Genomic DNA, 57,671 nt, shown 5'->3' with positions numbered 1-57,671 from the left:
CTAAAGTCCCCAAAGATGAAGATCCTGCAAAATTAACGCTTGAACAGTGTAAAGAGCTTTTAGAAAAAGCGCCGGCAAAAGGTCGTCGTAAAGCAGCTGCTAAAAAGACGACCACAAAAGCCGCTGCAAAAAAGCCTGCGGCGAAGAAAACGACCACTAAAAAGGCGACTACTAAAACTGCAACGACTAAGAAGGCTGCTACAAAAGCCACAACAGCGAAGAAGCCTGCCACAAAAACAACAACGGCTAAAAAAACAACCGCCGCAAAGAAGACAACAACTGAAAAAGATTCGTAATCTTCGATATACTAGGAAGGGAGTTTTTAAACTCCCTTTTTTCTTTCTAGTCGCTCACTCAACTAGAGATGCTTTTATTAGATTGAGCTACCCTTTTATATCAACCATAAAATAGCTAAGAGACAGTAATTTATATGCAAGATAAACCCTACATTCTGATCATTGATGATGAAAAAGATATCTGCAACCTCGTAAGTGATATTTTACAGGACGAGGGCTATGAAGTTGCAATGGCCTACAATGGTGCAGAAGCCAAAGCATTAAAAGCTAAACGTGAGCCTGATCTTATTCTCCTTGATATTTGGATGCCTGATATTGATGGAATCTCTCTGTTAGAAGCTTGGCATGATAATGGGGAGTTACATTGTCCTGTAATTATGATGAGCGGCCATGGGACTTTAGAACACGCCATTGAAGCAACAAAACTTGGCGCGGCTGATTTTCTTGAAAAACCCCTAACGCTTGCAAAACTCTTATTAGTGGTTGAAAAGACATTAGCAGAATCTCAAGAAGCGCCGCCGACCTTTCAACAAGAGAGAATCCATCCGCTCCCTATCAAACCATTTGAACCTATTGGCAGAAGCCCTATGATGAATACGCTACGCCAAAAGCTAAAAGAAGCTGCAAAATCAGATTCTAATATTTTGCTCATTCATACCTTTGGTTCTGAAATTGCCGGCATTGCAAGTTATATTCATACCAACTCTCAACAAAAAAATGCCCCATTTTTAGAGTTAAGTTTTAATTCTTTAACCCTCAATGAGGTTAAAGAGCTCATTGAAAATACCGAAAAACGCTCACAGTTATTACAATCTGTAGAAGGCGGCACTCTTTACTTAAGCAACCTTGAACAAGCCGATGAACAGACACAGCGTTTAATCTATGATCTTTTACAAACTAAATCTTATCTTCATCCACAAACAGGGACTTTAACAGCTTCTAATATTCGCTACCTCTTCTCAGCGCAGCCTAGCCTCTATTCATTGGTTGATAGTGGCGATTTTAATGAAGGCTTATGGCATCTTATTAATGTTGTTGTAATAGAAATCCCCTCTCTTTCTGAGCACCCTGAAGATGTTCCTGAATTAATTAGCTATTATGTCCATCACTTTGTAGAAGACAAACATCTTACCTATCGTCACTTTTCAATTGCGGCGCAAAATAGACTCCGCAACCACCACTGGAAGGGCAATAATCTTGCGCTTAAAAATATTATCCAACGTCTATTAGTACTTGGAAAAAGCGATGAAGTCACACTAGAAGAGGTAAATAGTACTTTAGAACATGATCTTAAAATGGAGCAAAATGATCCTTTAGCCATTACAGATCATCTACTTTTACACCTGCCTTTAAGAGAAGCGCGTGAACAATTTGAAAGAGCGTACCTTATCGCACAATACGAGAGATCTGAGGGGAATATTGCCAATCTTGCAGAGCTTGTAGGAATGGAGCGAACAAACCTCTATCGCAAACTTAAATCACTCGATATCGATCCTAAAAAAGGTTACTAATTGATGCTATAAACGCATCTATACATAAAAAAAGATCTACAAGATAGATCGGCAATTGAGGGCTTAATAATTACTTTCAGCCCTTTTTTATTCAAATAACAATACAGATAGGCTATTGAAATATAATAAATTAACGCTTTAGCCTTCTCAATAGTTCACCCTATCAATAGATGATTATTGGAGATCTACCTCATGACTGATAATGAATTACTCAATAATATTCAACAAATCAATCATCGCATCGAAAAGGCAGCATTATCCGCAGGAAGAGATCCTCAAGAGATATCATTGCTTCTTGCGACTAAGACCCGCTCTCCTGAGTTAATTAATAGAGCAATAGCATTAGGATATGGACTCATTGGTGAAAATAGAGCCCAAGAGCTTGTTGAAAAAGCGCCCTTCCTATCAAAGGCACAAACAGCCATCACTCCAAGAGAGACTCATTTTATCGGCGCCCTGCAAGGTAATAAGGTCAATGAAGTGACGGCTATTGCCGATTGCATTCAAAGCGTTGATCGTATTCGTATTGCTCGTAGAATCAATCAATATGCCCTTGATCATGACTTAAAGCGTAGCATTATGATTCAAGTAAACAGTAGTAGAGATCCTAATAAGCAAGGATTGATGCCGGAAGAACTGCCTGATTTTTTAAAAGAGATGACTAACTTTAGCCAACTCTCTATTAGAGGTTTGATGACTATCGGTCTACAATCTGATGATGAAATGATCATCCGCCGTGGTTTTGCGGAACTTAAAACCTTACGTGACAAGATGATTTCTGAAGGTTTATTAGCCAAAACAGCAATTGACCTCTCCATGGGAATGAGTCAGGATTTAGAACTTGCAATCCTTGAAGGTGCCACTATTATCCGAGTTGGTAGCGATATTTTTGGAGCAAGATCGTAATATTAACGATTCACTTTACAAATTAATTTTAATTTTTTTTATAAATTTCCTTGAAGTCTGAATTTTTGTTCCCATATTGTATTCAGACATAGAAATGACTTACTTACGATATAAGCTCATTGCTAGCAAAAAAACACTATTAAAAAAACATAGATTAAAGGAAATTTAATAATGGCTAAAATTATTGGTATTGACTTAGGTACAACTAACTCATGTGTTGCCGTAATGGAAGGCGACAAGGTTCGTGTTATTGAAAACGCCGAAGGCGATCGCACAACCCCATCAATTGTGGCATATACTCCAGATGAAGTTTTAACAGGTGAGCCGGCAAAACGTCAGGCGATTACGAATCCTAAAAACACTCTATATGCTATCAAACGTCTTATTGGTCGCCGTTTTGATGATGCAGAAGTTCAGAAAGATAGCAAAATCGTTCCGTTCTCTATCATCAAAGCTGACAATGGCGATGCGTGGGTTTCAGTATTAGAAGATCAAAAAATGGCGCCGCCAGAAGTATCAGCACGAGTTCTGATGAAAATGAAAGAGACTGCTGAAAAATACTTAGGGGAAAAAGTAACAGAAGCAGTCATCACTGTTCCTGCTTACTTTAATGACGCACAACGTCAAGCAACAAAAGATGCGGGTAAAATTGCAGGTCTTGATGTAAAACGTATCATTAACGAACCAACAGCGGCAGCGCTTGCATATGGTCTTGATAAAGATTCACAAGGCGAGCGTAAAGTTGCAGTATTTGACTTAGGTGGTGGTACATTTGATATCTCAATCATTGAAATTGCGGACTTTGATGGTGATAAGCAATTTGAAGTTCTTTCAACAAATGGAGATACCTTCCTAGGTGGTGAAGACTTTGACAACGCAATCATCAACTACCTTGTAGCTGAATTCAAAAAAGAGACAGGTATTGACTTACAAAATGATCCATTAGCGCTTCAACGCTTAAAGGATGCCGGTGAAAAAGCGAAAATTGAACTCTCTTCAGCACAACAAACAGAGATCAATCTTCCATATATCACTGCAGATAACACAGGTCCTAAACATTTAAATATTAAAATGACCCGTGCAAAACTTGAAGCATTAGTGGAAGATCTTGTTGATCGTACGCTTGAGCCATGCCGTATAGCTCTTAAAGACGCAGGTCTTTCAGCGAGCCAAATCAACGATGTTATTCTCGTTGGTGGTCAAACGCGTATGCCGAAAGTTCAAGAGAAGGTAAAAGAGTTCTTCGGTAAAGAGCCTCGTCATGATGTAAACCCAGATGAAGCTGTTGCATCAGGAGCGGCAGTGCAAGGTGGGGTTTTAGGTGGGGATGTGAAAGATGTTCTTCTTCTTGACGTAACACCATTATCGCTTGGTATTGAGACAATGGGCGGCGTGATGACTAAACTCATCGAGAAAAACACCACAATCCCAACAAAAGCAAGTCAAGTATTCTCAACAGCACAAGATAACCAACCTGCTGTGACAATTCATGTACTTCAAGGGGAGCGCCCACAAGCTGCACAGAACCATTCACTTGGTCAATTTGATCTTGCGGATATTCCACCAGCACCACGTGGCACACCACAAATCGAAGTTACTTTTGATATTGACTCAGACGGTATTATGAATGTATCTGCAAAAGATAAAGCAACAGGTAAAGAGCAATCTATCCAGATCCGTTCTAACTCTGGTTTATCTGAAGATGATATCGAGAAAATGGTTAAAGATGCCGAGAAATTTGCAGAAGAAGATAAGAAATTCCAAGAGTTAGTATCAGCTCGTAACATGGCTGAGCAGATGATTCACGCTTCAGAAAAATCATTAAAAGATTTAGCTGAAAAAGTTGAAGAATCTGAGAAAACAGCGATTGAAGCTGCAATCGAAGAGCTCAAAGAATCAGTTAAAGGCAATGATCTTGAAGATATCAATGCTAAAACTGAAAAATTAACAGAGCTAGCAGGCGCTTTAGCACAAAAAGCATACGCAGAACAAGGCGGAGAAACAGGTGCTGAAGGGGCAGAAGCAAAAGACGATAACGTTGTTGATGCTGAGTTCGAAGAAGTAAAAGATGAGAAAAAAGATAAATAATTTATCTTAAATTAGATAGTAAATCAGGATACCTCGAAAGAGGTATCCTCTTTTATAGTAGCGCCCTACGATGATTGAGGCTTAAAAAATAGAATATCAACCACGATAATAAGACCTCTTATCAATCAGGATATTTAAATAAGTTTCCCGATCGATAATATGTTTTAATATCCCCCAGATATTTATCAAAACATAAATAAACTAGATCTCTTGCACTCTAGTTACCAAGATCGAATCATACTATCGATCACTCTCACCATGTATTTGGTGATTAATGACAAAATTAGCAGATTTAACAGTAAGGAATAAGCATATATGTCGGAACGCGATTATTATGAAGTCTTAGGAGTGTCTAAAACAGCGACACAAGATGAGATTCGTAAAGCTTATAGACGTCTTGCGGGAAAATATCATCCCGACCGTAACGTAGACAATAAAGAAGAAGCCGAAGAGAAGTTTAAAGAAGTCCAAAAAGCTTACGAAGTCCTCTTTGATGAGGAGAAACGCCGTATGTATGACCAGTTTGGTCATGCGGGTGTTAATGGTCAAGCAGGTGGCGGTCAAGGCGGCTTTGGAGGTTTTGGCGGCGGCGGTGACTTTGGTGATATCTTTGGTGATATGTTCGGTGATATCTTTGGTGGCCGTGGCGGCGGTGGTCGTAGTAGTGGGCCACGCGCCTATCGTGGTGATGACATTGGCTACCAACTTGATATTACTTTAGAAGAAGCCGTATTTGGTACCACAACCCGCATTACCGTACCTACAACCGTCCATTGCCATTACTGTAATGGCTCAGGAGCAGCTGAAGGCTCTGAACCAATAACTTGCCCAACTTGTCATGGTACCGGTCAAGTTCGTGTTTCTCAAGGATTCTTCTCTGTACAACAGACCTGCCCTGACTGTCATGGTCGTGGTAAGAAAATCACCAATCCATGTACACACTGTCATGGTAGCGGTAATGTGAAGAAAAATAAAACCCTTGAAGTCAAAGTCCCAGCCGGAGTTGATACGGGTGATAGAATCCGCTTATCTGGTGAAGGCGAAGCGGGTGAAAATGGAGGTCCTAATGGGGACTTATATGTTCAAATCCGCGTAAAAAGACATGCGATCTTTACTCGTGAAGATGAAAATCTCTACTGCGAAGTACCGGTAAGCTTTACAACAGCGGCATTAGGTGGAGAGATTGAAGTCCCAACGCTTGATGGTCGAGTCAATCTTAAAATCCCCGCAGAAACTCAAACAGATCGTGTCTTTAGACTCCGCGGTAAAGGGGTAAAACCTGTACGCGGCGGCATGCAAGGGGATCTCTACTGCTCTATTAAAGTTGAAACGCCGGTAAAACTCAGTAATGAACAGAAAGAGATGCTCCGCCAATTTGGCGAAACACTTGGAGAAAACCATGCTCCAAAACAAAACGGTTGGCTAGATAAAGCAAAACGATTCTTTGAAGATCTTGGTAAGTAATCTATTACCTAGCCTCTTTGTTAAAAGCTTCCAAGTTTTTTGGAAGCTTTTTTTATGTCCGATCTTTTTTCACATTAAACTTAAGTCTAAATATTTACTACAAAAAAACTCCCCTTAAAGACCATGCTCTTCTCTACACTCCTTTTCCAGTTTTTAATAATTTTGGAATGATTTTGGAATGATTTTTATAAAAACGAACTCCTCTCAAATGACTATCCACTTAATCAATTTTATAAAAATCCTCATTCTTCCTTTCACCCTTTAAAAGATAGATCTGATAATGTTTCACTAAACAGCCACAAACTTGCTTAAAATATTGTCGATAAAAAAACTTCACAAATTTTAAATACAGTTTATGATATGGAAGTTTTGTGCCCAGGAAACAGCAATAACAAAGGTGGCAAAGCACTCATCTATTTTTAATAAAATTAATTTTTACATGGAGTGAACCACGATGTCTGAAGATGTCAATTATAGCCAAGGAACCGTCCCTTTAAACCAACGAAAAAGCTTACTATCTCTGGCATTTATTATGCTAGGACTCACCTTTTTCTCAGCAAGCATGCTAGCAGGTGGACGAGTTGGCGCTGGTCTGAATCTTAATAATTTCTTTATCGCCATTATCATTGGTAACTCATTTCTCGCCATTTATACCGCATTTTTAGGATTTATTGGGGTCAAAACAGGGTTAACAACGCATCTTTTAGCACGTTATGCTTTTGGTCGCCGCGGTGCTTGGCTCCCCTCCCTTCTTCTTGCGGGCACACAAGTAGGCTGGTTTGGAGTGGGGGTTGCTATGTTCGTCATCCCTGTTAGTGAGGTAACTGGCATTAATCTCTATTTACTCATCATCCTTGCCGGCGCTTTAATGACGGGAACTATGTATTTTGGAATTGGTGCAATTGCCGCTCTTTCCATTCTAGCTGTCCCTTCTATGACTATTCTTGGCGTTTATTCTGTATGGGAGGCGGTCTCTTCTGTCGGTGGCATAAAAGTACTTGCGACAATTGAACCGACTAATCCTTTAACAATGGCAAGTGCGCTTAGCATTGTGATTGGTTCTTTTATTAGTGCCGGAAGTTTAACCGCTGACTTTTTACGATTTGGTAAAAATGCTAAAACGGCAATCATTGTGGCTGTTCTTGCCTTTTTTATTGGTAACTCTCTGATGTTTATCTTTGGTGCCATGGGAACGTTAGCGCTTGGAAAGGCCGATATTTTTGATGTCATGCTTCTTCAAGGACTCATTATTCCAGCAATTATTATCTTAGGCTTAAACATCTGGACGACTAATAATAATGCGCTTTACGCATCTGGCTTAGGTTTTTCGAGTATCACAGGAGTTTCTAGCCGTAAACTCTCAATGATTTTAGGCTTTATCGGAACGATTACTTCTCTGTGGCTCTATAATAACTTTGTCGATTGGCTCGTCTTTTTATCTTCAGCTATTCCTCCCATTGGAACCATTTTAATTGCGGACTTTTTTATGAACCGCCAACGTTACACAGAAATTGCTAAAATGAATGATATCTTTGTAAACTGGAATGCGATTATCGCTGTCGCTTCTGGTGTTATTGCGAGTTATTCTCTCAATGGAATTGTTCCTCTTAACTCAGTAATAGCAAGCCTTATCACTTACGTGTTGCTTGAAAAAATCATCGGCGCTAAAAACCATATTCGATAGGAGTCACTATGACAACAATGATTCAAAATGCTCGCCTTCGCCATCAAGATGGCTTGTGGCAAATCATCATGAAAGATGGCAAATTTAGCCAAATTATCCCACAAGACTCTACCCTTGATTTAGGGGAAGATCTGAAAATCATTGATGCTGAAGAAGGCTTGGTGATTCCTCCCTTTATTGAACCTCATATTCATCTTGATACTACCCAAACAGCGGGTGAACCTAAATGGAATGAGTCAGGTACTCTCTTTGAAGGGATTGAACGCTGGGCAGAAAGAAAAGCAATGCTCGATGAGGCTGATGTAAAACGCCGAGCACTCACCACTTTAAAATGGCAAATCGCTAACGGTATTCAACATGTTAGAACCCATGTTGATGTTTCTGACCCTACATTAACAGCCCTCAAAGCAATGCTTGAACTTAAAGAAGAGATTCGAGATTTTATTGACGTGCAGATTGTAGCCTTCCCTCAAGAAGGGATTCTCTCATTTCCAAATGGTAAAGAGCTTCTGGAAGAGGCAATGAAGATGGGGGCTGATGCCGTTGGTGGCATTCCTCATTTTGAATTTACTCGTGAATATGGGGTGGACTCTTTAAAATATGTATTTGAACTTGCAAATAAATATGATCGCTTAATTGATATTCACTGTGATGAAATTGATGATGAACAATCTCGCTTTGTTGAATCTGTGGCCGCATTTGCACACCGCGATGGTATTGGCGCAAAAGTAACGGCAAGCCACACAACGGCAATGGGCTCTTATAATGATGCTTATGCATCACGTCTTTTCCGTGTTTTTAGACTCTCAGGCATTAACTTTGTGGCAAATCCCTTAGTAAATATCCATCTTCAAGGTCGATTTGATAGCTATCCTAAACGTCGTGGAATGACGCGTGTTAAAGAGCTCCTAAAATCAGGATTAAATGTCTGCTTTGGCCATGACGATGTCTTTGATCCTTGGTATCCTCTTGGTACGGCGAATATGCTACAAGTCCTACATATGGGAATGCATGTAGGACAAATGATGGGGTACCCAGAGCTCAATAATGGCTTAAATCTCATTACTGAAAATAGCGCCCGAACGTTACATCTTCAAGATTACGGCATTGAGGTCGGTAAATCTGCAAACTGTATTATTTTACCTGCAGAAAATGGTTTTGACGCACTTCGCCGCCAAGTCCCAACGCGCTACTCTATTCGTAAAGGGAAAATTCTAGCAGAAACAACTCTGCCAGAAACACATATTATGCTCAATGATACAGAGCGCGTGACGTTTCGCCGCTAAATAATCTTTTTATTAAAATGGACACAAGCTCTACTTAAAAAGTGGAGCTTTTTTATTATTTTAGTTTGATATTTCTTCTGATTTTAATAGTTCATACCTTTTAGCAAAATCAGACTCAGAATTAACACTATTATATGGCCCGCTCAGTTTTTAAAACTGATTTCACTATAAATGGATTAAAAAATCTTTACCTACTGCTCAAGGAATCTTTTTTAATAAAACTTTAATGATATTCATGAATTAAAATAAAAACATTCAATACTTTATCTCTACATTTTCTCAAAAAATAGAAGCCTTTATCAATGATATAATATTGTTGTGGTGTATTTTTAATCTTTCAGTCATAATTTAAATACCAATTTCATGACCTACTTCAGGCTCTTGACTGTAAATAGCAGTAAACTTGGGTATAATGAAATCAGACATCAGAATTAATAATTTTTAACCCACTCTTACATTAGGAGAATCAAATATGAGTTCAAAATATCAGACGATTTTAGTTCCTGTTGATGGATCAGAAGCTTCCCTTAAAGCACTTGATCGTGCAATTGAATTGGCGAAGTTCTATAGCAGTAAGTTAGTTATCGCACACGTAATTGATGTTCGCTCATATTCACTTGCTATCGCTTATAGAGAACCTCTTGAAGAGTATGCAGAAGACAATGCGAAAAAAATCTTAAGTGCTGCAGAAGAGAAAGCGAAAGCCGAAGGTTTAACAGATGTCACGACCTTGAAAAAAGAAGGTTCTCCAAGAAGTGCTATCGCTAAGAAAATTGCACCTGAAGTTAAAGCAGATCTAATTGTGATGGGTGCAACAGGTTATGGCATGGTTGAAAGAATGTTCGTAGGCTCAGTATCTGAAAGCACACTTCGCTACGCAACTTGCGATATGATGATTGTTCGCTAAGATCAAAGTCAACACAAAAAACACACATCATTAAATACTCAAAGCCCTTTTCGATAATTCGAGAAAGGGCTTTTCTTATACCTTAAGAGTTCACTCCTGTTAAACTATAGTAAAATCGGTTTAAAAGTGACTGAATCAGATTGCCGGCACATCGATTATAAGAAGCGCAAGAATAGTTCTATCTGGCAGCGTGCAAGCAAATTTGATACACACTCTATTACCTTAATACTTTTAAAATAGTGTTTCTTAAACCAAATCGACTATAACACCTCTTTTACCATAAACTACTAACATACCCTTCTTAACTATGAACCAAATTCTTGTTGATGCCGATGCTATTCCTAATGTTTTAAAAGAGATCTTATGCCGCGCGGCAATCCGTGAAAAAGTGATTGTGACATTTGTTGCTAACCAACATGTTCAGCTCCCAAGATCCCCTTTTATTAAATCTGTACAAGTCCTTTCAGGATTTGATGTAGCAGACCAAAAAATTGTCGATCTTACTAAAAAAGATGACCTTATCATCACTGCCGATATCCCGCTTGCAAAAGATGTGTTAGATAAAGGGGGATTTGCACTCACCCCTAGAGGGAGTTTTTATGATTTAGGCACTATTGATGCTAAGCTGACAATGCGGGATTTTAACGAAACATTAAGAGGTAGCGGTATTCAAACAAAAGGCCCTGATCCGCTATCACAACGAGATCGTCAACTTTTTACCAATAGCTTAGATCTATGGCTAAGAGATCACCACCGTTAAAGACTTATTGTCAAAACACCAAAAGCGAGCCTTTCATTCCTCTTTAAGCCAAATATTGCTACACTAACGGCAAATAAATCAATCTTAAAACTGCTGAGTTTTCTCACCCAACCTCTCAGCAACTATTCATAAAAGGGAATTTTCATGAAACTTATCCGTAATATTCTTGGTAAAGCCATTATTTTCTTTGACAGAACGTTTGCCCCAACACCGGTAAAACGCTCAGCTGAAGCGCAAGCTATGATTGATGAAAAAACAAAGAATCTGGCACTTTATCAATATCATATGTGCCCTTTTTGTGTAAAAGTTCGTCGCACCATGACGCGTTTAAATCTCCATATTGAATTAAGAGATGCTAAAGGAAATGAAACTTTTGCCAATGAGCTTCTTAATGAAGGGGGCAAAAAACAGGTTCCTTGCCTACGCATCCAAAATGAAGATGGTTCTGTAAACTGGATGTATGAATCAGATACTATTAATCAATATCTTGAAAGTTTAACCGCAGCTGGAAAATAATTTACAAAAGTATTGCACAACTTACTCGATATATAAAAGCTCTAGCAAAAAGCCCCTAAATGTATTCCATAGAATAATTTAGGGGCTTTTTTTATAAACTTATATCTGATTTTATTAAATCATTAATGGCTACAAAGTAACTTATTTAAAAAAAATTAAACTAAGGCTTTTGCTGCTGTTAATGCTGCATCATAATCAGGCTCTGTTGTCACTTCTTTGACATATTCCACATAGCGCACAACATCATCTTTATCAATCACAACAACGCCGCGTGCTAAAAGAGCTAGACCTTCAATTTCAAAACCATATTCAACACCGAAATCATGTGTTTGATAATCTGAAAGAAGATGGTTATTTTCCAGCTTATTTTCACCAGCAAAACGTTTCTGTGCAAAAGGTAGATCTACAGAGATCGTTAATACAACGGTATCTTGAAGTGCCGCCGCTTCTGATTCAAACTTCTTCGTTTGAATAGAACAAACACCGGTATCGATTGATGGAACCACTGAAATAATTTTTACTTTTCCGGCAAAATCAGCTAATGAAACAGGTTTAAGATCAAAGTTTACCACTGTGAAATCTCTCGCCTTATCACCTACCACTGTTTCAGACCCAATTAATATAATTGGATTACCGCCCATTGTAATATCTGTTCTATTTGTCATGATGCATCCTTCCCTTATTCAAATTATAAGATTGCCAAAATTACCAGTTGCAAAATCACACAAACTCAATAATTTTGTCACTAAAATCATAGTAGCATAAGGGCAATTGAAGCAATAGCATTAAAATAGGACTAAAACCGTGCTATATCTCTCAAGTAAGAGAAATTGCGCTATAGCTAATGATCACACTTAATACAATCATTTTATATCACCGGATCCTTCTTGATATCTGTAGATCTAGGATAACTTTAAAACTACTCATAATGGAGTTTCATATCCCCTGTTTTTATCCAATTTTTCTGATAAAACCATTTAGCTAATAAAAAGCTAATTAGCGCCGGCAAGATAAAATGGCAAATTAACACATAAATTGCCGTCGTTAAGGTAAAGCCCATTGCCTCAAATGCCATAAACTGCCCTACAAAACCGCTTGTTCCCATACCCGCACCTGCGGCATTATTGGTCATTTTAAAAAGTACAACGCCAATAGGCGCTGCGATAATCCCGGCAACTGTCGGCGGAATCAAAATTAAAGGATTTTTAATGATATTGGCAATTTGTAACATGGAAGTTCCAAGACCTTGCGCTAAGAATCCCCCAAATCCATTTTCACGATAACTACTTGTGGCAAAACCAATCATCTGTGCACTACAACCAATCACAGCCGCTCCTGCCGCCAAACCATCTAATCCGAGCATAAATGAGAGCGCCGCACTTGAAATAGGCGCTGTTAAGGCAAGTCCCATTAATGTTGCAACCAAAATAGACATCACAAATGGTTGCTGCTCTGTTGACCAATTAATAAGCTCTCCTAAACCTTGCATTAGCTCACTAATGGGAATTCCCACCCATTTTGCGACCCAAAATCCGACCACAAACGTGACAAATGGGACTAAAATAATATCCAATCTTGTCACTTTATAAACTAGCTTTGCCACTTCAACAGCAATAAGTACAGCAACATAAGCCCCCGCAGGTCCCCCTAAGTGATTCCCAAATGCGCCTACAAAGACTGCTGAAAAAAGAATTAAAGGTGGTGCTTTTAAACTTGCCGCTATCGCCACGCCTATTGCACCCCCAACAATTTTTGCATCCATTGCAAAGCTACCTAGCTCAACAAATGACTCAATCCCAAATTGTTGCCCTAATGTTTTGATAATTAACCCCATCAATAATGATGAGAAGAGCCCTAGAGCCATATAGCTCAAAGCATCTATAAAATAGACTTTAGGAGAAAGTGAAATCCCTTTATCTGCAAGTATAGGAAAGCGTGCCATGGCTTAAAAATTTCCTTTTTTAATCAATGTTGATAACAATTAATAAAATAACAACTTGTAAGAATCATAGCTTATAGCGCCGTAACATACATTATCTATTCTCCTTTTTACCACTTACCAAAGAAGATGTTTCAATCTAATACTTTGATATAGATCGCTTATGCCTATAAAGTATTCACAATAAATATTGAAGATTATTAATAAAGTCGTGTAAGGTATCTCACATAAGAGCCCATAAACTATAAAAGAGAAGAAATTCCTCTCAAATTTACAATTATTGAGATTAACCTGTCCTAAAACTAGGGTTCTTATGCATAAAATAATAATAAGTAATCTAAAATAAAGGAGCGTCACGATGGAATTACTCGCAGGCATTGAGACTATTGCCGCAGAAATGGTCAAAGTCCGTCACCATCTACATCAAAACCCAGAACTAGGATTTGAAGAGCATGAAACCTCAAAACTTGTTGCAGAGAAATTAACAAAATGGGGCTATCAAGTTACTACAGGAATTGGTAAAACAGGTGTTGTAGCAAAATTAGTGACAGGAGCTGGCCCTGCTGTTGGGCTTCGGGCAGATATGGATGCGCTCCCTATTTTAGAAGAAAATAACTTTGCCTATAAAAGCCAAAAGGAAGGATTAATGCATGCTTGTGGTCATGATGGTCACACAGCAACCCTCCTTGCTACTGCAAAATATCTAGCTGAAAACCCGCATTTTAAAGGGACTCTCAATCTCTTTTTTCAACCTGCCGAAGAAGGTCTTGGCGGGGCGAAAGCAATGATTGATGATGAGGTTCTTAGCACATTTCCATGTGATGCGATGTTTGGCTTTCATAATATTCCCGGTTTACCCGTTGGCCATTTTGGTTTTCGAAGGGGAGCTGCAATGGCCTCTTCAGATAGAGTCACAGTTAAAATTCAAGGCCGTGGGGGGCATGGTGCAATGCCGCATTTAGCCGTTGACCCTACAATGATTGCAGCCTCTATTATGATGAATTTACAAAGCGTGGTATCTCGTAATATTGATCCACAACATATGACAGTGATCTCTGTTGGTTCCATTCATGGCGGAAAGACATTTAATGTGATCCCAGATGCTGTAACGCTGCAACTCTCTGTAAGAAACCTTAATACAGAGACCCAAAATTTAGTAGAGAAAAGAATCAAAGAGCTTATTCATTTTCAAGCACAAAGCTATGGCGGAAGTGCAGAGATTGATTATATTCGCTCTTACCCTATTCTCTATAATTCAGAAAAAGAGACAGATTTTGCAGAAAATGTGGCAAAAGATGTCTTGGGGGAATCAAAAATTATTACTGATTTCCCTGCAATGACAGCCAGTGAGGATTTCTCATTCTTTGCAAATGAGTGCCCTTCTAGCTATCTCTTTGTCGGCAACGGATTATCAGGACCTCATGGCTGTTCTGTTCATAATCCCAAATATGATTTCAACGATGATCTCATCGCCATTGTTGCCAATTACTGGGCGCAATTAGTTTACCGTTTTTGCCCCCAGTAAATCTCATCGATAAGGGGCATTTCTTCTAAGAAACGCCCTTTCATCTCTAATATCAACAGTATTGATAGCCCATTTTTTTACGATGGGCTGGAGCTTTATTATGTTTAAAGTATCTAAAACAGATAGCCGCAGAACACGTATTAAAAACGTTGCTGGTATCACCATGGGTAATGCGATTGAATTTTATGATTTTGGAATTTATACCGTATTTGCCGTTCTTTTAGGAAAACTCTATTTTCCGGCAGAAAGTGATTTTGCAAAACTGCTCTTAACCTTTGCAACTATTGGTGTGGGCTTTATTACAAGACCTTTAGGCGCTGTATGTATTGGACTCTATGCCGATAAATATGGTCGAAAACCTGCACTATTATTAACACTTGCTTTAATGGGGCTTGGAACGCTTATCTTTGTCTTTACCCCAACCTACCAAACAATTGGGATTGCCGCACCTATTTTAATTATTTCTGCTCGCTTAATTCAAGGTTTCTCTTTGGGCGGCGAACTTGGTTCTTCAACCGCGATGTTAATGGAATATGCTGATAAAAATAACCGTGCCTTTTATGGTAGTTGGCAGATGTTCGGGCAAAACCTTAATAAGCTCCTAGCTTCTTTGATTGGGGGGATTTTAGGATTACTCCTCTCTGAAGAGTCCCTATCACTTTGGGGATGGCGTGTTGCTTTTGCGGTTGGATTAATCATTATTCCTATTGCGCTCTATATCCGCCGAAACTTGCCTGAAACAAAAGAAGAAAATGCCAATGAAGGTCAAGAGAAAGCCATTTTAAAAGAGCTATTTCAAGATCACATTAAAACCTTAATTGCTGGCGTTTTAATTATTTTAGGAGTCACTGCTTCTACCTATATTATCGCTTACTATATGGCAAACTACGCGGCAACACAGCTCAAAATCGACTTTAAATACACGGTTTGGGCGGTAACTGTTTCAGGTATTGTTCAAGTAATCTTATCGCCATTCTTTGGTATTTTAACGGATAAAATTGGCCGTAAGCCGATGTTATTCTGGAGCCGAGTAGGAATAACACTCTTTATTTATCCAGCATTTTTACTCATTAATAAATATCCAGAGCCCTATATGCTCTTTATTGTGGTGGGAATTTTAGCCTTCTTCCTCTGCGCTAATGGGATTGCAAGTATCGTGTTATGTGCTGAGATCTTCCCAAGTCGCATTCGTGCCACAGGACTATCCATCTCCTATAGCTTTACGGTGATGATCTTTGGTGGCTTTGCACAATTCTTTGTTACCCTATTAATCGGCTGGACAGATAATCCACTTTCTCCTTCCTTCTACGTCATTGTCACAGGCTTAATTAGTATGATCGCTCTCTTACTTGTTAAAGAAACAGCTGGTAAAGAATTAGAATAACTCTATTTTTTATTTCTTAAATATAGCCCCCTATTTCACTAGAAATAGGGGCTTTTCATTACAGATAAATAAAATCCTATAAAAAAAGCTAGAACTTCCAAGGATTACATCACTAAAGAAGCTCTAGCAAATAGGAGGAATAACTCCTAACAACATTCTTAAATAAAAAACTAATCGCTATTAATAGATCTCAAATAGTGCAGCTGCGCCCATTCCACCGCCGATACACATTGTCACAACCACATATTTAGCTTTTCGGCGACGACCTTCTAAAATCGCGTGCCCCGTTAAACGCGCACCTGACATTCCAAAAGGATGTCCTATCGCTATTGCGCCACCATTTACATTCATTTTGTTATTATCAATTCCTAAAAAATCCCGGCAATAGAGCGTTTGGACGGCAAAAGCCTCATTTAACTCCCAAAGGTCAATATCTTCGATCTTTAGTCCTGTTTGCTTTAAGAGTTTAGGAACGGCATAAATAGGCCCAATCCCCATCTCACCAGGTTCACAACCGGCAACAGCAAATCCCCTAAAAGCAGCTAAAGGCTCAATATTAAGTCTTTTTGCTTCTTTTAAACTCATTAAAACAGAAGCACTAGCGCCATCAGATAATTGACTAGCATTACCGGCAGTAACAGTTCCCCCATCATAGACGGGGTTAAGCTTCTCTAATCCTTCTAAAGTTGTGTTTCGAATTCCTTCATCATATTGCAATAAAACTTCTTCAAAAGTCTCTTCACCCGTTTCTCGATTCACGATTTTTTTAATCGATTGAAGAGGCACAATTTCATCTTGATAAATCCCAGCATCAACAGCCGCTTTAACTCTTAGCTGGCTCTGTAAACCATAGGCATCTTGCGCTTCTCGGCTAATACAATATTTTTTAGCGACATTTTCTGCCGTCTCAATCATGCTCATATAGATATCTGGGTGCGATGCTTTCAGCTTAGGTGATTGCTGAAAATAAGTATTGGTATGTTCATTAACCGTTAAACTAATCGACTCTAAGCCGCCGGCGACTGCAATAGGAATTTTATCAATCATAATTCGATGTGCAGCGCCAACAATAGCCTGTAAACCTGAAGCGCAAAATCGACTAACAACCATTCCAGGAACTTCTACCGGCAATCCCGCTTGCAAGGCTGATTGGCGAGCAATATTACCACCAGATGACCCTTCAGGCCTACCCACACCTAAAATCACCTCTTCAACACACGCAACTTCTATCCCTGCACGTAAAAGTGCTGATTCAATGACATGAGCGCCTAAATCGGCACTATATGTCTGATTAAATGCCCCACGATAAGCCCTACCAATAGGCGTTCTTGCGGTTGATACAATTACGACTTCATCCATCATTCATCCTTTTTTTGATAATCTGTAACACTTAAACCTTTTGCCACTAAATCAACTAGCAATGCCGAAGGCTGCCAATGTTTACCAAAATGCTTTGCAAAATAATTCATCTTTTCCAATACTTTCGGTAACCCAATAGTATCGGCATAAAACATCGGGCCCCCACGATAAGCGGGGAAACCGTAGCCGTGAATATAAACAAGGTCAATAGCGCTTGAGTGAGCCACAATTCCCTCTTCTAAAATTTTAAACCCTTCATTAATCAGGGCAAAAATCGTCCGCTCAACAATTTCAGCATCACTCCATACTCTGCGGTGAATATCCTTCTCTTTCGCGCAAGCTTCAATCACCATCTCGACAATAGGATCTGCAATTGGCGCATAGCTCCCTTTTTCATAACGATAATAACCGGCTCCCGTTTTTTGCCCAAAGCGCCCTATTTCACAGAGCCTATCACCAATGACTGAATCTCTAAAAGAACTTTTCGCCCCTTTTTCTTGTAATCTCTTACGCGCCGCCCAGCTAATATCTAAGCCTGCCATATCCGTCATGGTGAAAGGTCCCATCGCCATACCAAAATGGTAAAGCGCGTGATCCACCTGTGAAACGCTTGCACCCTCTTCTAAAACAAACAAAGCTTCATTGCGGTAGGTTGTTAACATCCTATTTCCGACAAATCCTTCACACACACCCACAACAACCCCAAGCTTATTCATGCGTTTACTAAGCTCAATCACACTATTTAAGGCATATTGAGAGGTCTTATCGCCTTTTACGACTTCCACAAGCTTCATAAGATGCGCTGGGCTAAAAAAGTGCATTCCCAAAAATAAGGATTCTCGCTTCGTAACCGCCCCTAATTCATTAATATCTAAACGAGAGGTATTACTAACAAAAATCGTTTCCTTAGCGCAAATCCCATCAAGTTGCTTAAAGATGGACTTTTTAAGATCCATATCTTCATAGACCGCTTCAATAACAATATCGGCATCAATAATCGTTTGATAATCAACATTACCTTGAATTAAGGAGAGCGCTTGATCTCTATCTACCGATTTAATACGCCCTCTTTGCAGCATCTTGTCATAAGTCTCTTTAATACCATGAAGCGCCTTTGCTAAAGCTTCAGGATTTTGCTCAATGATCGTTGTGGCAATCCCTGCATTCGCTAAACTCATGCAAATTCCTCTTCCCATCAATCCACCACCAATAACAGCTGCACATCGAATCTCTTTAAACTGATCAGGAACTAATCGAGGATATAATCCCTTTTCACTGGCAAAAAGATGCCTTAAAGCGGCAAATTGCTTCCCTGATAATAGCGCTAAAAAAGCAGCCCTTTCACTGGCAATGCCCTCTTGCAAAGGCATTTCATGGCTATTTAATACTGATTTTAAAGCCACATTTTGCGCATCATAACCTCGTTTTCGCTTCTCAATCCATTTTTTTAAATCAGCAATAATCTGCTCATCAGCATAATCAAGTGTCACTGGCGCTTCATCTATACGCTGAATACCTTCTTGCGCTTTCACAAATTGATATAGCTGCTGCCGATCTAAAGTCTCATAAAGCTCACTGATAATGCCAAGTTTTAAAGCTTCAGAGCCATCTACAACAGAGGCTTTCACAATTATTTCAGCCGCTTTTCCGATACCTTTTCCTATACTAATGACTCTTGGTAATAATTGCGTACCACCAGCGCCAGGAATAAGGCCTAAACTTACCTCTGGTAGACGAAATTGGGTCGATGAAAATCCCACACGCAAATGGGCAGCTAGTGCCAATTCAAAACCACCGCCAAAAGCAATGCCATTAACCGCAGCTACAATTAGCTTGGGGCTCTCTCTTATTAAGGTGATAAGTTCTGGTAATAAGGGAGATTTTGTCGCATTTGGGGTATTAAATTCATAAATATCAGCCCCAGCACTAAAAAACTTCCCATTCCCTTCAATGACAATCTTTGTTACTTGATCATCCTCTATCGCCGCTTGCAGCATTGAAAAAAGCGCCAATCTTAATGCAAACCCTAAGCTATTGACCTTCCCATCATTAATCGTTAAAAAGGCAATATCATTCACTAAGGTATATTGCACATTACTCATATGAACATGACTCATAATGTCTCCTTATACAATAATTTGTATTAACCTCTTGCAAAATAGAGTTGATGAATCTCCTCAAGATCAACCTCTTTTGCCTTAGAAGAAAAGATAACCTTGCCGCTTTGCATTAAATAGACATAATCTGCAATTCCCACAGCTCTATGCGTATTTTGCTCCACCAAAATAATGGTTTTATTCTCATTTTTAAGCTCTTCCAAAATGCCAAAAATATCATTCACAATACGGGGGGCTAATCCTAAGGAGGGTTCATCAATCAAGATAATATCCGGCTCCGACATCAAACCTCTTCCCATTGCAAGCATCTGCGCCTCACCGCCAGATAAAGACCCTGCAAGCTGTTTATAACGCTCTTTTAATCTTGGAAAACGAGTATAGATCTTCTCTAAATTCTCAAACCGATCAGCACGGCTCGCTTTTGGGTAAGCACCTATTAAAAGATTCTCTTCCACGGTCATCTCCCGAAATACCATGCGCCCCTCCGGAATTAAGCACATCTTTAAGTTATTCATATCCCAGGTGTTATAACGAGCTATTGACTGCCCATCTAAACTAATATCTCCTTGAGTTGCCGGTAAAAGCCCCATAATCGTTTTAAGAAGAGTGGTTTTCCCAGCGCCATTTGTGCCGATAATGGTTGTTAATTCCCCTTTTGGAAAACTCAAAGAGATATCCCAAAGAATATTAATATCGCCATAGCCTGCTTTAACATTATTGACTTCAAGCATAATCATCTCCTCCGGTATAGCTACGAATAACATCGGGATTTTGAAATACGACTTCTGGTGTATCGTTAGCAATCACTTGTCCAAAATCCAAAACGCACGCTCGACTACAAATTTTCATAATCGTTTCAATATCATGTTCTATGATTAAGATGCCGATATTAAGCTCTTTATGAAGCGAGTGAATAAGGTTCATAAAATACTGCTTGCCCTTCACTTCAAGCCCAGCTAATACCTCATCTAGCAGTAGCATTTTTGGCTTTGTCATTAATGCCTTCGCTACTTCCAGCGCTTTGAGCTCTGTTAATGCTAAATCTGTTGCCGCTTGCGCATGCTCTTTATCTTTAAGGTTCATAAACTCTAAAACCTTATTAAGATGTACTTCATCGACTTTTCCTGCCCCAAAACGTTGTGCCACTATTAGATTTTCTCTAACCGTCAGTTCATGCATGGGCTGCGGAATCTGAAAAGTTCTACCAATTCCTAATCTAGCAACTTTATGCAGTGCTTGGTTTTTCAAGGATTGCCCTTGGAATGTCACATCACCCTCAGAAGGTTTTACAATCCCTGAGACTGCATTAAACAGGGTAGTTTTACCGGCACCATTAGGCCCCACTAATCCGACAATTTCATGACTTCCTACATCAAAACTGGCATTATTAACCGCCACAAGGCCGCCAAATCTAATGGTTAAATTTTCAATCTTAAGCATGTTTCACCTCACGATTTTTTCTAAAAATTAATCCCACGATGCCACTTGGGCGATAGATAATCATGATGATTAAAAGTCCCCCTAAAAGAATCTGGTGCCCTGTTTGAATAATATTTTTAAAGACAAGCTGATCTAATAGATAGATAATAATTGCTCCGACAACAGGACCCGTTAAGGTGCGATAACCTCCACAGATTGCGGCGATAATCGGGATTAATGTCCAATCTGCATCAAAGGCAAACATCGGCTCAAGATAATTAATATAGTGTGCGCTAAATGCCCCTATAATGCCGGTCATAAAAGCAGAAACTAATAACATACTCGCCTTTAACCAAAGGCTATTAACGCCCACAACACGTGTTGCCGTCTCTGATTCCCCCATCGCTTTTAAGGCAAGACCATAGTTGCTTTTACTAATGAGATAATAGATGCCAACAAAAGCTGTGACGATCGTTAAGATCAAAAGATAGCTCATGACATTACTACTAAAATCAATCCCAAAAATAGTAGGTAGTGGCGGAATACCGGTAATACCTCCTGCGCCCCCCGTCATCCCTCGCCATTCTGTTGCGATGATTCTAAAAATATGCGCATAAGCAAGTAAAGAGAGTGCAAAGTAAGGCCCTGACAATTTAAGGGCTGGCATCATCGCAATGGAGATAAAAGCCGTAAAAGCTGCCGCTAATAAGATCGACATAAAGATCGGGATGCCATATTGCATGCTTAAAATAGCAGAAGCATAAGCTCCGACCCCAAAGAAACCAGCATGCCCAAAACTCATCATCCCGCCTAGGTTACTTAACAAAGACCACGCCGTTGCAATTCCTCCAATGGTTAATGCCGCAATCAAAGAGCTTAAAATATAATAGTTATTTCTAAAAATGACCGGCAATATTAAATAACCAATCAGTAAGGTAATAATCCCTAATACAACTTGTTTTCGATTAATCATGCCATTCTCCTTTTCCCACCAAATAGACCGTTAGGCATTACAAACAGCACTAAGAGAAATAATCCCATTCCGGTTAATTCCTGCAAAGATGAGCTAAATAGCGTAATGGTTAAAGACTCTACAACGCCTAATAAAATAGCGGCTAATAACACACCATGAATCGAACCAATACCTGCTAACACCGTGATAATAAATGCCTTAATCGTCAGACTATTGCCGATCTCTGGCTGAATAAAGCTTGTACTAAAAAGCGCAACTCCGGCAAATGAAGCTAAAACACCGGCAATAATAAAAGAGACAATTTCTGTGACACGAGGATTAATTCCCATTAATTTCGCCGCATCTCGATTATTAGATACAGCACGCACAGCACGTCCATACCAACTCTTTTTAAGCCACCAAGCACCCACTAAAAGCAGTACAATACTAATTAAGAAAAATACCCACTCACTATTCATACTAAAGAGATTACCTATCACTAGTGCATCTTGAAACCATGCATTTGCACTGGAATGCACATCTGATTTCCAGATGAGTAAGATGCCATTAGTTAAAACAATCGCACAGCCATAAGTGAGTAAGAGGGAGTTGAGCTCTCGATCTGATTTAATCAAATTCACTAATAGATAAATCACAACCGATAAACCGCACACCACAATCATCGCTAAAGGAATAGCTAAGAGCGGATGCGCTCCCAAAATCGTCTCACTTGCATAGGCAAGATAGGCAGCTAAAAGCACTAGCTCACCATGGGCTAAGTTAACGATTTTCATATTCCCAAAAACAATGGCTAGACCAAGCGCAATAAGCGCGTAACTACCCCCAAGCAATACTCCTGAAAAGAGTGCCTGTAATATTAATTCAAACATAATAAGATCCTTTTATTAGCCGTTTTACCAAGGCACGCCAGGCTTAACCATCTCGCCATTTGATGCCTCATCAGGATAAACAAGAACAACTTTCCCATTTTGATGCTGACCAATATTGGGCATAAAATAGGGGTTGTCGCCATTATCCTCAAACACTACTCGCCCAGTTAAAGTCACGCGATCTGTCTGCCTCATTTCATGAGAAATCGCTTTTGTTGAAAGATCACCCTTCTCAGCGGCGCGCTCAATCGCTTCAATTAATAGTATTGTTTGAACATAGCCATACTCGTTGAGATAATCTGGGCTTTTATTATTAAATAGTTCTTTAAAAGCCTTCTCAAAGGCAATGCCCTCATCATCTGTAAATTGCACAGGATAGGGGAGCATTTCTGTCCCTGAGATATGTTGCACAAGATCGGGGAATTCACTTGCCATCTTTGCGTTTGCAATCTGCCAAACACCCACGATCGCTTCTACATTGGGTTTTAAAATTCTAGCGGCCCTTAAAAATCCAATGTAATCATTCTCGTAGCCTAAAACATTGATAACATCTGGTTTATCTAATAATTTCACCTTATTAACAACGGGCTTAAAGTCCCGAATGGCAGGATCAAAAGGATGCAACTCAACTTCAACGCCAATCTCCTCCATCACTTTAGTTACATCACGTGCCAGCTCATAGGTCGATTTCTGCGTTGAATAGACAACAGAGAGTTTTTTAACCCCCATCTGCTCAAATAACCCTGTCATGGCTTTCACATACCCAAAGGTGTTATTGATCCTAAAAAAATTACGATACCCTTGCTGTACAAACTCCTCACTGGTGCCGCCTGAAGTAATGTAAACCATATCTACTTTATTAGCGGTAGAGGCAGCAGGCGCCACTAAGTCAGACGTTGCACCACCCGCAATTGCTAAAACTTTCTGTGATGATAATTGTGCAATGCCGGCGATGACTTTAGCTGGTGCTGATTCATCATCAACAGTGATTAACCGCACACGATATTTAGATTGCCGCTCATTATAAATTTTTACAGCTGTTTGCATGCCTTCATGCATTCCCGTTCCACCTCGAGCATTTTGCCCTGTTAATGATATTACGGCGCCAACTTGTAACTCTGTGCGATCCTTTGCAAAGAGTAACGAAGGGGCGGCAATCATTAATCCAAGCATAGCCATGCGGCTTATGCGAGTATAGATTCCTCTCATAACCATTCTCCCTAGTGTTATTATTTTTTTAAATAATGTTTAACAATTGTGCGTTAATTAACCTTTGTTGGTTGTTGTCGTATCGGTTAATGAAAAAGCGCACGAATTTTATTTAAAAGGCTACTTAATAATCTCTTTTTCTTGTAAAGCTTTAATCTCCTTTGATGAAAAACCCTCTTCTTGTAAAATTGAAAGACTCTCTTCCCCAAATTTAGGAGGCGCCAAACGGTAACTTGCCGGCGTTCTACTTAATTTTATGGGCGAGCCTATCCCTTGATAATCTCCGATTGAGACAATCATCTCACTATGCTTTGTATGAGGATGGTCAATGATTTCGGCAACATTTAATATCGAGCTACAAGGTACGCCTTGATGAATAAGCGTCTCTGAAATCTCCCTTCCATCATGATGAGAGAGATATTTTTCTAACAGTTGCTTTAACGCTTCACGATTTTTAGAGCGAGAGGCATTATCTTTAAAACGCGCATCTTTGCTAATTTCATCTGCTGCTAATACCTCACATAACTTTTGAAACTGACGATCATTGCCAACAGCAATAAAAATCTGACTCGTCTTTGTCTCATAAGTATCATAAGGGGCGATGTTAGGATGCGCGCTACCAGTTAATTGAGGAAGCTCTCCCGACCATAGATAATTAGGAATATGGGGTTGTAACAACGTCATCCCACTATCATAAAGAGAAGCCTCTACGAACTGTCCTTGTTCACTTCTCTCTCTCTCTTGTAATGCCATTAATATCCCTATCACAGCATTCATTCCCGTCACCATATCTACGATCGGGAGCCCAACTCTAATAGGACCACTCTCCTTAGTCCCATTAACACTCATCAAACCGCTCATCGCTTGAATAATAGAGTCATATCCGGGTAATCCCCCTAAAGGACCATCTTCTCCAAATCCAGAAATCCGGCATTGTATTAATCTTGGAAATTTTTTTGATAATACTTCCTTAAAACCAATGCCCCATTTTTCTAGTGTTCCAATTTTAAAGTTTTCGATTAAGACATCCGTGGTGGCTAATAACTTTAATAAGATTTCTCGCCCTTCTTCAGTTCGAAGATCTAATGCCATGCCTCTCTTATTACGATTAATCCCTGAGAAATAAGCCGCGCTCCCTTCTTTAAAAGGAGGCCCCCACATTCTCGTTTCATCACCCATGGGTGGCTCAATCTTAATCACCTCAGCGCCATGATCTGCAAGTACTTGCCCTGCAAATGGGCCCCCTAATACACGGCTTAAATCTAATACCTTAATGCCATTTAAAGCACTTAAATTCCCCATCTCCATTCCCTCATACTTTTTATTTATTATTTTTTTTAATATTTTTTAATGTGTTTTTTTAATATTGATGATGATATTTCATAGAAGATCGCTATCTTTTAAAATAGCGATCTCTTTTAATCCTCTATAACAAGGCATTTGCCTCTGCTAATGTGAAGGTTTCCTCATTGAGTAATTTTTTAAAGCTAGCCTCATATTGCTCATTTAAATCAGGCGCTAATGGATCATAACTTCCGAGCTTATATTTAAGCACCATATGGCTCCATGCTAAGCGCTGCCAATCATTATCATCAATTTGTACTGACTCCCACGCCATAAAGATGGCGGTGACAATGTTATAAAGTGCTGAAGCTGCTTTTCTTGTATCAGACTCGTCTTCTTTATCAATGATCTTGGTAATAAATGCCGTAACTGCATCCCACTTTTCGCGAAGTAATGTTCTTGATTCTGCCGGTATCTTCGAATCCTCTAAAATAGTGGCAACATATTGACTAAGATAAGTCAGTGCATCATTGCGTTTAATAGCTCGCATGACATCTAACGCCACAATATTGCTAGTTCCTTCCCAAATTGAACCTAAATGCGCATCTCTAACAATTCTTGGATCTGACCACTCTTCGATATAACCGCAGCCTCCACGAACTTCCATACTATCTGCGGCTACCGCTCTAGCATCGCGACATGCTCTAAATTTAATTAAAGGCGTTAATACGCGCACACATTTTTTCGCATCCGCATCACCGCTATTGGCAAGCTCTAAAAGTTTAGCAATATGGAAAAACATCGTGCGTGATTGCTCACTTGGCAGCATCATTTTTAATAACTGCTTTCTTTGAAGTGGCATATCAATGAGATATTTATTAAAAGCAATACGATTCTTACAGACATAAAGTGCTTCACCAACAGCCCTCCGCATTAACCCTGCAGCTCTTACACCATTTGATAAACGAGATAAATTAATCATATCGGCCATCTGCTGGAAACCTCGGCCAATTTCTCCTAATAGATAGGCTTTTGCACCTTTAAATTCGATCTCACCACTTGCCATCGAACGGGTTCCCATCTTATCTTTTAAGCGCAGAATATCGTAATGGTTTACTTCACCATTATCTAAATGTCTTGGCAGTAAAAACAATCCAAGCCCTTTCATCCCATTAGGAGCACCATCAACATGTGCTAATACCATTGCTAAATCCGCATCTGGATTGGAGCAAAACCATTTGTCGCCAGTTAAAAACCACTCACCATCTTTCTCTGTTGCTGTCGTTGTGATTCTAGAGACATCAGATCCTGCACCTTGCTCAGTCATAAACATAGCGCCTTGATATTGCGTTTCAAAGTTTGGATCTGTTAAACGGGGTAAATATTTATTAATGAGCTCATCAGAACCATACAGCCTTAAAGTATGGGTTAAAGAGTCGGCCATGCTCACCGGGCAACAAAGTCCAAACTCTGCTTGAACAAAAAGATAGGTTAAGCCATATTTTGCCGCCGGTGGAATTGTTTCAGACCAACCAAACACCCCTTTTTTATGAGACATACTCGAAAGACTTAATTCAGAATAGGCTTTACGCTCTAAGGTGTTAGAAATCGGCGGGTTGTTTACACTTCAGTGTTAAAATAATTTTCTAAAACTTCATAAGGCGTTAAACCATTAATACCCTTATGAGGTTTTACTGTGTTGTAATAGTTCAAAAATCGTTTTAGCTTCTTTTTCCGATCATCTGAACTGATAAACTCCTCCTGATTATGCCACATTTCCATGAGTGTTCGAATGACTCTTTCTGCTTTTCCATTCGTTTGAGGGCAAGCTGGCTTTGTAAACTTTTGATTAATCTTATGTGTTAGACACATTTCGACAAAGGCATGTTCTGATGTACCTTTATACTCACGACCATTATCCGAATAGGTGCATTCTACAGTATAGGGACACTGTTCTAACAGATCCCATCGAAGAAATTCAGCAGCACTAAACTGTGATTTATCAGGATAAATACCGGCATAAAGTTCTCTTGAAAAATCATCAATTCCTACAAATAAATACTCTCTAGTGCGATTTTTAAGATCCCCTTTTAAAAGAGGGAGCCGTTTAGTATCCACATGGACCATCTCGCCAGGATAGTTTTTGTTATAACGTTTAGCCCTCTTTTTAAGTTTCTCTTCAATAGATTTTTCAATCTTTGCAAGACGTTTAATGCCATACTTAATTGTTCTATAACGTTCATTTTTACTAGCTAATGGCACAAACAAGTTCAATCTACCTTGTTTTAGTACTTTATAGATCGTAGGTCTGCTTACCATAAAACGCTCAGCTAGATAGGTTACGGTAAATTTTTCTTGATGATGTAATCGCCAAATCTCTTCTCGATGAAACGGCGTTAATTTTGTTTTTCGATGGATATTCATAACAGTATTTTCTCCTAATACTGTAAACAACGCGATAAAATCCTACATCTAAGGCAATAAAAGCAGGATGCTTAATCACCTTTTGCTCATCTAACCCTTGACGATTACGAAGCTGTAAAACAGGAGGGTTTTTGTCAGCCACTAATGCAAGCTCATCTAATTCATTACCCACAGCCCTACCTAAATCTTGAAAAGTAGGGGTTAAGTGCGTCAATAGATTTTGCTCTAAATAGATCTTTAATAGAGCTTGTAACCCTGGGTCCTCATCATAAACATTCGCACCATGTCTATCTGGGATATCCACCATTTGTGATTCATTTAGCATCGCCATATTCCAACTCCTTCTTATATTTGTCCTACTACAGTGTTATGCCAATATAAGAATATTCATTGATAGGAGTAAAATATTAAAATACGATAGTATGATATAAAAAATATATCATTGGGGGAAAAATCATGAACATAAGACAGATCCGGCACTTTATTACAGTCGCCGAAGAGCTTCATTTTGGTAGAGCTGCGGCGCGATTACATATGTCACAACCACCGCTTAGTATCAGCATTCAAAAACTTGAAGAAGATCTTGGTTATTCCCTGTTATTACGTAATAATAAGTCTGTCACGCTAACTCATGCCGGAAAACTCTTCTATAAAGAATCTCTATTCTTACTTAAAAATATTGAAGAGATGAGGAAAATAGGCTGTAAAGTCGCCCACGACACTATCGGCACTTTAAGAATTGGTTTTACCAGTTCTTTGCTTTTTAAAGGTCTTAAAAAATCCCTTGATGATTATCAAAGCCAATATCCTGAAATTTCTATTTTACTCAATGAGATTAACTCTAATAATCAGCTTCTAGCACTGACAAGGCAGCAGATTGATATCGGTTTTGTCCACAACTATCAAGCAGAAGGAAATATTCAAGCTGAGCGCTATTTTCAAGAAGAATTTGTCTGTTGCCTCCCTAAAGATCATCCTTTAGCAATCGAAAAAACACTTGCGCTTTCAAAGCTCTCAACGGAAATCTTCTTGCTCTTTCCTCACGCTTACTCCCCTTACTACCACTCCCGGATTATGGCGCTTTGTGCAAGCTCCAATTTTACTCCTTATATCGCCCATGAGATTGGGAATTGGCTCACCATTATCGAGATGGTGAGCCAAGGCTTTGGAATCTCTTTAGTCCCTGAATCTATTCAAGGCATTAATAATTCTGGCGTTGTCTATATTCCTATCGATAACCATGAGATTCGCTCTGAAACCTACTGTATTTGGGATAAGGATCATGCTTCTAATGCCGCTCTTAACTTTCTCTCTTTTTTAGGGTTAAACCAATAATTATTAGGTTCATCTTATAAATTTTACTAACTAATAATTCTTGATAATTAACGTTCTATAATTAACTATTAAAATTCTATTGAAGTTATTCTTAAACTCTAATTATTTCACTAATTTTCAAATTTGAGCTGACAAATGCTATCTTTACAACGATTATTATCTTTCTGCTTTCTCTTTCTATGCTTGGCCAACAATATGGTTATGGCAAAAGACGCACCTGATATAGAAGCCTTACTAGAAAAAGCAGAACAGGGAAACCCTTACTCTCAATATCAATTAGCGCTCTATTATGAAAAAGGTGAATATGTACTACAAAATTATCAAACGGCCTTCTCGTGGTATCAAAAATCTGCAAATCAGGGAAACGCACACTCTCAAGCAAAAGTAGGTTATTTCTATAACGAAGGATTAGGAACATCCCAAGATTATGAAAAAGCAAGACAATGGTATCTTAAAGCTGCCGATCAAAACCAAAAAATTGCACAGTTTAATTTAGGAGTTCTCTATGAAGCTGGGCGCGGTACTGTACAAAATTATAAAGCAGCATTTTCGTGGTATTTAAAGTCAGCTCTAGAAGACTATACAGATGCGCAAACAAAAGTAGGATATTTCTATGACACAGGTTTAGGAACGCCTCAAAATTATCTTTTAGCTAGAAATTGGTACATAATTGCCGGCGAAAAAGGAGATAAAACAGCACAGCTCAATTTAGCCTTAATCTATGAACAAGGTAAAGGAACAGAGATTGATTATTTACAAGCACTAAAATGGTATCTTAAAGCGGCTGAGTCTGGTGACGTTAATGCCCAAATTACTGTTGCTGATTTTTATCATATGGGCCGACCTAATATTGACATCAATTATATAGAAGCGATGAAGTGGTATCTCATCGCTGTTAAAGATGGTGATTCAAACGTTCAACATCGAATTGGTTACATGCATGAAGAAGGCCAAGGCGTTGATATTGATTACGCAAAAGCTCTTAACTGGTATAAAAAAGCAGCTAAACAAAATAATGCAGATTCACAGACAAATATTGGCTATCTTTATTCTCATGGGCGCGGCGTATCACAGAATCATCATACTGCACTTAAATGGTACTTTAAGGCAGCAGAGCAAAATAATGCTCGCGCACAAAATAATATCGGTAGTGCTTATGAAAATGGAGATGGTATTCAACAAAACTATCAAAAAGCTTTTGAATGGTATCTAAAATCTGCACGCCAAAATGATCCAATGGCGCAAAACAATCTTGGAAAAATGTACGAACAAGGAATCGGCATTGCTAAAAATCAAGTACAAGCCTTTAAATGGTATCTTAAATCCGCAGAGCTCGGATTTAAAGACTCGCAGCTGAAAGTGGGAGAGTTTTATGAGACTGGAAACGGCATTAAACAAAATCTTGCTGAAGCCAAAAAATGGTATACCAAATTTTTGACACAAACTGATCCTAATATGCCGGCATTCTTACAAAATAAAGAACTCCCCTTTTTGCATATGATGATTGGTCAGGCTTTTGATCGCGGTATTAATGGTGTTCCTCAAGATTACCACAGGGCTTATAAGTGGTATTTAAAGGCCGCCACAAAAAATGAATCGACCGCTCAAGTTAATTTATCTTTTCTTTATGCAAATGGTTTGGGAGTTGAGAAAAACCAAGCAAAAGCTAATGAACTGCTTAGACGAGCTTGTAATAATGGCGTAGATCAGGCTTGTAGTTTCCTAGAATAATTCTATTAATAAAAGCTTCATCCAAACTTAAGAAAACCAAACATAAGAAGTTCGCGATATGACTAAGGCTATCGTCAATTTTTTATTAAAAACTCAATGGGGCTAGAAAATGCATGGACAGCCCTGTCTTCGGATGTTTAAAACCTAACTCACTAGCGTGAAGTGCTAAGCGACCCCGGCAAGTAAAAGCCTCACCTTGTGCATAAAACCGATCCCCTAAAATCACATGACCTAAAGATAAGAGGTGAACTCGAAGTTGATGGGATCTCCCTGTAATGGGGGTGAGCATAACACGAGTAAAGTTCTGATCAATATCACGAAGCAACACTTGATACTCAGTAATGGCTTCTTTTCCCCTTTCAAAACAAACCATCTGCTTTGGTCTATTGGGCCAATCACAAATAAGCGGCAAATCCACAACGCCCCCATCTTCACTCATGATGCCCCAAACATCGGCAATATAACGCTTAGATGTCTCTCTTTCTCTAAATTGTCTTTTAAGCTCTCTCTCAGCCTCTTTTGTTAATGCAATCACTAAGATCCCACTTGTTGACATATCTAATCGATGGACTGTTTCCGCATAGGGATATTCCCATTGAATACGGGTAATAATACTATCAAATAATTCAGGGGCTTTTCCTGGAACAGAGAGTAACTCTGCAGGCTTGTTAACAACCATAATCTCCTCATCTTGATAGAGAATATCAAGCCAAGGAGATACCGGTGGATCATAATAAAATTCCATTAATAAAAGATAATCCCTTCTGAACTAGCGATTTCTTGTTAATGGTTTAGGCATATTCGCTGAAGTCGTTGCTTTTTTATCAACCACATCAACTAAGCGATAGATAATAGAAGATTGATCAGCAGCCACATGCTCACGACGAGCTTTATCAATTCGCAGGGTATATTCATAGCCCGGCTCGTAATTAAAGCCTTCAATATTGCTATAGAAAAATTCCCAATCTGAATTTGCTGGCGCTTTTACATCAGCAACTTCTTGTACTAATAAGCATTTTTGAGGCGCAACACCAATACAATCTGCTTGAGATGAAGCCACTTTTAAAATGACTTGGTCTTGAGATGTTGAAGCGCAAGCTGCTAATACTGCGCCGGCTAACACCACACTGAATAATCGTTTCATATACTTACTCCCTTTACTAGATAACATTGGATATCGAATAAAAATGTTCATAACATCAATCACCTTATAGTAAGGTGTTAATGAAAAGGTTGATAAACCTTCTACTCATTTTACCGAAATAGGAATAAAGATGTATAAATTCATATTTTTTGTACCAGACTCCCATGTGGATCATGTTAAAGAAGCCATATTTAATGCCGGAGGTGGCAAGATTGGGCAATATTCTCATTGTGCTTGGCAAATACTAGGAGAGGGTCAATTTAAGCCCCTACCTGGTAGCAATCCCTACTCTGGAACAATTGATGAGCTTAAAAAAGTGCCTGAATGGCGTGTTGAGTTAGTCGTTTCTAAAACGTTAATTCAAGATGCCGTTAATGCCATGAAACAGGCGCACCCTTATGAAGTACCTGCTTATGATGTCATTGAGCTCGCAAATTTCTAAGCAATAATTGAAACCACCTAAATAATTAATAATAAAAAGAGGATACCATGAAATATAAATCTCTATTAAGACCGCTACTACTCTCTTTCGCCCTTCTTAGTCTAGCTACATCTGCATTTGCTCAAATTAATGAAACGGTATTAAAAGAAGCAACTGCCCAAAAAGAACCTTTTCTTACAACACTTGAAAAACTTGTGAACATCGAATCTGGCAGTAAAGATATTGAAGGCCTTAACACCATCGCTAATTATCTTGCCACTGAACTTACAGGAATAGGCGCCGAAGTGACGACAATTAATAGCGAAAATATCTACAAAATGGCCGATACACCCGATCAATTAGGCCCGATTGTAAAAGCTGTATTAAAAGGTAATGGCAAGAGTAAAATTATGCTGATTGCCCATTTAGATACTGTTTATTTAAAAGGTGATCTAGCGGCGCAACCTTTTAAAATTGAAGGGGACAGAGCTTATGGCTTAGGGATTATTGATGATAAGCAAGGCGCTGCGCTCATTTTGCATATCGTTAAAATGCTCAAAAACCTCAATTATCAAGATTTTGGTACCATCACCGTCTTACTCAATAGTGATGAAGAGATCAGCTCTCCCGCATCTCGACATCACATTACAGAGATCGCTAAAGATCAAGATATTGTACTCTCCTATGAAGGCAGCGGGCTCTATGGCGATTTACGCCTATCAACTAGTGGCATTGCCGCGGCTTACCTTGAGATTGAAGGCAAAGCTTCTCACGCGGGCGTTAAACCTGAAGCCGGCGTGAATGCTTTAACAGAACTTTCACACCAGATTTTACAAATGCAAGATCTCTCAGATGAGAAAACTGGGCTTAAACTCAACTGGACCATTGCCCGCGCCGGTGATGTTCGCAATGTTATTCCGGCTTTCGCTTCTGCACAAGCAGATATTCGCGCTTTAAAGGTGAGCGATTTTAAAGGCATCGAAGCAGAGCTTCAAAAACGTATTACGCAGAAAAAGCTAGAAGAAAGTACTGTAAACCTTAATTTTGAGATGCGCCGTCCTCCCTTAGAAATTAATGATGCCTCTTTAGCGCTTGCGAAAAAAGCACAGCAAATTTATAAAGATGATCTCAATCTTGATATCAAAGTCATTGATATTGCCGTTGGCGGAGGTACTGATGCGGCTTTTGCTGGATTAGAATCCGATGCAGCGGTGATTGAAGGAATGGGCTTATCCGGCGATGGCGCTCACTCTAATGATGATGAGTATATCTTATTAGATTCCATTATTCCTCGTCTTTATATGTCTACAAAATTAATTATGGATGTTTCAAAAGAATGAATCAAATTGCCGGTGCATCGATTATAAGAAGCACAAGAATAGTTCTATCCGGCAACGTGCAAGCTAATTGGATACACACTCTGTACTCTTAATACTTTTAAAATAGTATTTCTTAAACTAAAGAATCTATATTTAAGAAAAAGCGCCCTTCTTTTAAAAAGAGGGCGCTTTTTTCAACAATTTATTTTATAAAAAAAATCGTTTTTATCTCAGTCTTTAATATCCACTATTACTCAGCATTTTTAGCTTCAAGCACATGTGTTAACCAATGTGATGAGATAATATCTGGCAATCTATTTTGGCTAGTACGTGCAGTAAGGTTATCAAGATCCACATTTTTAAGTGGCTGATCTTGCTGTGAACAGGTAAATACCGCTTGTGTACGCTCACCTGTTACAGGATCAATTTGCCATTGCAGACACTGACCACAAACCCCCTTCATCATACACTGCATTGGGCTACCGATCGTTCCTGTAATATGAAGATCTTCTTTAAAGCGATCATGAAGTGTCCCACCCGCCGAGAGCTCTTTTTGGAAACCCTTGAGCATTCCGGTAGAACCCATTGCCATTAAGCGGTCAACTTCACTCATATCCACAATGCCTTGATCATCAAGCTCACGAATGAGTTTAATCACATCCCACTCAACAACAGAGTGATCTTGTGGACGACGCGCCTCAATCGGATCGCCTTTACCAACCGCCCAAATAATCTGATCTGCACCTTCTTCAAGCTCATCCATATGGTCAACATCCCCTTTTGAGCCCATTGCCGCAAGATAAATCACCTTATTGCCGGCACTACGAAGTGCAAAGCCAATATCAAGCATCACCGCAGCGCCCCAACGACCTGCTACCACAAGGATCGTTTTTCCTGATGGTAGATCGGTTGGTGCCCCTGTTGGTCCTGCTAATACCACTTTATCACCTGGTTTTAAGGATGGAATAAGGCGCTGCCCTGTTCCCCATTGGAATACCAGTAGACGAACCGCATCATCTGTTGAGCCTGTTCCTGAAACAGTTAAAAGTGGAATTTGTAGACGTGTTCCTTCTACAATCTCACTTCCTGATTCAAAGGTCTGCATTCTAAAGAATTGTCCTGGTTTAAAGTTTTTCGCAGCCATCGGTGCTTTAATCCAAACTTCACAAACCGTTGGGTTTGAAGAATCAATCGATTGAATCGTTGCCGTCAATCCTTCTTGCATGGTTAATGATAATGCGCTATTTGCTAACTCATTCGCCGGCAAGCGCTCTAATGCTTCCATGATAAAGCTAGATGATTTCTTCGCACTTGCAATCGCTTTAACAACGTTACCGTTAAAGACAGGATGAGTATCTCCTATATAAGAAACACGTTTTTCACCTCGTCTAAATGAGGTAAATGGCGCAAAGGCTTCCTTATTATTTGTGCCCCAATTAAATGGCACTAAATTCCCCTCTAAATCATAACCTTGGAAATGATGCTTATCCTCAATCTCAATGGATCCTGGATACTCTGTACCATAAATCGTATTAGGAGATGTTCCTGCCGCTACTAATACAGCACGCGCCGGAACAGTAACATCTTCTTCTCCTGATTTTTTAAAGCGAATCGCTTTAACATGACCATATTGGTCAAGTTCAACCCCTAATGGATTGAGCTCTTCGCCAAAGTGAACCCCCTCTTCAAAGGCTTTTGTCACCTCTTCATGGTTCAAGGTATATGCCGGAGATTCTTGCATGGTACGGCGATAAGCAATCATCACACCGCCCCATTTTTTAATAAGTGGGTTAAAGTTTGGTTCAATACCTAAAGCCGCAGCTCTTTCACGCTCTTGACGTACTTCTAAACCGTGAGCTAAAAACTCTGTTAATGTTTCATTATCTTCAGGTGATAAATTCTCACGAATCTTCTCTTCCCCTAAAATCTCCACGCGATGCAATGTTTTTTCTACTTGCTTAATGTAATAAGCTTGCACTTCTGTTGCTGTATCAATTGCCGTTAAGCCGCCACCAATGACAACTGCCGGTAAACGCACCTGAAGGTTCGCAATTGAGCTATCTTTAGCTGCACCTGTTAACTGCATTGCCATTAAAAAGTCGGAAGCTTGCTTCATCCCTTTTGCTAAAGAATTATCAATCTTTAAGACTCTTGGTAACCCTGCACCCACAGCTAATGAGACGTGGTCAAAGCCAAGATCAAAAGCATCATCAAGTGTTAAAGTTCCCCCTAAACGCACGCCCCCATAAATATCCACATTCTGGCGACGAGCAAGGGTTAAATAGATCAGTTTAAGGAAATTTTTATCCCAACGAACCGTAATCCCATACTCTGCAACGCCCCCAAATCCGGCTAAAATACGATCACCCAGATTCTCTTCTAAATCTTCCCAAGACTTAATCGGTTGATTTAAAACCTCTTGTGGAAGTGGCTCAATTTTAAGTCCATCAATCCCGACAACATGGCAACCTTGCTGTGATAGATAGTGGGTCATCGTAAAGCCTGCAGGCCCCATTCCGGCAACAAGCACTTTTCGACCATTTTCTTCATTGGGTAGATAGTTTGTTGGTTTAAGCGGATTCCATCTTGCTAGTAAGTTATAGATCTCAACCCCGTAAGGTAGATCTAAAACAGTGGATAAAACGCCTGTTTCAATTTGCGGGATATTCACAGGTTCTGCACGCTGATAGATACATGATTTCATACAATCATTACAGATACGATGGCCTGTTGCTGGTACCATTGGGTTTTCAACCATGGTAATAGCCAGTGACCCGATAGATAACCCCTCTTTTTCAAGGCGCTGCATCTCGGAGATCATCTCATCTAATGGACAACCTGTTAATGTCTCATCAAAAGGGTTTTTACGATATCCCTTATCAGGCTCCCCTTTTTTCACAGGGAAACCAATACTACAAAAATCCCCATCATGATCGTGACAATACTTACAATATTCGATCTCACTAGCGATCTCATAGCGATCCATGCGCTGATCTGTTAAATCAAATCCATCACGCTGACGAAGCGGTTTTGCACCTACTTTAACAGGAATACCTTGAAAACTCGTCTCTTCAACAGCGACGAGATTATCAAAATCGAGTCTTGCCGGGAATTTAAAGGTAATCCAATTTTCAACACGTTTAATCCCTGCTTCATCTTTCTCTGCTAAAGCGCCCCATTGATGAATCGCTTCAATTTCTGCGGCATTATTTTCAGCATCTAAAGAGAGCGCATAATCAGCGATTTTGGCTTCTAATTCAGGATCACTATCTTCCACCCCAATTTTAGCTAAAAGCGCACTATGATGCTCCGCAAACGTCCCTTCAATCGCTTGGCGATAACGTTTCGCCCCACGTTGAATAAACTGCTCTTTAAATTGCATTAAGCGATTATAACGACCGGCTCTTGCCATTAATGCTTCTGACTCTTTTTCAAGACCAAAGAGTTTAGCAATAAACGTGTTTAGATATTCCCCTAATTTGATTTGAAATTCAGACTCTTCAATTGCAGTAAAGCTTGTCTCGCCACGTCTCCACTGTAAGAAAGTTTGTAATACTTCTTCGGGTAATATTTGTTGATAGAGCGTATCGACTTCCACTAGACCTTCACGATTTTGAAGATCTTGAAAGCTCAAGCCATATTTCTGCAACTGCTCATCTAATACCATGTGTCTTCCTCTAATACTCAACTCAAAATATTTGGGCACTATTATACCTTGAATTTGAAAAAAACGAGGAAGTTAGATCAAAAGCACGCAACTTTAGCTCGTTAGGAAAACATTTTGAATAAAATCATGCAATAAGCGCATTTTTATAAATCATCAATTTCATCATTTTCATAATCATCGCCAGAAAATCCTCGGCGATAAAGGGCAGCCCGAAATTTAAAAGGGTCTGTTTGGCGAATTTTTCGCTCCGCGGTTTTTCGTGCCTCAAACCAATTAATCTCTTTAAATGCCGCATCAATATTTTGTGATGAAATCTGATGCATCCCTGATAACTCATGACGCACCCGAATCGGCCCATATCCTAAATCAGCCCGATTTTTAGCATAACTATAGGCAAAACGCTCAAGGCTTAGATACCGCTTTTCATAGAGCCAAGCGATAATCTCCTCTAAAAGCCATGAAGGACATTCTCGTTGTTGCATCTTTTGCCGAAGTTCGACTTCACTATGTTCCCTTCGCACCAAAAAACTCATCGCTCTTTCGCGCCAATAGCGCCACAGCTTTCTCAAGCTCTCCTCATCTATGCCCTCTTGCGTGGACTGATCTGAAGATTCTGATGAAGTGAAATAATGATTAAGATCTTTTTCCATGACGACTTTCATATTGGTTTAATTGAGAAGCGATAGAAGAGATAATTTGGCTCGCCTTACTGCGCTCAAGCGCTTCTGCCGCGGCCTTTTCTGCAGCAACCTCTTGACGCTTTTTTTTCCAAGCTAATTTTTCAGCCTTTGACTTCATCGGCACAGATTTAATCTTCATTAAAGACTCAAGCTCTTCTTCAAGCGCTCGATCATTTGGATTCTCTGGCATAATAGCAATTCTAAGGGGCGGAATTTTCCACGGCTTTTTAGAGATCTTATTTAGATGATTCTCTAAAGATTGACGTATCTCTTTTTGATAGAAATTAAAGGCCGCCCCAAATTCCGCTCTTGTTGTACCGATCACCCAATAACGCTTTCCTAAAGTTGCAATAAAGAGTCTGCCCTTTAATCTAGGCGGCAAAAACTCTTGAAACCAAGGTTCAATGTAAGTGAGCTGTAACGATCTTTTAAGATAGATTGTTAGCATTTGATAGGGATTTAAAGGACTTCGTCTTCGAGATAATTGCCCAATTTCCGTTTGAACATTGCGCAATTTACTACCAGAAATTCGAGCTTCTGCTAGTTTCTTTCGAGGAACTATATTGTCATCCCAAGGATTTATGTCATGATTTTTCATATCGCTTATTATATCTGAAACAGACCTATAAAATCTATTGCATGCAACACAACACAAAAGAGTGATAAACTTATGTAAGTGATACTCTCTGAGCAGAAAAATTTCTAAAATAAAATTGCGGAATGCGCTATGATAGTGGCACTTTAAAATTAAACCCTACTACTAATAATTAATATATTAAAGAGGAGCTCCCTGACATGCATATTGCTGCTCGATTTGGGCGTTATCTACCCTTGATTTTTGTTTTGGCCTTTACAGTGTATGGGCTTTTTTTTGCACCACACACCACAGGAATGTGGGTACTAACCGGACTGACAGGGCTCCTATCAATCGTCGGACTCGTCGATATCTCACAAAATACTTACGCAGTGCGTAAAAACTACCCTATTATTGGGAACCTGCGTTATATCTTAAAGCATTTCCGTTCTGAAATTCGTCAATACTTTATTGAATCAGATAACGATGCAGTGCCTTTTACCCACGCTGAACGTAAACTTGTTTATGCACGCGCTAAAAATATTGCTCAAGACTCCGTCTTAGCATTTGGTACCTTACAAAACACTTATGAGCCTGGCTATCAATTTGTCACTCACTCAATGGCAACGGTTCCTGCAGCTGATCCTGCGACTTTCCGTGTGACTATTGGGGGTGATGACTGTTTACATCCTTACTCAGCATCTATTTTAAATATCTCAGCTATGAGTTTTGGTGCACTCAGTGCTCGCGCTATTGAGTCTTTAAATGGTGGCGCTAAACTTGGTAACTTCGCTCATGATACCGGCGAAGGCGGTATCAGCCCATATCACCGTAAAAATGGTGGGGACCTTATTTGGGAGCTTGGTAGTGGTTACTTTGGCTGCCGCACGGAAGATGGGCACTTTGACCCTGTCAAATTTGAAAAACAAGCCGCTGATCCACAAATCAAAATGATTGAGATTAAGCTCAGCCAAGGGGCAAAACCTGGTCATGGCGGCGTTCTTCCTAAAGATAAGATTAGTGAAGAGATTGCTGAAACTCGTGGTGTTCCTAGAGATCGTGACTGTATCTCCCCATCAAACCACAGTGCATTCTCAACCCCTATTGAGCTTCTTGAGTTTATCAAAAAACTCCGTGATTTAAGTGGGGGAAAACCTGTTGGTTTTAAACTTTGCGTGGGTCACCCATGGGAATTTATGGCAATTGCAAAAGCAATGCTTTTAACGAATATCCTCCCGGACTTTATCGTTGTCGATGGTAAAGAAGGTGGTACAGGTTCAGCGCCTATTGAGTTCTCAGATCATATCGGTACACCACTACAAGAAGGGCTTCTCTTCGTTCATAACGTATTAGTTGGAACAGGTCTTCGTAAGAAAATTCGTATTGGCGCAAGTGGCAAAATTATTACAGCATTTGATATCACTAAAGCATTGGCAATCGGGGCTGACTGGGTAAACTCTGCACGAGGCTTTATGTTCTCTCTCGGTTGTATTCAATCACGCAGCTGTCATACCAACACTTGCCCAACAGGGATTGCAACACAAGATCCTATTCGTCAAAAAGCATTAGTTGTGGAAGATAAAACAGAACGTGTTAAAAACTTCCATCATAATACGCTTCATGCGCTTTCTGAGATTCTTTCATCAGCGGGAGTTTCGCACCCTTCCAAATTGTTACCACAACATTTAGTAATGCGCTCATCTGAAAATGAAATCCGCCTCTTTTCTAACATTCACTTCTACCTTCCAGAAGGTGCGCTCCTTAAAGAAGAGATTGATAGTAACTACTACTCCACTATCTGGAATAGTGCACAAGCAGAATCATTCCAACCTCGTGTTGTGATTCCAAAAGCAGCATAAGAATTAATAATAAGATCAGTAACACCAAAAAGCCAAGCACAAAATACTTGGCTTTTTTTATGCACTATTAGTTATTAGTCTAGTCGGTTTAAGTTTAAGAAATACTTTTTAAAAATAAAACAATGCAGTACCTGAACCAAATCCGCTTGTATGCAAGATAGAGTGATTCTCATAGCCGATGCCCAGCAATCTTATTTAATTACTTTAAGTCGATTTTACTATAAATCAGAGCTTCCATTCCAAGCATCTAGATAATTTATGAACCTCTTCTAACCCTTCTTTTAATAGTGAATAAGCATCATTCGCTAAGCCCACTTCCTCAACAGAAACATTCGGTCCTGATAGAAATTGATGATTCTCATATAAAAATTTAACCTGCTTTTCAACAACGACTAGCCGAGGAATATCGGGTTCATAATAAAATGGCTTTGAATATTTCTTATCAATAACCTCAATCAATATATACTCCCCTGACTTTTACATCACAACTTCTTTTAAGCTAGAACTACTAGCTAACTTAACAGTAACATTACTTTCATCACAAAGTAATAGAGCGCCTTCTGATGCTTTAATAGTAGATAATTCTAATATTTCGTGACTCGATGCGAAGCTATAAAGGCAAAGTATCGATATAAAAACGCTATAAATTAAGGCATACTTTTTCATCTTTTCTCCTCTATTATCTTAATCTAAATACTAAAATATCTTCCCTCTTCAAAGAACATTAAAAAAATCCCCAATAGCATAAAATCTCTATTGGGGATTTATGACATGTTAAAAGTATACTTTTAACATGTTGCCTGAGGTAATCATAAAGCCTGCCTTAAGGCTACCTCAGCTTCTAATTAGAAGTCTCTAAGATAGTTGACGTTAACACTCTCACCCTCACTGGTAAAGGCGGTATTGATATTAAAATATTTCAAGAATCTATAGCGTAAAATAGCAAAGGTTCCTTCGCTCTCTTCAATCCCCACACCAAGTCCTACATAAAAGCTATTAGCAAAACGCTTGCCTAAACCAATGCCGGTACTACCATTAGGTGTTTCTACAAAGCCAAAATCTGTTAATCCTAACTGGCTAGCAAGGCTTGATTCTGAGCTAGAAATTGGCTCACCCATGGCGATTTTACGCACCATATTTAAGAGCATCAAATTCTCTGTTGGGGATTCTAAGTTAGGGCTTCTGCCTAAGAATAGGTAAGAAGCAATTTCAATATCTGTTAATGCCGGTGATGAATAAAGCTGAATTTTAGGCGATTCAACACTTCCTAAAACCTTCACACCCACCTGCATCTCACGCCCCTCAATCTCATTCACAAACTTACGAGATGCTTGAATATCAAGTGCGGGGTTGGTGATCGATGTGCCAGAGAACTGAATCTTTCCTCTATCAAGCGTTAAGACTTGACCATAGATATCAAACTCCCCTTGCCCCACATTAATCACCCCTAAACCTCTAATGGGCTGCATGTAATCTTTACTGATCTTAAGCCCACCATCTAAGCTTGCTTTAAGGCCTTCCGCCCCTACTAATATCTGCTTCCCTAAGATGATATTGACATCCATCTTAAAGCTATCCATAAAGCTCTTTTCACGAACCTTATCATAACCACCACCCACAATGATCGTATCATCAGACACCGTGACAACTGAGCCACCTGTTCCCATTGAAGAGTGAATATACTTAAGCTCCGGAACTCGCACGGTTCCTTTTAGCTCATATTTATTATCCCCACTTTTGCCAAGTCCAATAAAAGTTAATTTAGGACTTAATTTGACCTTAATATTTTCACTATCTGCTAATAAGAGATTCTCCCCTTCGGCCGTAATTTGGGTACTAAAATTCGCAATATTATAATGCCCATTAACTTTTAAAGCGCCCTCATTCGTCCCAACACTACCTTTAATAAAAAATTCAGGCGTCCCTTCTTTCAGATCCACATTTAAATTAATATCTTTTAAGCGGCTATTTAAGGAAGCGACATATAGTTTTCCATTTTTAATAGATAGGTTAGCGGCAAGTTTGGGGTCTGCAATTGTGCCATGTACTTTTGAACTAAAACCAACCTCTCCGCCTAAATCTTGCAATACCGGCATTAATGGAGAGATCCAATCAAAACTTGGAATGTTGGCCTTTAAATCTACATCTACTAAGTTCTCAGCAAAGAGATCATCTAAAGAACCTTTACCATCTACTCGTAGATATTTTCCCCAATCCACATCTAAGGAGCTTGTGACACCTGTGGGTTTTGCTAAAACTTGCAATAAGGTTTTATCTAACGGAATTAACACTTCACGTCCTTGAAGGCGATAACGAATATCTCCTTTAGAGAGTGAAACGTTCACAACACCTAGGAAATCTTCTGTTGTTGAAAACTGACCCGCAATTGTCGCATTAGCTTTCGTATTGACTGAGATATCATCTGGGAGATACTCTTTTAAAAGCGAAGATGGTAAGTTATTGAGCGTCACAACAGCAGTATTAACGCCATCGTGGCTTCTCGCGCCTTCCGCACAGAGCACAACATAGCCTTGCTGATAACAAGCAGGCGTTAATTTAAGCTCTTGTCTTAAAGCATTTAAGTGAAAGTAAGCAGGCTTATTGAGCGAAAAGTTCCCAACAAATGGTGATTTAACCGTAGAGTTTGCTAAATAAAGACTAAATGAAGGATCCTTGCCAAGATCATTTAATGCAGCCATGCCCTCTGAGTGAATCTGCCCAAATGGGCTCTCTAAATCAAATTTAAAATCATGAGATTCTGCTTCCCCTTTTACTCGGTATTCCACCTTTTTTAAGAGGACCTCTATTTTTCCTTGCGGTGCTAAATTTAACGGCACATTTTCGGCATAAGTTACCTGAACATCTTCATCGCCCTCTTTTGTGGTTGTGTCAACAACTGTTAAAGAATCTGCGGCTTTACGCTCAGCATTTAATACCTCTTGAGCAGTCTCGGCTTTAACTAAATCTTTAATAATCAGATCAAAATCAAACTCTTCTGTTAATGTTCCTTCTAAATTCATAGAAAGCGCCGCTAGGTAAAATTCATTAAATTTAAAACGATGCATCTCAAGCGCCGCTACCGCATCATAGTTTTCATGATTGCCTTTTAAAGTTAATGACTCAAGCTGTAAACCAAATGCTGAAACACCCGTGATCGCCATATCTGCCGTTAAAAGAGGCTTCATTAAATCCCCTTTTAATACCACATCTCCCATTAATGAGCCGCGAATATCAGGATGAAATTGCGATAAATATGGGGCATTCATTTTTAATGCTAAATCAAAATCTAACGGCTTATCTAATGCCCAATCACTATTTAGCATAATCTGATTGGCTAAGTTTTTAATATGAAGGTAACTTTTGACCTCATTAAGTGAACTCACCTCATTTTGCACTTTTAGCAAAATAGGGTCATTTAACATATTAGACCAGTCAATACGCCCATCAAGATCTAACGTAAATTTCTCTAATTGACCATTTAAGGCTGTATTGATTGCAATATTTAGCTCATTATCTCTGACATAAGCATCTTGCGCATATACCGCTAAATTGAGCTTAAAAGCCTCTTCTTTTGCATCCACGTCACCATTAAGTGCAACAACAAAAGGAACATCTATCTCTTCCCCTACTAAGATATGAAGATCTCCCATCGAATTTTTAAGCGTGACTTCATTATCTAATAAGCGTGCATCTTCTATCTGAAAGTCATTGACTGACAGATAAAAATCATGAATTTTTAAAGTGCTATTAGCTAGATCTAATCTGTTAACCTTAGCATTAATAGGAATATTCAAAGATTTTAGAGAAAAAGGTTCTCTATTTTCCTCTTCAACTTTCTCTTCTTCTTGAAGCTCTATCGGCGTAAAATCAAGATTCGCACCTGTTACTTCGAGCGAATCGACCATCACCTCTTTATGCAGTAATTGCCAATAATCCCATTTAAGTGAAACAGAAGGGATCTCAAGCGGCTCGTAATTAGGCAGCGTTAAGACCATATTTGTTAAGGTAAAGCGCTTACCTAATCGTCCTTCAGCACTCTCAATAGAGACATAATCACCCGCATAGCGGTTTGCTAAATGCGTTAATGTTTTAAGCCCTGCTTGAGTATCAATAAAGAAATAGAGAAGCAAGACTAGTAAAATTATGAGCATTAAACTAGTACTCAAGAGCCAAACGATCAAACGACCAATTAAAGAGCGTTTTTTCTTCACCCGTCTCTTTTTTAAAGACGATTGCTCAGCCTGAGAAGCATCATCCGTAGTTTTCGGGCTATTTTCGACTGATGGATTATTAATATCTTCTCTCTGCTCTGGCATTATCTCTTTTTTTCCTTCCTAAAATAGGTGGCCACTATCCATATTTTACATGAAAACATAGTGATACTATCGATATGACACTATTTTTAGCATTGCTGCTTCATTATAACAATCAGCAATTTACCATAAAACAACTCATATCTAGATCAATTGATTATATCGGATTATTAATATCAATAAATGAGACATCTAAAGAATATTCTTCCGCTAACCATTTACCTAAGGCTTTTACTCCATCTCTCTCTGTCGCATGATGCCCTGCTGCAATAAAGTGAATCCCAAGCTCTCTTGCAATATAGATCGTTCGCTCTGAAACTTCGCCGGTAATAAAAGCATCAAATCCAGCATTAGCAGCTTCCTCTAAATAATCTTGCGCAGCCCCTGAGCACCAAGCGATACGCTTAATCACCTTCGGTCCTGTAGCTTCAACAAAAGGTTTGCGATTTAACGTCTGCTCGATCATTTTTGCAAATGTCACAATATCCATCCCTTTCGGCAAATCCCCTGTTAAAACAAGGGGTTGATACTCGGAAATAGGCGCGATATTTTGTATATTCCACATTTTTGCTAGTTGCGCATTATTTCCAAGCTCAGGATGTAAATCTAAAGGCAGATGATAAGCATATAGATTAATTCCATTTTCAATTAAACGCTTAATACGCTCGTACTTCATCCCTTTAATAACAGGTGTTTCACTCTTCCAAAAATAGCCATGATGCACCAAAATAGCATCAACGCCTTGTTCTATTGCAACGTCAATCAACTCAAGACTTGCTGTGACACCCGTTAAAATCTTTTTAACCTCAGATTTCCCCTCAATCTGTAAGCCATTTGGGACATAATCTTTGATGGAATAGCTCTCTAATTTCTGGCTAATGATTTTTTCAAGTTCTAAGTTATTCATCATCTTATCTCTTATTCTCAAAGTAAATTATTCTCAAGGTGAAAAATGGCCCTTAATATGGGGAATACTGCTTTATCAAAATGATCTATTTAGCTTAATAATTGATCGCAGTTTAATCAGGCAAATATTCTCACATTATACCTGAAAATTCTCTCTACTTGAGACCTTGAAAATCAATCTTTTTTCTCTCCCTATTTTAATAGTTATTTTCTATACTTTTGAGGAGAATTTCCCCTCTACATGAAAATGATTGTTATTACAATCAGCCTTCCGTGCAAGTTAATTGATATAGAACAAGTTATTGCTATTTTCTAAAACGTTATACAAATTCAAGATATATAATGCGTCGTTTATTTTATTTTGAATACCATCGCCAGATAACGCTTGTGATTTGCTAGCTTGCTTAGGAATCAACGTTACATATGAGATAAAGGATGCATCATGCAATTATCAAGACGGCAGTTTTTTAAAGTATCCGCCGGTACCATTGGTGGAACAAGTCTTGCAGCACTTGGTTTAATGCCAAACATTTCTGAAGCCGCTGTTAGACAATATAAACTTCTTAAAACAAAAGAGACACGTACCGTCTGCACCTACTGCTCTGTAGGTTGTGGCATGTTAGTCTACTCTATGGGTGGTAAACCTAAAAACTCTCACGCTGAGATTATCCATATCGAAGGGGATCCTGATCATCCTGTAAGCCGTGGTTCACTCTGCCCTAAAGGCGCTGGTGTTATCGACTTTGTCCATAGCCCGAACCGTGTCAAATACCCTGAGGTTCGTCGCCCTGGTTCTGATAAATGGGAACGAATTTCTTGGGATAATGCAATTGATGAAATTGCCCGCTTCATGAAAGATGATAGAGATGCCAATTTCCAAGAAAAAAATAGTGATGATGTCACCGTTAACCGCTGGACCTCAACGGGATTTTTAGCAACCTCAGCCACAACTAATGAAAACGGCTTTGTCACTGGTAAATTTGTGCGCTCACTTGGGATGCTTGCAATCGATAACCAAGCACGTGTTTGCCATGGATCAACTGTGGCGAGTTTAGCCGCGACATTTGGCAGAGGCGCAATGACTAACCATTGGGTGGATATCCGTAATGCTGATGTTATCTTAGTTATGGGCGGAAATGCCGCAGAAGCTCACCCTGTTGGCTTTAAATGGGCAATTGAAGGAAAAAAACGAGGCGCACAACTTTTATGTGTCGATCCTCGATTTAACAGAACCGCTGCCGTTGCAGACTTTTATGCGCCTATTCGCTCAGGCTCTGATATTGTCTTTCTTGGTGGACTGATTCGCTGGTTAATTGAAAATAATAAGATTAATTGGGAATATGTCCGCGAATATACCAATGCTAAATTCATTATGCATCCTGATTATGACTTTGAAGATGGTTTCTTCTCAGGCTGGGATCCTAAAGCCGAGAAATATGAGCGTGAATCATGGACTTATGATCTTGATGAAGAGGGCTTTGCCAAGATCGATACCTCTGAAGATTTCTCCCATCCTCGTTCTGTCTTTAGTCAAATGAAGAAGCACTATGAGAAATATACCCCAGAGATGGTAAGCCGCGTCACAGGTACGCCGATTGAAGATTTCCTTCATGTAGCAAAAACGCTCGGGGAATGCTCTGTTAATAATCGAGTTTCAACCATTCTTTATGCTTTAGGCTGGACACAACATACCGTTGGAACACAGATGATTCGTACTATGGCAATGGTACAGCTTCTTTTAGGTAATATGGGAATTCCAGGTGGCGGTGTTAATGCCCTTCGTGGTCACTCCAATATTCAGGGCTTAACAGATCTTGGCTTACTCTCTACTCAGCTTCCGGCATATTTAAATCTGCCTAGTGACTCACAAAGCACTTATGAGAAATATATCTCTGAAACGACTCCAAAAGCGCTTCGTCCTGAGCAGATGAACTATTGGAAAAATACGCCCAAATTTTTTAATAGTATGATGAAGACCTTCTACGGTGAGCATGCGACTAAAGAGAATAATTTTGCGTTTGATTACCTTCCTAAATGGGACAAAATGTACGATATCATTCGTTCATTTGAAATGATGAGAACTGGCGAAATGCATGGTTATATCTGCCAAGGCTTCAATCCTCTTGCGGCGATTCCTGATTCTAATAAAAACCGTCAAGCGCTTGCGAAACTTAAATATCTTGTTGTGATTGACCCACAAACGACCGAAACAGGTAGCTTCTGGGAAAATCATGGTAAACATAATGAGATTGATTCAAAAGATGTGATGACAACCGTTTATCGTCTTCCTGCGCACTGCTTTGTGGAAGGGATGGGTTCTATTGTCAACTCTGCTCGTTGGTTACAATGGCACTATCAAGCGGCTGATGCACCGGGTGAATCAAAGGGCGATACAGAAATTCTTTCTCGCTTACTCTTTAAGCTACGTGAGCTTTATAAAGAAGAAGGCGGTGCTTATCATGAGCCAATCATGAATATTCAGTGGAACTACGCTCAGCCGCTTCACCCAACTTCAGAAGAGATCACTAAAGAACAAAATGGATATGCCTTAGAAGATCTCTATGATGCAAATGGTAAGCTTATTCGTAAAAAAGGCGAGCTGTTAAGTAGCTTTGCCGAAATTCGTGATGATGGTTCAACTGCTTCTGGGTGTTGGATCTATGCAGGTTCTTGGACAGAGGAAGGTAACCAAATGGCGCTACGTGATAATAGCGACCCTTCTGGTTTAGGTATTACTGCTAAATGGGCATGGGCATGGCCTGCTAACCGCCGTATTCTCTACAATAGAGCATCTGCGGATAGAGATGGTAATCCATGGGATCCTAAACGTCGCCTCTTTAAATGGAATGGCGCTAAATGGGTAGGTTGGGATGTTCCTGACTTTGATGCAACCGCAAAACCTGGTAGCGAGATGAACCCCTTTATTATGAACCCGGAAGGGGTTGGTAGACTTTCATCAGCCGATAAACTTGTCGATGGTCCTTTCCCAACGCACTTTGAAGCGATGGAAACACCTCTTGGTTATAACCCGCTTTATACACCGGTCAATAACCCTGCGGTACGTATCTTTAAACGAGATCGGGAGCTTTTAGGATCTCATGAAGATTTCCCTTATGTAGGAACGACTTACCGATTAACAGAGCACTTTCAGTTCTGGACTAAAAATGCCCTTTTAGCAGCGATCACACAACCTGAACAGTTTGTGGAGATTAGCGAAGCGTTAGCAGCGGAAAAAGGTATTAAAATTGGCGATAAAGTAAAAGTCTCCTCTAATCGTGGTTATATCGAAGCAGTTGCGGTGGTTACTAAACGTATCATGCCTTTAACCGTAGATGGAAAAACCATCCATCAAGTAGGCGTTCCGCTTCACTGGGGATTTGAAAGTGTTGCTAAAAAAGGCTTTATGACCAATTTCCTCCCTGTTGCTGTGGGGGATGCAAATACGCAAACTCCAGAATATAAGACGTTCCTTGTGAATGTTGAACCCCTTAACGCTTAAAGAGGAAGTAGAAAAATGATTTTAGAATCTTTAGATATCAAACGCCGCTCTGCAACCTCCACCAAATCGCCGGATGTGCGTAAACCGATTGCAGAAGTTGCAAAACTTATTGATGTGACAACCTGTATTGGTTGTAAAGCTTGCCAAGTTGCCTGCTCTGAATGGAATGATATTCGAGATGTTGTAGGGACTTGTGATGGTACTTACAATAACCCACCTGATTTAACGAATGACTCATGGACGGTGATGCGTTTTAATGAAACCACAGAAAATGGCAAACTCGAATGGCTTATTCGTAAAGATGGTTGCATGCATTGTGAGGATCCTGGTTGCTTAAAAGCATGCCCATCACCAGGGGCTATTGTGCAATATAACAATGGAATTGTGGATTTTAACCAAGAGAACTGCATCGGCTGTGGTTACTGTATTACCGGTTGCCCTTTTAATGTTCCTCGCTTAAGTAAACGAGATAACAAAGCGTACAAATGCTCGCTCTGCTCAGATCGTATTGCTGTGGGACAAGAACCTGCTTGCGTTAAATCTTGCCCAACAGGCGCGATTCAATTTGGCTCTAAAGAAGATATGAAAGAGTATGCATCAACTCGTATCAAGGACCTTAATGCTCGCGGCTATGAAAATGCCGGTCTTTATGATCCTGCAGGCGTTGGGGGAACACACGTAATGTATGTTCTTCACCATGCCGATAAACCTGAGCTTTATAGCGGTTTACCAAAAGATCCACAAATTAGCCCGATCACAAGCCTTTGGAAAGGATTATTAAAACCGCTCTCCACTTTTGGAATTGCAGCAGCAATCTTTACAGGTTTCCTTCATTATGTGACAGTTGGGCCGAGCCGAGCGGATAATCCTGATGAAGGAAAAGAAGTGATCGATCCTAAAAAATCTAAAGACAAAGGAGAATAATCATGGCTAAAAATAGACTTATTAAGCGCTACTCCGCATCTGAGCGAATCAATCACTGGGTTGTTGCGGCATGTTTTATTCTTTTAGCTTTTTCGGGACTTGCATTTTTCTACCCAAGCTTCTTTTGGTTTAGCCAAATCTTTGGGACACCGCAAATGGCGCGTATCGTTCATCCATTTGTTGGCGTGATTATGTTTGTTGGCTTTTTTGTTCAGTTCTTTCGCTATGTCAGCCGTAACTTTATCAATAAAAGTGATATCAAATGGGCTTTTTCTGTAAAAAAGGTCATTAAAGGCGAACATATGCCAAATGTCGGGAAATACAATGCCGGACAAAAAGTGATGTTCTGGGTGATGACGCTATCGATGATCATCTTAGTTGTGACAGGTGTGATGATGTGGCAGCCCTACTTTGCCAATGAATTTAGCATTCCGCTTCGTAGAGTGGCTATATTACTACATGCTTGGTTTGCACTCATCTTGATCGCTTCTATTATCGTGCACGTCTATGCCGCAATCTGGGTAAAAGGGACAATACGCGCGATGACTGAAGGCGTTGTAACCGAAAAATGGGCCGAAAGCCACCACCCTCTTTGGTATCAAGAAGTAATCGAAGGGAGTGATAAAACAGTGGCTAATATCACAAAAAAAAATAATGTGGAATAAAAGCATGATAACTCCATGATTTATATTACAATAATATTGTTCACTGTGAACGCACCCTAAAAGGTGCGTTCCTTTGTATCTGGAATCTTTAAAATTCCTTCGCACTGATTAAAAAGAGAGATTAATTATGAGCATGATCCCAACTGGTGGCATTAAAGAAATTATCCGCGTTTTACCGCCTAAAGATAGTTACTATCCTTTTCGGCTACAAGCTTTACAAAAGGCTTTAGATAATGATCCTAACTCTCCTGTTATCCCCTTTTTAATGAAGGTTGTGCACGCTCAAGAATCAGCATTTCAAGCACTTAAATCGGAAAAAGCCACCTTTAACTTTCAAGAAAAAGAGCCTTTTTTTGTCATGGATGAAGCAATGCTTCAATGCTTTCAGCAAACCGCAATAACCTTTTGTGAAGCGCTTAAAGCCCGTATTGAAACTAAAAATAGTAGTGATTATAGCGAAATCTTAAAAGCAGTTAATGCACTTAGCACGGCAATAATAGATAAAGAGAAAACAAAACAATATTTTGAAAACATTATTACACTTGATTTAGAAGCAATTCCCGCACATCAACGTCTTTTTCTCTTAGCTTCTATGCAAGTCACCCTTCACTTTGCAGCAACAAACTTAAAAGTTGATGAGCAATACTTACTAGAAGCGCATGATCTTTGCCCTTGCTGTAAAATGCCGGCAATCAGCAGTGTTTTAGATAACTCTGACGGCGGATTACGCTATCTTTACTGCAGTTTTTGTGAAACAAAGTGGCATGTTGTTCGTAGTACCTGTACGGAATGTACAAGTAATAAATCGCTCTTTCAAACAACGATGGAAGCCCTTGATAGCCCAATGTCAGCAGAAGTTTGTGGTGAATGTAATACCTACCTTAAATTTCTTGATCGCACAAAAACCTTAATTGCTGATCCCTTTATCGAAGATCTCTTAACGCTTACGATTACCATTAAACTCACCGATAAAGACTTTCATACTTTTGGATTAAATCCTTATTTTGTCTAAAATAAAATAACGCCATTATTATGAGTCTAAAGAGAAACTTTAACTATCATAAATTCGGTTTAAGAAAAACTACTAGCGCGGGGTTTTGGGAAGAGCGTAAGCATTCCCTTTAGCCTTTCATAAATTGATAAAGGTGCGTATTAAATAGATTTACAAAGTGCCAGATAGGATCAACTCCTTGCTTCTCATAGCCGATATACCGGCATTTGAGTTAGCTTCTTTTGAACCGATTTCACTATAAAAGAAAATCATAGAGAACGCTTTAGCCATATCTTGATCTAATCGATCACGATATTCCTTTGTCATTGATTACTGGCCTTTTTAAAAAAATTTCTCAATATGGTGATTATTCAAAAACAAAAGCCCCGAAGCCTATTAAGCTTCGGGGCTTTTCATCGTGTACCTTATTAATTAAGGCACACTTTTTTCTCTAGCTAATCGATTAGAAACCTAAAGGATCGACTTCTAATCCCGTATCGATCTTCTCGCGCTCTTTTCCTTTTAATTTCCAGATCAGATTCGCATTAATCGAATGCTCTTGAAGCTTGCTACCAAACTGTCCTTGATAACCCACATTAAACTCAAGGTTATCTTTTTGACCAGTAAAGCCCACGCCTACTAAAGCACTGCTACGGCTACTTGTGGTCGAGCGAACATTAAAGGCACGACCAGTATCCACAAAGCTTAAGTCATAATCTTGGAATTTATGTCCAAAATCATACTGCCAACCAAGATCTGTTGAGATCGAGTAAGCATTGTCTTCACCAAAGAACCAGTTATTACGAACCCCTAATACCGCATTCGATTGGCTATTACTTTGCGCTTTTGCCTCTAATGCTGCTAAGCCTCCAGACTCTCTAAAGCCGTTAGACTTCACTTCCGTATGAGACATACCGATATAAGGCATCATCTCCATATTATCAAACTCAGAGAATGTGAATAGTCTACTCACCTCTACAAAAGCTTGATATTGATGACCTCTATATTTCGATTTGAGCTGTCCTGCAATCGAATTGATATTCACACTGCGATTAGCATTAAAGCGTAAGTAACTATAGTTAAAGCCCCCTTTAAGATCAAAACCACTATCTCCTAATTGAGTACCCGCATAGATCATAAAGTGCATTGCTTTCACCTTACCCTCACTGCTACGAGTATCTTTAACTTTTAGCTTCATATCTTCATAGCCACCAGCAAAGCCTAAAGTGAAGTTATGATCTGTGGAGATCACTTTGTCGTAGCCGATCAGTAAGCCCGATCCTTTACGCTCCATCTTCGCCGCATTGCCATCACCTTTAATGGTGCCATCGTAGCCTAATGCCTGCATCCAGAAGGCATCTTGTGCCGCTCTCTCTGGTGTACCTCTAAACGCTTCACCTTCACGAAGAGTTAAACGTCCTTTCATCTTCTGACCGATAAAGCGACTACTTTGGAAGAGGGCTTTTTGTGTTGAAGCATAAATCTCACCACTGATATTATCAAATGATCTTGCAGCTTCTGCAAAGCTCATGCCTTGGAAGGCACGAACGACTGCGTGATCATTTCCTAACCCATCTAAAGCTCCCGCTACAGAGCGAGTATTATAAGTTAAGCCGACACTATCAAAGCGAGTATCATTACGTTCAAGATTTAAAGTAACTTTATCCTTCTCGCTATAATCTAAAGAGGCATTTAAGAAATCAAGATTCGTTGTGAGTTTATCAAAACTTCCCTCAACCCCTTTATCTGCCTCAATAACAACTACTGATTGACCATCGTGCCATAAACCAGCGCCGGCACGAACAGACATATTAACGTCTTTATCAATCGATACCATGCCGCTACCACCATGACTACTTGTAGCAACAATCTTATCGCTATTACCTTTTTCATTAGCATCTACTTGATAGGTTGAGCCTGATTTAAAGTTAAAGCTATTAGCCGTTAAGGTACCAAAGGCATTACTGCTAGGTTGTGTGCCATTACCTGGTGATAATGTTGCCCCATCACCTAACGTGACATCTCCTTTAATCTTCGCATTTCCAGAAAGCGTTCCTTTATTTGCTGTGATATCGCCTGTAACATCAATCGCCGTTTTACTACCCCCTAACACTAACGATCCGTTATTAAGGAGCATATTACCAAGCACTGAGTTATTAAAGATTAAGCTACCTGATCCTTCTTTAGTCAGCCCATTTTCAATCTCAATCTGATCCCCTTCAAAGCGATAATCATATTGGCTATTAACGCTCATCGTCTCAACAAGATGCTTGGTACCATTAGCAGAGACTTTAATTGCCTGATCTTTACCAGGATTATCTCCAAAGGTCACCTTATCACCATCAAAGAACGTCTCCCACTTCTTACCAGTACTGTCTGTCACATCCCAGTTTTTCTTCTCAACATCCCAGATTAAAGTGCCATTTTTCTCTGCCACTAATCCAGTCCATGTTGCCTCTCCTGAGAAGATCACGCCTTGATTTAAGACAATTGAGTGCTCATTGAACTCAACTGATAATGGGTTAAGTCGATCAATATTTGCCGTTGAACGCCCTTTATAACTTAAAGTCGCATTAAACTTATCAGCATCTAATAGATGATCTGTATAAAGCAGCGTATAAAGCCCATCTCTATTAGGTGTTAAAGATGCCACATCAATCGTAATTGCGCCATCGCTAGAGGTTTTAAGCGCTCCTGTTGCATTAATATTGAGTACTGCATTATCAGCTGTTGCCATCTCGCCCTTATCGATCTCAAAGCGATTATCGCCTGTCACATCAAAGGAGAGCATCGTACTTCCATTTTTGCCACCCGTGTTAAGCGTGATATCCCCCTCAACATCGAGCGTATTATTACCACCTAAATGTAACTGAGTATGACGACCTGTACTTCCTAAAGTAAAGCTTGAATCTTTACCTAAGAGTTTAAAGTCAGCATCTTTACCAAGATCAACCATTCCCTCTTGAACATTCACTCGAGTACTACCTGTAAAGGTCGTATCTTGCGTTAAACTCAAGGTTCCTGAACCAATCTTACTCAACGTCACATCCCCACTACCCGTTAACTGGTTTTGCATCTCTAAGATTGCACCGGTTGCTGTATTAAGGGTTAATGCGCCATCGTTCACGACAATGCCAGCCACTTGTGGTGTTATGCTACTTGCCTCACTACCAAAAGTCACTTTTGCATTACGCTCAAGTTGTAATCGACCTGTTTTACCATTTGCAACCGTCAATACTTCATCCATAAATGCCATTTGGCTATCAGACTTCACCGCAAGGGTAGCAACGCCACTATTGCTCTCTGATAAGAAGTTTACTTGATCAAGCGTTGTTCCTAATTGCTCTTTCGTAGAAACTCTCACCGTCCCGCCATAGAGATCGATACCGCCTTCAAAGCTATTTTTCACTGTGTTGGTTAAATCCACTCGGCCACTATAGGTAATCTGCTCACTTTGACCACCAATCGTAAAGTCATCATTCATGATCTGACCGAGAACCAGTTTACCTTGGCTTGTGCTCGTTGGATCGAAAGTTGTCGCAATCTTCTTAATCGTGATACCTTCACCTCTAAAGGTGTAGTTCGCACGACCACTGACAAAGATATCTGCTGTTTCAATCGCTTCTTTTAATTGAACCGTCTGACTCTTCTCTGAAGCAAAGTTGACAATATCGCCGTTGATAAAGGTTTTCCAAGTTTGACCATTACTATCTACTGATGTCCAGTTTTCAGTAATAGAATCCCACTCACCTTTATTCTCCTCGGCATTTTCATTCCAAGTGGTAATACCGGTATAGATCGTACCTTTATCAAGAACAATCGCCTGTTCATCCACGATTAACGTGATATGTTTCAAACGATCAATCGATGCGACATCTCGACCTTGATAGGTTAAGTTATGCTGCAAACTAAACTGATTCGCATCAAGCTTACTTGCCGTATAAAGGAGTGAATAGAGCCCTTCAGTATGGTCACTGTTTAAACTATTAATATTCACATTGACCTGATTCTCCCCTTCAATCTTCAAGGCGCCACCTAAGTGAAGGACTGCATTATCCGCACTCGCGTCCGCAAGCGCTTTAATGTAGTTATCATCAGTAACATTAAAGCTCAAAGAGGTATTTGTAAGCGGATCTTTATTCGGGTTATTCTCCTTATCAATTGCTTTACCAGTATTAATGATCACATCACCATTTACGCTAATCGTGTTACCACCATTAGCGAGCAATGTGGTGCTATGACCTTCACTACCTAAAGTAAAGCTTGAATCAGCGCCTTCAAGGACTAACTGACCATCTTTTGCAAGGTCAAAAGTCCCTTCTAAAATCGCGATATCTGAAGTACCTGTTAAAGTACTATTTCCGCCTAATTTAAAGGTACCACTACCTACTTTATCAAGTGTTGCAGCATCCCCTGTTAACCCATTTTGTAGGTTAAAGAGAGCGCCTGCTGCTGTATTGAGTGTTAAAGCACCACCTGTAAGGTCTAATCCTTTTTGACCGGTATTTTGACTCTCTGAGATTGTGACTTTTGCATCTTTCTCAAGATTAATCGCTACCACATGATCTTGACCGATCGTGAGGGTTTGATCTTCAAATGCTAAGCTTGAATCTTCCGCAACTGCAATCGTTGCCACATTATCAGCTGTTCCTTGAAGCGTAATCTGATCTAAATCAGCTCCTAACTGTGCATTGCTTGCCACACGCAGGGTTCCGCCATAGATATCAATACCGCCTTCAAAGCTGTTTTTCTGTGTGCCGGTTAAATCGATCACACCACTAAATGCCATATCGTGAATCGAGAGATCTTTGCCATCAAAGCGAATCTCTTGACCTAAGATCAATTTACCACTACTGACTTTCGCTGGCTCAAAGGTTGAGACAATTACTTTTGTATCAAAGCCTTGACCTGTAAAGAGATAAGTAGCATCGCCTTTAAATAAGACATCGCCTGCCGAGATATGATTTGCAATACGGATCTTCTGATCTTTAGTAGAGCCAAAGTTCACAAAGTCACTCGACATGAAAGTGTTCCACGTCTGACCGCTACTATCTGTTACCTGCCAGTTTTCAGTAGTCGTATCCCAAACACCCATCAAGCTTGATGAATGCGTCCATGTCGCAATACCAGTGTAGAGTTTTCCTTTATTAAGAACAATCGAGTCCTCTTGCATGATTAATGAGAGATCTTTTAATCTTGCAATATCGGTAATATTTTTACCTTGATACGTTAATGGATCTTTAAGGTTAAAGTCTCCTGCTTTAAAGAGATCCGTGGTGTAGATGAGCGTATAAAGACCACTATCATGCGCACTTGTTAAGTTCGCAATATCAATCTTAATCGGCCCATCTTCTACCGTGATTTTCCCAACGGTTAATGCAGCGTTACCTACACCTGCTTGAGTTAACTTATCGATGTAGTTGGCATCAGTGACATTAAAGCTCATTGTCGTACTACCTTGATCTCCACCACCTTGGAAGATTAAGTTGCCATTGACATCAAGTATATTATTCCCCCCGACTAGTAAGGTACTATCTTTCCCCTTACTACCAAAGGTAAAGCTTGAATCTTGACCACTTAAGCTGATGTTCGCGTTTTCCGCTAAATGGAACGTCCCTTCTAAGACATTAAAGTCTGTTTTGCCAGTAAACTGATTATCGCCAGCAAGTTTAAAGGTTCCTTCCCCTTGTTTAGTAAAGCTTACATCGCCTTGACCTGACATC

General features: G+C 39.6%; 43 protein-coding genes and 1 pseudogene (2 of these 44 only partly in view). 21 read left to right on the top strand and 23 right to left on the bottom strand.

Annotated features, from left to right (window positions below; translation table 11 throughout):
• The 10 genes from topA to MMG00_RS03090 form a co-directional block, all read left to right on the top strand.
• Positions 1-296 carry the final stretch of a type I DNA topoisomerase gene (gene topA / locus MMG00_RS03135; RefSeq protein ID WP_242151281.1) on the top strand. It extends 2,212 nt beyond the left edge of the window, so the window shows 296 of its 2,508 coding nt (coding positions 2,213-2,508); its start codon lies off the left edge, out of view; it ends in the stop codon at positions 294-296.
• 134 nt (positions 297-430) lie between these two features.
• Entirely contained in the window at positions 431-1,807 is a 1,377-nt protein-coding gene (locus MMG00_RS03130) for a sigma-54-dependent transcriptional regulator (protein WP_242151276.1), read from the top strand.
• Positions 1,808-1,999: 192 nt separating this feature from the next.
• The gene (locus MMG00_RS03125; protein WP_242151273.1) at positions 2,000-2,713 is read left to right on the top strand and encodes a YggS family pyridoxal phosphate-dependent enzyme; all 714 of its coding nucleotides are present in this window, start codon (positions 2,000-2,002) and stop codon (positions 2,711-2,713) included.
• Between the two features lie 171 nt (positions 2,714-2,884).
• Positions 2,885-4,801 carry a molecular chaperone DnaK gene (gene dnaK / locus MMG00_RS03120; protein WP_242151271.1) on the top strand — a complete coding sequence of 639 codons (1,917 nt, stop codon included), beginning with the start codon at positions 2,885-2,887 and terminating at the stop codon, positions 4,799-4,801.
• A 315-nt stretch (positions 4,802-5,116) separates the two neighbouring features.
• Entirely contained in the window at positions 5,117-6,265 is a 1,149-nt protein-coding gene (gene dnaJ / locus MMG00_RS03115; protein WP_242151268.1) for a molecular chaperone DnaJ, read from the top strand.
• Positions 6,266-6,719: 454 nt separating this feature from the next.
• Positions 6,720-7,949 (top strand): cytosine permease, encoded by a 1,230-nt coding sequence (codB, locus tag MMG00_RS03110; protein WP_242151265.1) that lies wholly within the window; start codon positions 6,720-6,722, stop codon positions 7,947-7,949.
• 8 nt (positions 7,950-7,957) lie between these two features.
• On the top strand, positions 7,958-9,235 hold the full coding sequence (locus MMG00_RS03105) for a cytosine deaminase (protein ID WP_242151262.1): 1,278 nt from the start codon (positions 7,958-7,960) through the stop codon (positions 9,233-9,235).
• A 472-nt stretch (positions 9,236-9,707) separates the two neighbouring features.
• Positions 9,708-10,142, top strand: coding sequence for a universal stress protein (locus tag MMG00_RS03100; RefSeq protein WP_242151259.1), 435 nt, complete (start codon positions 9,708-9,710; stop codon positions 10,140-10,142).
• Positions 10,143-10,449: 307 nt separating this feature from the next.
• Positions 10,450-10,902 (top strand): YaiI/YqxD family protein, encoded by a 453-nt coding sequence (locus MMG00_RS03095; protein ID WP_242151256.1) that lies wholly within the window; start codon positions 10,450-10,452, stop codon positions 10,900-10,902.
• 144 nt (positions 10,903-11,046) lie between these two features.
• Entirely contained in the window at positions 11,047-11,418 is a 372-nt protein-coding gene (locus MMG00_RS03090; protein WP_242151253.1) for a glutathione S-transferase N-terminal domain-containing protein, read from the top strand.
• Between the two features lie 155 nt (positions 11,419-11,573).
• Here MMG00_RS03090 and tpx read toward each other — a convergent pair whose 3' ends face one another.
• Together tpx and MMG00_RS03080 are read right to left on the bottom strand one after the other, a co-directional pair.
• On the bottom strand, positions 11,574-12,083 hold the full coding sequence (gene tpx, locus MMG00_RS03085; protein ID WP_242151251.1) for a thiol peroxidase: 510 nt from the start codon (positions 12,081-12,083) through the stop codon (positions 11,574-11,576).
• Positions 12,084-12,337: 254 nt separating this feature from the next.
• On the bottom strand, positions 12,338-13,360 hold the full coding sequence (locus MMG00_RS03080; RefSeq protein ID WP_242151249.1) for a PTS sugar transporter subunit IIC: 1,023 nt from the start codon (positions 13,358-13,360) through the stop codon (positions 12,338-12,340).
• Between the two features lie 355 nt (positions 13,361-13,715).
• On the opposite strand from MMG00_RS03080, the gene MMG00_RS03075 reads away from it, so the two are divergent.
• The gene (locus MMG00_RS03075; RefSeq protein WP_242151247.1) at positions 13,716-14,882 is read left to right on the top strand and encodes a M20 aminoacylase family protein; all 1,167 of its coding nucleotides are present in this window, start codon (positions 13,716-13,718) and stop codon (positions 14,880-14,882) included.
• Between the two features lie 100 nt (positions 14,883-14,982).
• Positions 14,983-16,266, top strand: a complete 1,284-nt coding sequence (locus MMG00_RS03070; RefSeq protein WP_242151245.1) for an MFS transporter — start codon at positions 14,983-14,985, stop codon at positions 16,264-16,266.
• A 180-nt stretch (positions 16,267-16,446) separates the two neighbouring features.
• Here the strand turns inward: MMG00_RS03070 and MMG00_RS03065 are convergent, their stop codons facing one another.
• From MMG00_RS03065 to MMG00_RS03015, 11 genes and pseudogenes are all read right to left on the bottom strand, one after another.
• Positions 16,447-17,625 (bottom strand): acetyl-CoA C-acyltransferase, encoded by a 1,179-nt coding sequence (locus MMG00_RS03065; protein WP_242153265.1) that lies wholly within the window; start codon positions 17,623-17,625, stop codon positions 16,447-16,449.
• The gene (locus tag MMG00_RS03060; RefSeq protein WP_242151243.1) at positions 17,625-19,742 is read right to left on the bottom strand and encodes a 3-hydroxyacyl-CoA dehydrogenase NAD-binding domain-containing protein; all 2,118 of its coding nucleotides are present in this window, start codon (positions 19,740-19,742) and stop codon (positions 17,625-17,627) included. The genes MMG00_RS03065 and MMG00_RS03060 overlap by 1 nt, the downstream gene beginning before the upstream one ends.
• A gap of 26 nt (positions 19,743-19,768) precedes the next feature.
• On the bottom strand, positions 19,769-20,473 hold the full coding sequence (locus MMG00_RS03055; protein WP_242151240.1) for an ABC transporter ATP-binding protein: 705 nt from the start codon (positions 20,471-20,473) through the stop codon (positions 19,769-19,771).
• Positions 20,466-21,182: an ABC transporter ATP-binding protein gene (locus MMG00_RS03050; protein ID WP_242151236.1), complete on the bottom strand. Its 717-nt coding sequence runs from the start codon at positions 21,180-21,182 to the stop codon at positions 20,466-20,468. The genes MMG00_RS03055 and MMG00_RS03050 overlap by 8 nt, the downstream gene beginning before the upstream one ends.
• On the bottom strand, positions 21,175-22,134 hold the full coding sequence (locus tag MMG00_RS03045) for a branched-chain amino acid ABC transporter permease (RefSeq protein ID WP_242151234.1): 960 nt from the start codon (positions 22,132-22,134) through the stop codon (positions 21,175-21,177). Before MMG00_RS03045 ends, MMG00_RS03050 begins: the two co-directional genes overlap by 8 nt.
• On the bottom strand, positions 22,131-23,003 hold the full coding sequence (locus MMG00_RS03040; protein ID WP_242151232.1) for a branched-chain amino acid ABC transporter permease: 873 nt from the start codon (positions 23,001-23,003) through the stop codon (positions 22,131-22,133). Before MMG00_RS03040 ends, MMG00_RS03045 begins: the two co-directional genes overlap by 4 nt.
• Before the next feature lie 24 nt (positions 23,004-23,027).
• Positions 23,028-24,212 (bottom strand): ABC transporter substrate-binding protein, encoded by a 1,185-nt coding sequence (locus MMG00_RS03035; protein ID WP_242151228.1) that lies wholly within the window; start codon positions 24,210-24,212, stop codon positions 23,028-23,030.
• 120 nt (positions 24,213-24,332) lie between these two features.
• Positions 24,333-25,514, bottom strand: coding sequence for a CaiB/BaiF CoA transferase family protein (locus tag MMG00_RS03030; protein WP_242151225.1), 1,182 nt, complete (start codon positions 25,512-25,514; stop codon positions 24,333-24,335).
• Between the two features lie 124 nt (positions 25,515-25,638).
• Positions 25,639-27,123: pseudogene (locus MMG00_RS03025) on the bottom strand (acyl-CoA dehydrogenase family protein); the annotation flags it as partial.
• Positions 27,117-27,920 carry an integrase core domain-containing protein gene (locus MMG00_RS14280; protein WP_242153261.1) on the bottom strand — a complete coding sequence of 268 codons (804 nt, stop codon included), beginning with the start codon at positions 27,918-27,920 and terminating at the stop codon, positions 27,117-27,119. The pseudogene MMG00_RS03025 and the gene MMG00_RS14280, both read right to left, overlap by 7 nt.
• Positions 27,823-28,251 carry a hypothetical protein gene (locus tag MMG00_RS03015; protein WP_242151222.1) on the bottom strand — a complete coding sequence of 143 codons (429 nt, stop codon included), beginning with the start codon at positions 28,249-28,251 and terminating at the stop codon, positions 27,823-27,825. The genes MMG00_RS14280 and MMG00_RS03015 overlap by 98 nt, the downstream gene beginning before the upstream one ends.
• Positions 28,252-28,376: 125 nt before the next feature.
• On the opposite strand from MMG00_RS03015, the gene MMG00_RS03010 reads away from it, so the two are divergent.
• Both MMG00_RS03010 and MMG00_RS03005 read left to right on the top strand, forming a co-directional pair.
• Entirely contained in the window at positions 28,377-29,255 is an 879-nt protein-coding gene (locus MMG00_RS03010) for a LysR family transcriptional regulator (RefSeq protein ID WP_242151219.1), read from the top strand.
• Positions 29,256-29,456: 201 nt separating this feature from the next.
• Positions 29,457-30,986 (top strand): SEL1-like repeat protein, encoded by a 1,530-nt coding sequence (locus MMG00_RS03005; RefSeq protein ID WP_242151216.1) that lies wholly within the window; start codon positions 29,457-29,459, stop codon positions 30,984-30,986.
• Positions 30,987-31,071: 85 nt separating this feature from the next.
• On the opposite strand, the gene rluA is transcribed toward MMG00_RS03005, so the two are convergent.
• Together rluA and MMG00_RS02995 are read right to left on the bottom strand one after the other, a co-directional pair.
• Complete coding sequence (gene rluA / locus MMG00_RS03000; protein WP_242151214.1) at positions 31,072-31,731, bottom strand: bifunctional tRNA pseudouridine(32) synthase/23S rRNA pseudouridine(746) synthase RluA; 660 nt, start codon at positions 31,729-31,731, stop codon at positions 31,072-31,074.
• Positions 31,732-31,755: 24 nt separating this feature from the next.
• On the bottom strand, positions 31,756-32,130 hold the full coding sequence (locus tag MMG00_RS02995) for a DUF4377 domain-containing protein (protein WP_242151210.1): 375 nt from the start codon (positions 32,128-32,130) through the stop codon (positions 31,756-31,758).
• 130 nt (positions 32,131-32,260) lie between these two features.
• Between MMG00_RS02995 and MMG00_RS02990 the strand changes: the two genes are divergently transcribed.
• Positions 32,261-32,572, top strand: a complete 312-nt coding sequence (locus tag MMG00_RS02990; protein ID WP_242151207.1) for a YqfO family protein — start codon at positions 32,261-32,263, stop codon at positions 32,570-32,572.
• Positions 32,573-32,619: 47 nt separating this feature from the next.
• A complete protein-coding gene (locus MMG00_RS02985) occupies positions 32,620-33,891 on the top strand; it encodes a glutamate carboxypeptidase (RefSeq protein WP_242151204.1) in 1,272 nt (423 codons plus the stop codon).
• Positions 33,892-34,120: 229 nt separating this feature from the next.
• Here MMG00_RS02985 and MMG00_RS02980 read toward each other — a convergent pair whose 3' ends face one another.
• From MMG00_RS02980 to MMG00_RS02970, 3 genes are all read right to left on the bottom strand, one after another.
• Entirely contained in the window at positions 34,121-37,537 is a 3,417-nt protein-coding gene (locus MMG00_RS02980; protein ID WP_242151201.1) for an FAD-dependent oxidoreductase, read from the bottom strand.
• Between the two features lie 143 nt (positions 37,538-37,680).
• The gene (locus tag MMG00_RS02975) at positions 37,681-38,187 is read right to left on the bottom strand and encodes a regulatory protein RecX (RefSeq protein WP_242151196.1); all 507 of its coding nucleotides are present in this window, start codon (positions 38,185-38,187) and stop codon (positions 37,681-37,683) included.
• Entirely contained in the window at positions 38,171-38,815 is a 645-nt protein-coding gene (locus tag MMG00_RS02970; protein ID WP_242151193.1) for a hypothetical protein, read from the bottom strand. Before MMG00_RS02970 ends, MMG00_RS02975 begins: the two co-directional genes overlap by 17 nt.
• 197 nt (positions 38,816-39,012) lie before the next feature.
• On the opposite strand from MMG00_RS02970, the gene MMG00_RS02965 reads away from it, so the two are divergent.
• On the top strand, positions 39,013-40,650 hold the full coding sequence (locus tag MMG00_RS02965) for an FMN-binding glutamate synthase family protein (protein ID WP_242151190.1): 1,638 nt from the start codon (positions 39,013-39,015) through the stop codon (positions 40,648-40,650).
• A 225-nt stretch (positions 40,651-40,875) separates the two neighbouring features.
• On the opposite strand, the gene MMG00_RS02960 is transcribed toward MMG00_RS02965, so the two are convergent.
• The 4 genes from MMG00_RS02960 to MMG00_RS02945 all read right to left on the bottom strand — a co-directional run bounded on the left by MMG00_RS02960 (position 40,876) and on the right by MMG00_RS02945 (position 45,870).
• On the bottom strand, positions 40,876-41,109 hold the full coding sequence (locus MMG00_RS02960; RefSeq protein WP_242151187.1) for a hypothetical protein: 234 nt from the start codon (positions 41,107-41,109) through the stop codon (positions 40,876-40,878).
• 18 nt (positions 41,110-41,127) lie between these two features.
• Positions 41,128-41,316, bottom strand: coding sequence for a hypothetical protein (locus MMG00_RS02955; RefSeq protein ID WP_242151183.1), 189 nt, complete (start codon positions 41,314-41,316; stop codon positions 41,128-41,130).
• Positions 41,317-41,495: 179 nt separating this feature from the next.
• Positions 41,496-44,966 carry a translocation/assembly module TamB domain-containing protein gene (locus MMG00_RS02950; protein ID WP_242151180.1) on the bottom strand — a complete coding sequence of 1,157 codons (3,471 nt, stop codon included), beginning with the start codon at positions 44,964-44,966 and terminating at the stop codon, positions 41,496-41,498.
• 154 nt (positions 44,967-45,120) lie between these two features.
• Positions 45,121-45,870, bottom strand: a complete 750-nt coding sequence (locus MMG00_RS02945; RefSeq protein ID WP_242153258.1) for a Nif3-like dinuclear metal center hexameric protein — start codon at positions 45,868-45,870, stop codon at positions 45,121-45,123.
• Positions 45,871-46,311: 441 nt separating this feature from the next.
• Between MMG00_RS02945 and fdnG the strand changes: the two genes are divergently transcribed.
• The 4 genes from fdnG to MMG00_RS02925 all read left to right on the top strand — a co-directional run bounded on the left by fdnG (position 46,312) and on the right by MMG00_RS02925 (position 51,969).
• A complete protein-coding gene (fdnG, locus tag MMG00_RS02940) occupies positions 46,312-49,368 on the top strand; it encodes a formate dehydrogenase-N subunit alpha (RefSeq protein WP_242151176.1) in 3,057 nt (1,018 codons plus the stop codon).
• Between the two features lie 15 nt (positions 49,369-49,383).
• The gene (gene fdxH / locus MMG00_RS02935) at positions 49,384-50,292 is read left to right on the top strand and encodes a formate dehydrogenase subunit beta (protein ID WP_242151173.1); all 909 of its coding nucleotides are present in this window, start codon (positions 49,384-49,386) and stop codon (positions 50,290-50,292) included.
• A 2-nt stretch (positions 50,293-50,294) separates the two neighbouring features.
• On the top strand, positions 50,295-50,957 hold the full coding sequence (locus MMG00_RS02930) for a formate dehydrogenase subunit gamma (RefSeq protein ID WP_242151170.1): 663 nt from the start codon (positions 50,295-50,297) through the stop codon (positions 50,955-50,957).
• A gap of 127 nt (positions 50,958-51,084) precedes the next feature.
• A complete protein-coding gene (locus MMG00_RS02925) occupies positions 51,085-51,969 on the top strand; it encodes a formate dehydrogenase accessory protein FdhE (RefSeq protein WP_242151167.1) in 885 nt (294 codons plus the stop codon).
• Positions 51,970-52,411: 442 nt separating this feature from the next.
• Here the strand turns inward: MMG00_RS02925 and MMG00_RS02920 are convergent, their stop codons facing one another.
• Positions 52,412-57,671: the final stretch of an autotransporter-associated beta strand repeat-containing protein gene (locus MMG00_RS02920; protein ID WP_242151164.1), read on the bottom strand. It continues 18,137 nt past the right edge of the window; the window shows 5,260 of its 23,397 coding nt (coding positions 18,138-23,397); its start codon lies off the right edge, out of view; it ends in the stop codon at positions 52,412-52,414.

The organism is Ignatzschineria rhizosphaerae (genome assembly GCF_022655595.1).
In the GTDB taxonomy this organism is placed as follows: Bacteria; Pseudomonadota; Gammaproteobacteria; order Cardiobacteriales; family Wohlfahrtiimonadaceae; genus Ignatzschineria; species Ignatzschineria rhizosphaerae.
Note: the sequence above shows the minus strand (reverse complement) of the source record. Positions and strands in the feature narration are given on the sequence as shown.

What these genes read in the sequence shown, in the direction of transcription:
- MMG00_RS03130 (WP_242151276.1), top strand. Translation starts at nt 431, where the DNA reads ATGCAAGATAAACCCTACATTCTGATCATTGATGATGAAAAAGATATC.
- MMG00_RS03125 (WP_242151273.1), top strand. Translation starts at nt 2,000, where the DNA reads ATGACTGATAATGAATTACTCAATAATATTCAACAAATCAATCATCGC.
- dnaK (WP_242151271.1), top strand. Translation starts at nt 2,885, where the DNA reads ATGGCTAAAATTATTGGTATTGACTTAGGTACAACTAACTCATGTGTT.
- dnaJ (WP_242151268.1), top strand. Translation starts at nt 5,117, where the DNA reads ATGTCGGAACGCGATTATTATGAAGTCTTAGGAGTGTCTAAAACAGCG.
- codB (WP_242151265.1), top strand. Translation starts at nt 6,720, where the DNA reads ATGTCTGAAGATGTCAATTATAGCCAAGGAACCGTCCCTTTAAACCAA.
- MMG00_RS03105 (WP_242151262.1), top strand. Translation starts at nt 7,958, where the DNA reads ATGACAACAATGATTCAAAATGCTCGCCTTCGCCATCAAGATGGCTTG.
- MMG00_RS03100 (WP_242151259.1), top strand. Translation starts at nt 9,708, where the DNA reads ATGAGTTCAAAATATCAGACGATTTTAGTTCCTGTTGATGGATCAGAA.
- MMG00_RS03095 (WP_242151256.1), top strand. Translation starts at nt 10,450, where the DNA reads ATGAACCAAATTCTTGTTGATGCCGATGCTATTCCTAATGTTTTAAAA.
- MMG00_RS03090 (WP_242151253.1), top strand. Translation starts at nt 11,047, where the DNA reads ATGAAACTTATCCGTAATATTCTTGGTAAAGCCATTATTTTCTTTGAC.
- tpx (WP_242151251.1), bottom strand. Translation starts at nt 12,083, where the DNA reads ATGACAAATAGAACAGATATTACAATGGGCGGTAATCCAATTATATTA.
- MMG00_RS03080 (WP_242151249.1), bottom strand. Translation starts at nt 13,360, where the DNA reads ATGGCACGCTTTCCTATACTTGCAGATAAAGGGATTTCACTTTCTCCT.
- MMG00_RS03075 (WP_242151247.1), top strand. Translation starts at nt 13,716, where the DNA reads ATGGAATTACTCGCAGGCATTGAGACTATTGCCGCAGAAATGGTCAAA.
- MMG00_RS03070 (WP_242151245.1), top strand. Translation starts at nt 14,983, where the DNA reads ATGTTTAAAGTATCTAAAACAGATAGCCGCAGAACACGTATTAAAAAC.
- MMG00_RS03065 (WP_242153265.1), bottom strand. Translation starts at nt 17,625, where the DNA reads ATGGATGAAGTCGTAATTGTATCAACCGCAAGAACGCCTATTGGTAGG.
- MMG00_RS03060 (WP_242151243.1), bottom strand. Translation starts at nt 19,742, where the DNA reads ATGAGTCATGTTCATATGAGTAATGTGCAATATACCTTAGTGAATGAT.
- MMG00_RS03055 (WP_242151240.1), bottom strand. Translation starts at nt 20,473, where the DNA reads ATGCTTGAAGTCAATAATGTTAAAGCAGGCTATGGCGATATTAATATT.
- MMG00_RS03050 (WP_242151236.1), bottom strand. Translation starts at nt 21,182, where the DNA reads ATGCTTAAGATTGAAAATTTAACCATTAGATTTGGCGGCCTTGTGGCG.
- MMG00_RS03045 (WP_242151234.1), bottom strand. Translation starts at nt 22,134, where the DNA reads ATGATTAATCGAAAACAAGTTGTATTAGGGATTATTACCTTACTGATT.
- MMG00_RS03040 (WP_242151232.1), bottom strand. Translation starts at nt 23,003, where the DNA reads ATGTTTGAATTAATATTACAGGCACTCTTTTCAGGAGTATTGCTTGGG.
- MMG00_RS03035 (WP_242151228.1), bottom strand. Translation starts at nt 24,212, where the DNA reads ATGAGAGGAATCTATACTCGCATAAGCCGCATGGCTATGCTTGGATTA.
- MMG00_RS03030 (WP_242151225.1), bottom strand. Translation starts at nt 25,514, where the DNA reads ATGGGGAATTTAAGTGCTTTAAATGGCATTAAGGTATTAGATTTAAGC.
- MMG00_RS14280 (WP_242153261.1), bottom strand. Translation starts at nt 27,920, where the DNA reads ATGAATATCCATCGAAAAACAAAATTAACGCCGTTTCATCGAGAAGAG.
- MMG00_RS03015 (WP_242151222.1), bottom strand. Translation starts at nt 28,251, where the DNA reads ATGGCGATGCTAAATGAATCACAAATGGTGGATATCCCAGATAGACAT.
- MMG00_RS03010 (WP_242151219.1), top strand. Translation starts at nt 28,377, where the DNA reads ATGAACATAAGACAGATCCGGCACTTTATTACAGTCGCCGAAGAGCTT.
- MMG00_RS03005 (WP_242151216.1), top strand. Translation starts at nt 29,457, where the DNA reads ATGGCAAAAGACGCACCTGATATAGAAGCCTTACTAGAAAAAGCAGAA.
- rluA (WP_242151214.1), bottom strand. Translation starts at nt 31,731, where the DNA reads ATGGAATTTTATTATGATCCACCGGTATCTCCTTGGCTTGATATTCTC.
- MMG00_RS02995 (WP_242151210.1), bottom strand. Translation starts at nt 32,130, where the DNA reads ATGAAACGATTATTCAGTGTGGTGTTAGCCGGCGCAGTATTAGCAGCT.
- MMG00_RS02990 (WP_242151207.1), top strand. Translation starts at nt 32,261, where the DNA reads ATGTATAAATTCATATTTTTTGTACCAGACTCCCATGTGGATCATGTT.
- MMG00_RS02985 (WP_242151204.1), top strand. Translation starts at nt 32,620, where the DNA reads ATGAAATATAAATCTCTATTAAGACCGCTACTACTCTCTTTCGCCCTT.
- MMG00_RS02980 (WP_242151201.1), bottom strand. Translation starts at nt 37,537, where the DNA reads ATGGTATTAGATGAGCAGTTGCAGAAATATGGCTTGAGCTTTCAAGAT.
- MMG00_RS02975 (WP_242151196.1), bottom strand. Translation starts at nt 38,187, where the DNA reads ATGGAAAAAGATCTTAATCATTATTTCACTTCATCAGAATCTTCAGAT.
- MMG00_RS02970 (WP_242151193.1), bottom strand. Translation starts at nt 38,815, where the DNA reads ATGAAAAATCATGACATAAATCCTTGGGATGACAATATAGTTCCTCGA.
- MMG00_RS02965 (WP_242151190.1), top strand. Translation starts at nt 39,013, where the DNA reads ATGCATATTGCTGCTCGATTTGGGCGTTATCTACCCTTGATTTTTGTT.
- MMG00_RS02955 (WP_242151183.1), bottom strand. Translation starts at nt 41,316, where the DNA reads ATGAAAAAGTATGCCTTAATTTATAGCGTTTTTATATCGATACTTTGC.
- MMG00_RS02950 (WP_242151180.1), bottom strand. Translation starts at nt 44,966, where the DNA reads ATGCCAGAGCAGAGAGAAGATATTAATAATCCATCAGTCGAAAATAGC.
- MMG00_RS02945 (WP_242153258.1), bottom strand. Translation starts at nt 45,870, where the DNA reads ATGAATAACTTAGAACTTGAAAAAATCATTAGCCAGAAATTAGAGAGC.
- fdnG (WP_242151176.1), top strand. Translation starts at nt 46,312, where the DNA reads ATGCAATTATCAAGACGGCAGTTTTTTAAAGTATCCGCCGGTACCATT.
- fdxH (WP_242151173.1), top strand. Translation starts at nt 49,384, where the DNA reads ATGATTTTAGAATCTTTAGATATCAAACGCCGCTCTGCAACCTCCACC.
- MMG00_RS02930 (WP_242151170.1), top strand. Translation starts at nt 50,295, where the DNA reads ATGGCTAAAAATAGACTTATTAAGCGCTACTCCGCATCTGAGCGAATC.
- MMG00_RS02925 (WP_242151167.1), top strand. Translation starts at nt 51,085, where the DNA reads ATGAGCATGATCCCAACTGGTGGCATTAAAGAAATTATCCGCGTTTTA.